This window comes from Pseudomonas oryzihabitans (genome assembly GCF_032027545.1).
GTDB lineage: Bacteria > Pseudomonadota > Gammaproteobacteria > Pseudomonadales > Pseudomonadaceae > Chryseomonas > Chryseomonas oryzihabitans_F.
Window position 1 is genome coordinate 1 of record NZ_JAVSJB010000012.1, and the last position, 54,965, is coordinate 54,965.

Annotated in this window: 56 protein-coding genes and 1 tRNA gene (1 of these 57 running past the window's edge); 22 read left to right on the forward strand and 35 right to left on the reverse strand. The window is 65.1% G+C overall.

All coding sequences use genetic code 11. The annotated features are described in order from the left end of the window. Nucleotides 1–62: 62 nt before the first annotated feature. Together RND78_RS18555 and RND78_RS18560 are read right to left on the reverse strand one after the other, a co-directional pair. On the reverse strand, nt 63–1,505 hold the full coding sequence (locus RND78_RS18555) for a sigma 54-interacting transcriptional regulator (RefSeq protein ID WP_312731068.1): 1,443 nt from the start codon (nt 1,503–1,505) through the stop codon (nt 63–65). Continuing rightward, nucleotides 1,502–2,419, reverse strand: a complete 918-nt coding sequence (locus RND78_RS18560; protein ID WP_312731071.1) for a 3-hydroxyacyl-CoA dehydrogenase family protein — start codon at nt 2,417–2,419, stop codon at nt 1,502–1,504. Before RND78_RS18560 ends, RND78_RS18555 begins: the two co-directional genes overlap by 4 nt. Nucleotides 2,420–2,618: 199 nt before the next feature. Between RND78_RS18560 and codB the strand changes: the two genes are divergently transcribed. Beyond that, nucleotides 2,619–3,881 carry a cytosine permease gene (codB, locus tag RND78_RS18565; RefSeq protein WP_312731073.1) on the forward strand — a complete coding sequence of 421 codons (1,263 nt, stop codon included), beginning with the start codon at nt 2,619–2,621 and terminating at the stop codon, nt 3,879–3,881. Nucleotides 3,882–3,891: 10 nt separating this feature from the next. After that, nucleotides 3,892–5,133, forward strand: coding sequence for a cytosine deaminase (codA, locus tag RND78_RS18570; RefSeq protein ID WP_312731076.1), 1,242 nt, complete (start codon nt 3,892–3,894; stop codon nt 5,131–5,133). 329 nt (nt 5,134–5,462) lie between these two features. On the opposite strand, the gene RND78_RS18575 is transcribed toward codA, so the two are convergent. From RND78_RS18575 to RND78_RS18590, 4 genes are all read right to left on the reverse strand, one after another. Beyond that, the gene (locus tag RND78_RS18575; protein WP_059226089.1) at nt 5,463–5,948 is read right to left on the reverse strand and encodes a GNAT family N-acetyltransferase; all 486 of its coding nucleotides are present in this window, start codon (nt 5,946–5,948) and stop codon (nt 5,463–5,465) included. A 36-nt stretch (nt 5,949–5,984) separates the two neighbouring features. Beyond that, nucleotides 5,985–8,081 carry an ATP-binding protein gene (locus RND78_RS18580; RefSeq protein WP_312731303.1) on the reverse strand — a complete coding sequence of 699 codons (2,097 nt, stop codon included), beginning with the start codon at nt 8,079–8,081 and terminating at the stop codon, nt 5,985–5,987. Between the two features lie 2 nt (nt 8,082–8,083). Further along, the gene (locus RND78_RS18585; protein WP_059226091.1) at nt 8,084–9,577 is read right to left on the reverse strand and encodes an ATPase domain-containing protein; all 1,494 of its coding nucleotides are present in this window, start codon (nt 9,575–9,577) and stop codon (nt 8,084–8,086) included. A 250-nt stretch (nt 9,578–9,827) separates the two neighbouring features. Continuing rightward, nucleotides 9,828–11,432 carry a histidine kinase famiy protein gene (locus RND78_RS18590; RefSeq protein WP_312731305.1) on the reverse strand — a complete coding sequence of 535 codons (1,605 nt, stop codon included), beginning with the start codon at nt 11,430–11,432 and terminating at the stop codon, nt 9,828–9,830. Between the two features lie 240 nt (nt 11,433–11,672). On the opposite strand from RND78_RS18590, the gene RND78_RS18595 reads away from it, so the two are divergent. The 3 genes from RND78_RS18595 (at nt 11,673) to RND78_RS18605 (ending at nt 13,500) form a co-directional block, all read left to right on the forward strand. Then, nucleotides 11,673–12,059 (forward strand): response regulator, encoded by a 387-nt coding sequence (locus RND78_RS18595; protein WP_312731086.1) that lies wholly within the window; start codon nt 11,673–11,675, stop codon nt 12,057–12,059. Nucleotides 12,060–12,280: 221 nt separating this feature from the next. Continuing rightward, a complete protein-coding gene (locus RND78_RS18600) occupies nt 12,281–12,769 on the forward strand; it encodes a hypothetical protein (protein WP_312731088.1) in 489 nt (162 codons plus the stop codon). Nucleotides 12,770–12,879: 110 nt separating this feature from the next. After that, a complete protein-coding gene (locus RND78_RS18605; protein ID WP_312731091.1) occupies nt 12,880–13,500 on the forward strand; it encodes a LysE family translocator in 621 nt (206 codons plus the stop codon). A 524-nt stretch (nt 13,501–14,024) separates the two neighbouring features. On the opposite strand, the gene RND78_RS18610 is transcribed toward RND78_RS18605, so the two are convergent. The 19 genes from RND78_RS18610 to mobA all read right to left on the reverse strand — a co-directional run bounded on the left by RND78_RS18610 (nt 14,025) and on the right by mobA (nt 28,398). Then, complete coding sequence (locus RND78_RS18610) at nt 14,025–14,855, reverse strand: hypothetical protein (protein WP_312731094.1); 831 nt, start codon at nt 14,853–14,855, stop codon at nt 14,025–14,027. A gap of 438 nt (nt 14,856–15,293) precedes the next feature. Beyond that, complete coding sequence (locus tag RND78_RS18615) at nt 15,294–15,725, reverse strand: hypothetical protein (RefSeq protein ID WP_312731096.1); 432 nt, start codon at nt 15,723–15,725, stop codon at nt 15,294–15,296. Then, nucleotides 15,722–17,587 carry a DEAD/DEAH box helicase family protein gene (locus tag RND78_RS18620; protein ID WP_312731098.1) on the reverse strand — a complete coding sequence of 622 codons (1,866 nt, stop codon included), beginning with the start codon at nt 17,585–17,587 and terminating at the stop codon, nt 15,722–15,724. Before RND78_RS18620 ends, RND78_RS18615 begins: the two co-directional genes overlap by 4 nt. Before the next feature lie 615 nt (nt 17,588–18,202). Beyond that, the gene (locus RND78_RS18625) at nt 18,203–18,985 is read right to left on the reverse strand and encodes a hypothetical protein (RefSeq protein ID WP_312731099.1); all 783 of its coding nucleotides are present in this window, start codon (nt 18,983–18,985) and stop codon (nt 18,203–18,205) included. A gap of 399 nt (nt 18,986–19,384) precedes the next feature. Next, entirely contained in the window at nt 19,385–21,175 is a 1,791-nt protein-coding gene (locus tag RND78_RS18630) for a DUF927 domain-containing protein (RefSeq protein WP_312731100.1), read from the reverse strand. After that, nucleotides 21,172–22,179, reverse strand: a complete 1,008-nt coding sequence (locus tag RND78_RS18635; RefSeq protein WP_312731102.1) for a toprim domain-containing protein — start codon at nt 22,177–22,179, stop codon at nt 21,172–21,174. Before RND78_RS18635 ends, RND78_RS18630 begins: the two co-directional genes overlap by 4 nt. Beyond that, nucleotides 22,172–22,450 carry a hypothetical protein gene (locus RND78_RS18640; RefSeq protein ID WP_312731104.1) on the reverse strand — a complete coding sequence of 93 codons (279 nt, stop codon included), beginning with the start codon at nt 22,448–22,450 and terminating at the stop codon, nt 22,172–22,174. The genes RND78_RS18635 and RND78_RS18640 overlap by 8 nt, the downstream gene beginning before the upstream one ends. After that, on the reverse strand, nt 22,443–22,700 hold the full coding sequence (locus tag RND78_RS18645; protein ID WP_312731106.1) for a hypothetical protein: 258 nt from the start codon (nt 22,698–22,700) through the stop codon (nt 22,443–22,445). Before RND78_RS18645 ends, RND78_RS18640 begins: the two co-directional genes overlap by 8 nt. After that, nucleotides 22,693–22,944 (reverse strand): hypothetical protein, encoded by a 252-nt coding sequence (locus RND78_RS18650; RefSeq protein WP_312731316.1) that lies wholly within the window; start codon nt 22,942–22,944, stop codon nt 22,693–22,695. Before RND78_RS18650 ends, RND78_RS18645 begins: the two co-directional genes overlap by 8 nt. Nucleotides 22,945–23,462: 518 nt before the next feature. Further along, complete coding sequence (locus tag RND78_RS18655) at nt 23,463–23,732, reverse strand: hypothetical protein (RefSeq protein ID WP_312731108.1); 270 nt, start codon at nt 23,730–23,732, stop codon at nt 23,463–23,465. Nucleotides 23,733–23,763: 31 nt separating this feature from the next. Beyond that, complete coding sequence (locus tag RND78_RS18660; protein ID WP_312731110.1) at nt 23,764–24,015, reverse strand: AlpA family transcriptional regulator; 252 nt, start codon at nt 24,013–24,015, stop codon at nt 23,764–23,766. Then, nucleotides 24,012–24,266: an AlpA family phage regulatory protein gene (locus tag RND78_RS18665; RefSeq protein ID WP_312731112.1), complete on the reverse strand. Its 255-nt coding sequence runs from the start codon at nt 24,264–24,266 to the stop codon at nt 24,012–24,014. The genes RND78_RS18660 and RND78_RS18665 overlap by 4 nt, the downstream gene beginning before the upstream one ends. Beyond that, on the reverse strand, nt 24,263–24,583 hold the full coding sequence (locus RND78_RS18670; RefSeq protein WP_312731308.1) for an ogr/Delta-like zinc finger family protein: 321 nt from the start codon (nt 24,581–24,583) through the stop codon (nt 24,263–24,265). The genes RND78_RS18665 and RND78_RS18670 overlap by 4 nt, the downstream gene beginning before the upstream one ends. Before the next feature lie 134 nt (nt 24,584–24,717). Further along, nucleotides 24,718–24,930 (reverse strand): helix-turn-helix domain-containing protein, encoded by a 213-nt coding sequence (locus RND78_RS18675; protein ID WP_058778348.1) that lies wholly within the window; start codon nt 24,928–24,930, stop codon nt 24,718–24,720. A gap of 97 nt (nt 24,931–25,027) precedes the next feature. Then, nucleotides 25,028–25,927 carry a hypothetical protein gene (locus RND78_RS18680; RefSeq protein WP_312731119.1) on the reverse strand — a complete coding sequence of 300 codons (900 nt, stop codon included), beginning with the start codon at nt 25,925–25,927 and terminating at the stop codon, nt 25,028–25,030. Nucleotides 25,928–25,932: 5 nt separating this feature from the next. Then, nucleotides 25,933–27,168 (reverse strand): tyrosine-type recombinase/integrase, encoded by a 1,236-nt coding sequence (locus tag RND78_RS18685; RefSeq protein ID WP_312731120.1) that lies wholly within the window; start codon nt 27,166–27,168, stop codon nt 25,933–25,935. Between the two features lie 166 nt (nt 27,169–27,334). Beyond that, nucleotides 27,335–27,411: transfer RNA gene (locus RND78_RS18690), tRNA-Pro, on the reverse strand. 76 nt (nt 27,412–27,487) lie between these two features. Further along, a complete protein-coding gene (locus RND78_RS18695) occupies nt 27,488–27,709 on the reverse strand; it encodes a YgdI/YgdR family lipoprotein (protein ID WP_059226108.1) in 222 nt (73 codons plus the stop codon). Nucleotides 27,710–27,819: 110 nt separating this feature from the next. Next, nucleotides 27,820–28,398 carry a molybdenum cofactor guanylyltransferase MobA gene (gene mobA, locus RND78_RS18700; protein WP_312731124.1) on the reverse strand — a complete coding sequence of 193 codons (579 nt, stop codon included), beginning with the start codon at nt 28,396–28,398 and terminating at the stop codon, nt 27,820–27,822. A 90-nt stretch (nt 28,399–28,488) separates the two neighbouring features. On the opposite strand from mobA, the gene moaB reads away from it, so the two are divergent. The 4 genes from moaB to RND78_RS18720 all read left to right on the forward strand — a co-directional run bounded on the left by moaB (nt 28,489) and on the right by RND78_RS18720 (nt 31,891). Further along, nucleotides 28,489–29,028, forward strand: a complete 540-nt coding sequence (gene moaB / locus RND78_RS18705; RefSeq protein ID WP_059226110.1) for a molybdenum cofactor biosynthesis protein B — start codon at nt 28,489–28,491, stop codon at nt 29,026–29,028. Further along, a complete protein-coding gene (gene glp / locus RND78_RS18710) occupies nt 29,025–30,221 on the forward strand; it encodes a gephyrin-like molybdotransferase Glp (protein WP_312731126.1) in 1,197 nt (398 codons plus the stop codon). The genes moaB and glp overlap by 4 nt, the downstream gene beginning before the upstream one ends. Nucleotides 30,222–30,396: 175 nt before the next feature. Further along, nucleotides 30,397–31,341, forward strand: a complete 945-nt coding sequence (gene yegS / locus RND78_RS18715) for a lipid kinase YegS (protein ID WP_312731128.1) — start codon at nt 30,397–30,399, stop codon at nt 31,339–31,341. A 22-nt stretch (nt 31,342–31,363) separates the two neighbouring features. Continuing rightward, nucleotides 31,364–31,891 carry a sterol desaturase family protein gene (locus RND78_RS18720; RefSeq protein WP_312731129.1) on the forward strand — a complete coding sequence of 176 codons (528 nt, stop codon included), beginning with the start codon at nt 31,364–31,366 and terminating at the stop codon, nt 31,889–31,891. A gap of 39 nt (nt 31,892–31,930) precedes the next feature. Here the strand turns inward: RND78_RS18720 and RND78_RS18725 are convergent, their stop codons facing one another. From RND78_RS18725 to fni, 6 genes are all read right to left on the reverse strand, one after another. After that, a complete protein-coding gene (locus RND78_RS18725; protein WP_059226112.1) occupies nt 31,931–32,461 on the reverse strand; it encodes a gluconate 2-dehydrogenase subunit 3 family protein in 531 nt (176 codons plus the stop codon). Nucleotides 32,462–32,776: 315 nt separating this feature from the next. Continuing rightward, the gene (locus RND78_RS18730) at nt 32,777–33,712 is read right to left on the reverse strand and encodes a phytoene/squalene synthase family protein (protein WP_312731132.1); all 936 of its coding nucleotides are present in this window, start codon (nt 33,710–33,712) and stop codon (nt 32,777–32,779) included. 2 nt (nt 33,713–33,714) lie between these two features. Further along, complete coding sequence (locus tag RND78_RS18735; protein WP_312731134.1) at nt 33,715–35,211, reverse strand: phytoene desaturase; 1,497 nt, start codon at nt 35,209–35,211, stop codon at nt 33,715–33,717. After that, the gene (crtY, locus tag RND78_RS18740; protein WP_312731136.1) at nt 35,208–36,401 is read right to left on the reverse strand and encodes a lycopene beta-cyclase CrtY; all 1,194 of its coding nucleotides are present in this window, start codon (nt 36,399–36,401) and stop codon (nt 35,208–35,210) included. The genes RND78_RS18735 and crtY overlap by 4 nt, the downstream gene beginning before the upstream one ends. Further along, entirely contained in the window at nt 36,364–37,632 is a 1,269-nt protein-coding gene (locus RND78_RS18745) for a glycosyltransferase (RefSeq protein WP_312731137.1), read from the reverse strand. Before RND78_RS18745 ends, crtY begins: the two co-directional genes overlap by 38 nt. Nucleotides 37,633–37,658: 26 nt before the next feature. Continuing rightward, the gene (gene fni / locus RND78_RS18750) at nt 37,659–38,708 is read right to left on the reverse strand and encodes a type 2 isopentenyl-diphosphate Delta-isomerase (RefSeq protein ID WP_312731139.1); all 1,050 of its coding nucleotides are present in this window, start codon (nt 38,706–38,708) and stop codon (nt 37,659–37,661) included. A gap of 136 nt (nt 38,709–38,844) precedes the next feature. Here fni and RND78_RS18755 point away from each other — a divergent pair, with 136 nt between their 5' ends. Together RND78_RS18755 and RND78_RS18760 are read left to right on the forward strand one after the other, a co-directional pair. Then, the gene (locus tag RND78_RS18755; protein ID WP_312731140.1) at nt 38,845–39,726 is read left to right on the forward strand and encodes a polyprenyl synthetase family protein; all 882 of its coding nucleotides are present in this window, start codon (nt 38,845–38,847) and stop codon (nt 39,724–39,726) included. A gap of 265 nt (nt 39,727–39,991) precedes the next feature. After that, nucleotides 39,992–40,216, forward strand: a complete 225-nt coding sequence (locus RND78_RS18760; protein WP_312731141.1) for a hypothetical protein — start codon at nt 39,992–39,994, stop codon at nt 40,214–40,216. A 219-nt stretch (nt 40,217–40,435) separates the two neighbouring features. Here RND78_RS18760 and pdeM read toward each other — a convergent pair whose 3' ends face one another. After that, entirely contained in the window at nt 40,436–41,110 is a 675-nt protein-coding gene (gene pdeM / locus RND78_RS18765; RefSeq protein ID WP_312731142.1) for a ligase-associated DNA damage response endonuclease PdeM, read from the reverse strand. 161 nt (nt 41,111–41,271) lie between these two features. On the opposite strand from pdeM, the gene RND78_RS18770 reads away from it, so the two are divergent. Together RND78_RS18770 and RND78_RS18775 are read left to right on the forward strand one after the other, a co-directional pair. Then, entirely contained in the window at nt 41,272–42,030 is a 759-nt protein-coding gene (locus RND78_RS18770; RefSeq protein WP_312731143.1) for a serine acetyltransferase, read from the forward strand. Continuing rightward, nucleotides 42,027–42,917, forward strand: a complete 891-nt coding sequence (locus tag RND78_RS18775) for a VOC family protein (RefSeq protein ID WP_312731310.1) — start codon at nt 42,027–42,029, stop codon at nt 42,915–42,917. Before RND78_RS18770 ends, RND78_RS18775 begins: the two co-directional genes overlap by 4 nt. Here RND78_RS18775 and RND78_RS18780 read toward each other — a convergent pair. After that, the gene (locus tag RND78_RS18780; RefSeq protein WP_312731144.1) at nt 42,892–43,068 is read right to left on the reverse strand and encodes a hypothetical protein; all 177 of its coding nucleotides are present in this window, start codon (nt 43,066–43,068) and stop codon (nt 42,892–42,894) included. The two genes, RND78_RS18775 and RND78_RS18780, sit on opposite strands and share 26 nt — an antisense overlap. 290 nt (nt 43,069–43,358) lie before the next feature. On the opposite strand from RND78_RS18780, the gene RND78_RS18785 reads away from it, so the two are divergent. From RND78_RS18785 to RND78_RS18820, 8 genes are all read left to right on the forward strand, one after another. Further along, complete coding sequence (locus tag RND78_RS18785) at nt 43,359–43,622, forward strand: YeaC family protein (protein WP_007162881.1); 264 nt, start codon at nt 43,359–43,361, stop codon at nt 43,620–43,622. Between the two features lie 82 nt (nt 43,623–43,704). Continuing rightward, the gene (locus RND78_RS18790; protein ID WP_312731312.1) at nt 43,705–44,547 is read left to right on the forward strand and encodes a DUF2797 domain-containing protein; all 843 of its coding nucleotides are present in this window, start codon (nt 43,705–43,707) and stop codon (nt 44,545–44,547) included. Between the two features lie 11 nt (nt 44,548–44,558). Continuing rightward, nucleotides 44,559–47,198 carry an aminopeptidase N gene (gene pepN / locus RND78_RS18795; RefSeq protein ID WP_312731145.1) on the forward strand — a complete coding sequence of 880 codons (2,640 nt, stop codon included), beginning with the start codon at nt 44,559–44,561 and terminating at the stop codon, nt 47,196–47,198. 329 nt (nt 47,199–47,527) lie between these two features. After that, nucleotides 47,528–48,127, forward strand: coding sequence for a hypothetical protein (locus tag RND78_RS18800; protein WP_312731147.1), 600 nt, complete (start codon nt 47,528–47,530; stop codon nt 48,125–48,127). A gap of 123 nt (nt 48,128–48,250) precedes the next feature. Beyond that, on the forward strand, nt 48,251–48,838 hold the full coding sequence (locus tag RND78_RS18805; protein WP_312731149.1) for a LemA family protein: 588 nt from the start codon (nt 48,251–48,253) through the stop codon (nt 48,836–48,838). 4 nt (nt 48,839–48,842) lie between these two features. Further along, nucleotides 48,843–50,720, forward strand: a complete 1,878-nt coding sequence (locus RND78_RS18810) for a M48 family metallopeptidase (protein ID WP_312731151.1) — start codon at nt 48,843–48,845, stop codon at nt 50,718–50,720. A gap of 69 nt (nt 50,721–50,789) precedes the next feature. After that, a complete protein-coding gene (locus RND78_RS18815) occupies nt 50,790–51,692 on the forward strand; it encodes a response regulator (RefSeq protein WP_312731152.1) in 903 nt (300 codons plus the stop codon). A gap of 5 nt (nt 51,693–51,697) precedes the next feature. Beyond that, nucleotides 51,698–52,579, forward strand: a complete 882-nt coding sequence (locus tag RND78_RS18820) for a hypothetical protein (RefSeq protein WP_312731154.1) — start codon at nt 51,698–51,700, stop codon at nt 52,577–52,579. Here RND78_RS18820 and RND78_RS18825 read toward each other — a convergent pair. Then, on the reverse strand, nt 52,567–53,757 hold the full coding sequence (locus tag RND78_RS18825; protein ID WP_312731155.1) for a serine hydrolase domain-containing protein: 1,191 nt from the start codon (nt 53,755–53,757) through the stop codon (nt 52,567–52,569). The genes RND78_RS18820 and RND78_RS18825 overlap by 13 nt on opposite strands. 58 nt (nt 53,758–53,815) lie before the next feature. On the opposite strand from RND78_RS18825, the gene def reads away from it, so the two are divergent. Next, a complete protein-coding gene (gene def, locus RND78_RS18830) occupies nt 53,816–54,355 on the forward strand; it encodes a peptide deformylase (RefSeq protein WP_312731157.1) in 540 nt (179 codons plus the stop codon). Here the strand turns inward: def and RND78_RS18835 are convergent. Next, nucleotides 54,309–54,965, reverse strand: the 3' portion of a protein-coding gene (locus RND78_RS18835) for a DsbA family oxidoreductase (protein ID WP_312731158.1). It continues 15 nt past the right edge of the window; the window shows 657 of its 672 coding nt (coding positions 16–672); its start codon lies beyond the right edge, outside the window; it ends in the stop codon at nt 54,309–54,311. The two genes, def and RND78_RS18835, sit on opposite strands and share 47 nt — an antisense overlap.

A 54,965-nucleotide genomic window follows, 5' to 3' on the forward strand; every position in this document is an offset into this window, starting at 1 on the left:
CACACACCCCCCCCCCCCCCCCCCCCGCTCCTACGGACTGTGTCTCTACATTTGTACATATCTCATTTTTGAGACATCAGCCCCAGGACCACCAATTTCTTGTACAGCGTAGACCGCCCCAAACCCAGGCGGCGAGCGGCTTCGTCCACCTTGCCGCCACAGGCGGCCAGGGTCGACCGGAGCAAGTCGCGATCAAAGCGCTGGCGGGCTGCGGCATAGGTTTCGCCGGTCTGGTGACTGACCGCCTCGGCCGTAGTGGGCATGGCAGGGGCGCCGCCCAGAGCCTCCGCCAGCGCCACGGCATCCAGCTGGCTGTCGTCACCCAGCAACACGGCACGTTCCAGTACGTTGCGCAGTTCGCGCACGTTGCCGGGCCAGGGTTGGCGTTGCAGTAGGGCCAGGCCGTCGGCGGTGAGTTCGGGAGTGGGCTGACCGGCCACGGCGGGCAGCCCGTCGAGGATGGCTTCGGCCAGCACCGCCAGGTCGTCCAGCCGTTCGCGCAGCGGGGGGATGCGGATCGGCAGGACGTTGAGTCGATAGTAGAGATCGGCGCGAAAACGCCCCTCGGCCACGGCGGCCTCCAGGTCGCGCGAGGTGGCGGCGATCATCCGCACGTCGCAGGCCAGCACCTCGTTGGAGCCGAGCGGTTCGTATTCCTTTTCCTGCAGCACCCGCAGCAACTTGGCCTGCAGCGCCAGGGGCATGTCGCCGATCTCGTCGAGAAAGAGGGTGCCGCCCTGGGCGATCTGCAACTTGCCCGGGCGTGCCCGGCGCTCGGCACCGGTGAAGGCGCCCGGTGCGGTGCCGAAGAATTCCGCCTCCAATAGGCTCTCGGGAATGGCCGCGGCGTTGATGCTGACGAAGGGCCGCCCGGCCCGCGGCGAGGCGCCGTGGATGGCATGGGCCAGCAGCTCCTTGCCGGTGCCGGTCTCGCCGAGCAGCAGCACCGCCGCCGCACTGGCCGCGGCGCGGCGGGCACGGCGCTTGACCTCCAGGCTGGCCGGCCCGCTGCCGACGAAGTGGCCGAAGCCGTACTTGGCGGTACGCGCGTGCTGCAGCGAGCGGCGGGTGGTGGCCAGCTCCTCCTGGATGCGCAGGTAGCGGGTCACCAGGGGTGCCAGTTGCTGCAACTGGTCGAACAGGGCGAAGCCGATGGCGCCGATCAACTCGCCCTCGTCGGTATGAATCGGCAGGCGCATCACCACCAGCGGCCCGCTGCGGGTCTCCAGCATATCCAGCAGGATCGGCTGGCCATTGCGCGCCACCTCGCGCAGCAGGCTGTGGGGGATTACCTGTTCCACTGGCTGGCCGATGGCGGCGGCGGCATCCGGCAGGCCGAAGTGCTGGGCGTATCTCTGGTTCATCCAGACGATGCGCGCCTCGCGGTCGACGATTACCGTGCCGTTGCTGGTCTGCTCGATGATCTCGAATAGCGAGCGGATCGCCCGCTGGCGGATGCCGGCATAGTCCTCGAGTCCCGGCAGGCCGGTTGGCGTGCTGGTCATGGCTTCAGCGCATGGCGCAGCTGGTGCAGGCGCCGCTGGACGATACGTTCGCGCCGCGCGGCGTCCCAGTCATAGAAACCATGGCCACTGCGCAGCCCGGTACGGCCGGCGGCCACCTGGTCTTCCAGCAGTTGCAGCGGCGCCTCGTCCCGCGCCAGGGTTGGCCAGAGGTGCCGGGCGATGTCGCGGAAGGTATCCAGGCCGCCCATGTCTGCCGTTTCCAGCGGGCCAACCATGGCATAGCGCCGGCCCAGGGAGGCGCGCATCACCCGGTCCACCGTCTCGGCATCGGCCGCGCCGCTCTGCACGATGTGCAGAGCTTCGCGCAGCAGGGCGAATTGCAGGCGATTGCCGACGAAGCCCGGAATGGCCCGCTGCAACACCACGGCTTCCAGCTCAGCGGCCTCCAGCAACCGCCGTACGGTTTCCAGGTGGGCGGGCAGGGTAGCCGTGCCGGGCACCAGCTCCACCAGGGGAATGAAGTGTGGCGGATTCCAGAAATGCGCGATCAGCAGTCGCTCGGGATGGCGCAGCTGCGCGGCCAGCTCGTCTGGCGGCAGGCCGCTGGTGTTGCTGGCGATCAGGGCGTCTGGCCGCAGCAGCGCTTCGAGCTGGGCATAGAGGCGGTGCTTGAGCTCCAGGCGTTCGGGCACGGCTTCGAACAGCAGGTCGCAGTCGGCGAGGTCCGCCAAATCACTGGTCGTCGTGAGGCGGCCTATGACGGCCTCGGTGTCCACCGCGATAGCGGCCTCTTCCAGCTCGGCGAGCAGGGTGCGGGCGGTTGCCGGTACCTCGGCGAGCCGGGCCGGGTCGACGTCCTGCAGCCGCACGGCATGACCATGGCGGGCGAGGTGCACGGCGATGCCAATCCCCATGAGACCGGAACCCAGGACGGCGAGGCGAGGCGTGGTCATGATCCTTATCCTTATGAGACAGCCGCCGCAACCGTCTCACACTTGACCGCCCCCGGCCAAGGCACGGGGTACTGCCTTGCACCATAGCCGGGCCGCGGCGCTCAGGCGATGGACTGGCAAAGGGCTCTGCAACGCCCCTTGGCCGCGCCTGGCACGGGCACTGCTAAGAGACAGGCACGCCTATCTCGAGGAGCCCGTCATGAGCGAAGCTGCAGGCAACGACTATCCCCTGAGCGAAGTTCCGCCCCATGCCCGCAAGGGCCTGGCCTCCCTGGCCATGGTGCTGCTGGGGTTCACCTTCTTCACCGCCACCATGTTCGCTGGTGGCAAGCTGGGGGTGGCCTTCGGCTTCGCCGATCTGCTCTGGGTCATCGCCATCGGCAACCTGCTGCTGGGACTCTATGCCGCCGCCCTGGGCCACATCGCCTGTCGCAGCGGCCTCAACTCGGTGCTGATGGGGCGCTTCGCCTTCGGCGAGCGCGGCAGCAAGCTCTGCGACCTCATCCTCGGCTTCACCCAGATCGGCTGGTACGCCTGGGGCACCGCCACCGCCGCGGTGGTGCTGGGCAAGTATTTCGGCCTGGAGGAGGGCGCGGTGTTGGCGCTGATGGCGATGTTCGGCCTGGGGTTCTGCGCCACCGCCTACGTCGGCTACCGCGGCCTGGAGATCTTTTCCTGGATCGCGGTGCCGGCCATGGCCGTGCTGCTGATCCTGTCCATGAGCGTGACGACGAGCAAGGCCGGCGGCCTGGACGGCCTGCTGGCGATCCAGCCTAGCGCCAGCCTGGACCTGTCCACCGCCATCACCCTGGTGTTCGGCACCTTCGTCAGCGGCGCCACCCAGGCCACCAACTGGACGCGCTTCGCCCGTTCCACCCGGGTGGCGGTGTTGGCCAGCCTGATCGGCTTCTTCATCGGCAATGGCCTGATGGTGCTGATCGGCGCCTATGGTGCCATCGTCTACCAGCAGCCCGACGTGGTGGAGGTGCTGATGCTGCAGGGCTTCGCCACCGCCGCCCTGGCCATGCTGCTGCTCAACATCTGGAGCACCCAGGACAACACCATCTACAACTTCGCCGTGGCCGGCTGCAACCTGGTGCGTACCGACCGCCGCAAAACGGTGACCCTGGCCGGCGCCCTGATCGGCACCGCCCTGGCGCTGCTGGGCATGTACGACCTGCTGGTGCCCTATCTGGTGCTGCTGGGCACGGTGATCCCACCCATCGGTGGGGTGATCGTCGCCGACTACTGGCTACGTCATCGCGGTCGCTATCCGCTGCTCGCCGAGGCGCGCCTGCCGCGCTACAACTGGCCGGGCCTGGCCGCCTATGGCCTGGGCACCACCGCCGCCTTCGGCTCGCCATGGGTGGCGCCCCTGGTAGGTATCGGGGTGGCGGCGCTGGCCTATGGGGTGTTCAATGGGCTGACTCGGGGGCGCACTACCGCCCCTGCCTCGCTCTAGGAGTTCCACCATGCGCATCCTCAACGCCCGCCTGCGTGACCGCGAAGGCCTCCATGACATCCGCCTCGAAGGCGGGCGCATTGCCGCCATCGCCGAGCAACTGCTGCCGCCCACGGTGGGGCCCGACGACCTCGATGCCAAGGGCAACCTGGTGGTGCCGCCCTTCGTCGAGCCGCACATCCATTTGGATGCCACCCTGACTGCCGGCGAGCCGCGCTGGAACATGAGCGGCACCCTGTTCGAAGGCATCGAATGCTGGGGCGAGCGCAAGGCCACCATCACCCAGGCAGACACCAAGACCCGTGCCAAGCGCACCATCCAGGCCTTGGCCGCCCATGGCATCCAGCACGTGCGCACCCACGTGGACGTCACCGATCCCTCCCTGGCGGCGCTCAAGGCCATGCTGGAGGTACGCGAGGAGACCGGCCACCTGATCGACCTGCAGATCGTCGCCTTTCCCCAGGAGGGCATCGAGTCCTTCAAGAACGGCCGCGAGTTGATGGAAGAGGCCATCCGCCTGGGTGCCGACGTGGTCGGCGGCATTCCGCACTTCGAATACACCCGCGACCAGGGCGTGAGTTCGGTGAAATTCCTCATGGACCTGGCCGAGCGCAGCGGCTGCCTGGTGGACGTCCATTGCGACGAGACCGACGATCCCCACTCGCGCTTTCTCGAGGTGCTGGCCGAAGAGGCCCGTAGCCGCGGCATGGGCGACCGGGTCACCGCCAGCCACACCACCGCCATGGGCTCCTACGACAACGCCTACTGCGCCAAGCTGTTCCGCCTGCTGACCCATGCCGGGATCAACTTCATCTCCTGCCCGACCGAGAGCATCCACCTGCAGGGTCGCTTCGACAGCTTTCCCAAGCGTCGCGGGGTGACCCGGGTCAACGAGTTGCTGGAGGCGGGGCTCAACGTCTGCTTCGCCCAGGATTCCATCGTCGATCCCTGGTATCCGCTGGGCAACGGCAACATCCTGCGGGTGCTGGAGGCGGGGCTGCACATCTGCCACATGCTCGGCTATCGCAACCTGCAATCGGCACTGGACCTGGTCACGGTCAACAGCGCCAAGGCACTGTCCCTGGGGGATCGCTACGGCCTGGAGGAGGGGCGGCCGGCCAACCTGCTGGTGCTGTCGGCCGACAGCGACTACGAGATGGTCCGCAGCCAGGGCCTGCCGCTGTACTCCATCCGCCACGGCAAGGTGCTGATGCAGCGCCGCCCGGCGCAGGTGGAGTTCGCGGACGTATAACGGACCGCGGTCGTGGCGGTCCACCAATGCGGACGCACCTACCGACAAGGGTTTGCTGCTTGGGATTTGCCGGGGCTGAAGGAGCTGGTGCCTGCGCGGTTAGCTCCCTCTCCCTCCGGGAGAGGGCTGGGGTGAGGGAAGCCCTAGCGGCGAACTTCCCGTGGAAAAGGCTGCGCCGTTTTCCACGCTACGGCTTACCGGGATCGCGACCATGGCGATCCAGCGATGCGGCCGCTCCTACGGGATATCCGGCTGCTGTAGGAGGCCCATGGCCGGGATGAAGCTCGCCGCCAGGGCACATCCACAGCGCTTCACTGCAGGCGACGACCCTAACGCCCGCTTTCCGCGAAATCCCTCAAGGCCGCGCCATCCAGGCGGTAGCGTACCCATTCGCTCTGCGCTGCGGCGCCGAGGCTTTCGTAGAACTCGATGGCCGGGGTGTTCCAGTCCAGCACGCTCCACTCCAGGCGACCGCAGTCGTTGGCCACCGCCTCGCGGGCCAGCTCGCGTAGCAGGCCCTTGCCCAGGCCGGTGCCGCGGGCGCTGGGGCTGACATAGAGATCTTCCAGGTAGATGCCGTTGCGGCCCAGCCAGGTGGAATAACTGTAGAAATACACGGCGTAGCCCACCACCACACCCTCGTGCTCGGCCACCAGCGCCCGTGTGGGCGTATCGGCGGCGAACAGGGTGGCCTCGATCTGCGCCGGGCTGGCCAGCACTTCATGGACGGCCTTCTCGTAGTCGGCCAGTTCGACGATCAGGGCATGGATGCGGGCGGCGTCTGCGCGGCGGGCGGGGCGGATCTGGGAAATCATAGAGTCCTTGGCGGGATCGCTGGCGGGAGGGCGACCTCAGGAGGTCGTCGTCACCCGCTGGGCTGACTGGGACAGCATGGCAGCGACCTGCGCGGCCAACTGGTCCAGGGTGAAGGGTTTGGTCATCAGCTCCATGTTACCACCCAGGAAGGCGGTCCGGCTGAGGGCGCCCTCGGCGTAGCCGGTCAGGAACAGCACCGGCAGCCGTGGGCGACGCTGCTGGATCACCTCCGCCAGCTGGCGACCATTCAGGCCGGGCAGGCCGACATCGGTCACCAGCAGGTTCAGCTCGGGTATCTGCTCCAGCAGGCGCAGCGCGGCCTTGCCTTCGGCCGCGCTCCAGACCCGATAGCCCAAGGCTTCCAGTGCCTCCTGATTGACCAGGCGCACGGCGTCGTCGTCTTCCACCAGCAGGATGGTCTCGCCGTCGCCCTGGGTGAAGACCACCGGCGCGGGTCGTTCCGGCTCGCTCTTTTGCACCGCCGTCGGCAGGTAGACGCAGACCTGGGTCCCGGTCTCGTCGCTGGCGATGGTCAGGCGGCCATTGCTCTGCCGGGCGAAGCCATACACCATCGACAGGCCCAGCCCGGTGCCCTGGCCTTGCGGCTTGGTGGTGAAGAAGGGTTCGAGCACCTTGCCCAACAGCCGCTCCGGGATGCCGGTGCCGGTATCCCGGACCTCGATGCACACGTAGTCCCCCGGTGCCAGCGCCTCGTCCTCGGTACCCTGTTCGCTGATGGCGACCGGATAGGTCTCGAGGGTGATGACGCCGCCGTCCGGCATGGCATCGCGGGCGTTGATCACCAGGTTGAGGAGGGCGTTCTCCAGCTGATTGGCGTCGGCCAGCACCCAGGGCAGGTCATCGGCAAGGGCCAGCGTCACCGAGATCTGCTCGCTCACCGTGCGTTCCAGCAGTTCCTGCAGCGCCAGGATCAGGTCGTTGGCGGACATGGGGCGGGATTCCAGCGATTGTCGCCGTGAAAAGGCCAACAGCCGTTGGGTGAGCGCGGCCGCCCGGTGCGCCGAATGCTGTGCGGCCTCCATGTAGCGCTCCAGGCCTTCCAGCTGGCCCTTGCCTTTGATTTTCATCAGATCCAGCGCGCCCAACACGCCAGTCAGCATATTGTTGAAGTCATGGGCGATGCCGCCGGTGAGTTGCCCGACCGCCTCCATCTTCAAGGACTGACGCAAGTGCTCTTCGGCGCGACTGCGCTCGGCGCTCTCCCGTTGCAATTCGCTCAGGGTGAGCGCCAGGGTGCGGGTTCGCTCCGCCACCTGGGATTCCAGCTCTTCGTTGAAGCGGCGCAAGGCCAGTTCCGCGCGCTTCTCGTCGCTGATGTCGGCGATCACCGTGGTTGCGCCGATGATCCGCTGGGTCTCGTCGTGCAAGGGCACCGCGCTCACCCGCAGCCAGGATTCCTCGCCCGACGCGCTGGTGTGATAGAAGTCCTGTCCCTTCACCCGTTCGCCCCGCAAGGCTTTCGCTCCGGGGAACTGATCGGGCGACAGCAGTTGCCCGGCCGCATCGAGGGCCACCCAGCGCGAGACCTCCTCAGGTTGCCGGGACGGAATCTGGTGGCCCGACACATGCTGCTCGTAGAAGGGATTGCTGACCAGGGTGCGTCCCTCGGTATCCATGAAGCACACCCCGACCGGCAGGTTCTCCAGCAGCGTCTGCATGCGCTCGCGTTCCTGGGCGAGTTCGGCGAGGCGGTCGCGCATCTCGAACTGGCGCAGGCGCGAACGCCAGGCTGCGGCGACGCTGCTCAGCAGCGAGGCACCGCTCAGGGGGCGCTCCAGGATGACCAGGTTGGTCGCAGCTGCGGGCAACTGGCGGCGCAGCAGGTCGTTGCCGCGGCCCGAGCGCTTGGAGTCGGACGCCAGCAATACCAGCGGGATGTCCGACCAGGTCGGCTGCCGCTCCAGCGCGTGCGCCAGCGACCTCAGGTCCTGGCGCAAGGCCTCTTCGGTGAAGACGATGATGCCGGTCTCGTCGCCGAGGGCCATCGCCACCTCGTCGAGGGTGGCCAGGTAACGGGTGTGATAGCCCTGGGTGAAGAGCCGCTGCAGGCTGGCCGCATCACCCCGCAGCGGTGCGCAGATGATGAGTTCGCAGGAAGGCGCCACGGTCATCGTCAATCGCGCTTTTCCATCAGGGGTTGCTTGGCGCCGAAGTACTCCGGCGTACCCGTCAGTACGCCGCGGAAATCCACCAGGGGCTGGCCGACCCGAATGCCTTGGGCGTCGATGCGCAATTCCCGAATCGCGTCCTCATGGCCGCCACCGCGGTGCTTGAGGATGGAAATCGCCTTGCGCAGGCGCCCCTGGGCCTCGAAGAAGCGAATCAATACCACCGTATCGGCGATATAGGAGATGTCGAGACTGGAGGTCATCGTGCCGACCAGTCCGTGCTGGGGATTGATGAGAAAGGTCACGACGCCGGATTGGCTCAGGTACGAGAGCAGCTCGTGCATCTGCAGGATCAACTGCTGTTCCTGGGGCATGGCGGCGAGGTAACCGTTGAGGCTGTCCAGCACCAGCATCCGGCACCCGTGCTCCTCGACGTCCCGCCGCACGCGCCAGGCGAATTCGCCGGGAGACAGCTCCGCGGGATCGATCTGGTGGACCACCAGCAGACCTTCCTCGATATAACGCGGCAGCGGCATGCCCATGCTTTGCGCGCGCTTGAGCAGGGTGCCGATGCGTTCGTCGAACTCATAGACGGTGCACTTTTCGCCGCGGGAGCAGGCGGCCATCACATACTGCAGGGCGAGGGTCGTCTTGCCGGTACCGGCCGGGCCGGTGATCAGCGTACTGGTACCGCGCAAGGGGCCGCCGTGCAGCAGGGCATCCATGTCAGCGATATCGCTGGGCACGGGCTCGCCGGCGAAATCCTGATAGCGCCCCGAGGCAATCATCCGCGGATAGATCTCCAGCCCACCACGGCGAATGGTGAAATCGTGATAGCCGGCGATGAAGTCCACCCCGCGCAGCTTCTGGATCTGCAGGCGGCGGCGCGCGGCGCCGAAGTCCAGCGTCAGGCGTTCCAGGGTCAGCACCCCGTGGCAGAGGCTGTGCAGGTGATTGTCCCGTTCGTTGCCACTGGTGGTCAGGTCGTCCACCAGCAGCACGGTCAGACCGCGTCCCGCGAAGAATTGCTTGAGCGCCAGCACCTGGCGGCGATAGCGCAGCGGGTCCTGCGCCAGCAGGCGCATCTCCGACAGGCTGTCGAACACCAGCCGGTTCGGCTTGAGTTCCTCCACGCGCGCCTGGATCAGGCCGATGGTGTCGCCCAGCTCGGACTCCCAGGGATGCAGGATGGTCTGCTCCTGCGCACCGCCCAGCACCGCATCGGCGGCGGACAGCTCGAACAGGTCCACGCCGTCCAGGCTCCAGCCGTGGGACTCGGCTACGCTGCGCAGCTCCTCCCCGGTTTCCGACAGCGTGATGTACAACACCGATTCGCCCTGGCGAACCCCTTCGAAGAGAAACTGCAGGCCCAGGGTGGTCTTGCCGGATCCGGGGGTGCCTTCGAGCAGATAGAGCCGATCCTTCGGCAAGCCGCCGCGCAGGACCTTGTCCAAGCCGGGATTGCCTGTCGTGATGACTGACGGGCTGAGAGAACTCATGGATGACCGGACCTCGCGGCGTCGGGAGCGAAAGAGACGAGAAGGACGCGGCGCAGAGCCTCCCCGAAGGAACCCGCAGCGCGACGGCAGGGGAAATCGACTGAGCCGAGCCGGAAGACGGCGGCGAGGAACGGGCGAGGGTGCGATCTGCGCCCGGATTAATCGTCAGTCTAGTCGCGTCGTCGAGCCGGGGCTACTCCGGCCATCGACGTCGACGCGCCGTCGGTACCTAGGTCACGCGGCGCAATGTTCAGGCGATACCGTTGGGGCCGTCCAGTACCCGGCGTACCTTGCGGGCCAGGTCGTTGGGCATGTAAGGCTTGGAGATGACGTCGAATTCCGAGCCGCCGATGTCGGTGCGCTCCAGGGAATTCTCCGCATAGCCGGTGGTGAGGAGTACCTTGGTGTCCGGATGCAGGCGCTTCACCTCCCGGGCCAGCATCACGCCGTTCATCCCGCCGGGCATGATCAGATCGGTGAACACCAGGTCGAAGGGGCGGGCGGTCTCGCGCAGGACGCGCAGCGCCTCGCTGGCGTTGAAGGCGATCTGTGCGGTGTAGCCGTAGTCTTCCAGCACCAGCTTGGCCAGCTCGGCCACGTCCGGGCGATCTTCCACCACCAGGATGCGCTCGGTACCGCTACGGCGTTCCGTCCGCTGCTCGGCATGCGGGTGGGTGATGTGGCTGTCGTCCGCCGGGAAGTAGAGGCGGATGGTGGTACCGACGTCCTCTTCCGAGTAGATGCGTACCGTACCGCCGGACTGCTTGGCGAAGCCATAGACCATCGACAGCCCCAGGCCCGACCCCTTGCCTTCCTCCTTGGTGGTGAAGAAGGGGTCCATCACCCGGTCGCGGATGCTGGCTGGCATGCCGTGCCCATTGTCGGTGATCGCCAGACTCACGTAGCGTCCGGGTAGCAGGCCATCGTAGGACATGGTGGCCAGCTCGCGGACCTCGACGTTACGGGTCTCGATGGCCACGCTGGGGTGCGGGCGATTCGCCAGGGCATCCCGGGCGTTGATCAGGATGTTGAGCAGCGCCAGCTCCGCCTGGGTCGGGTCGATGCGGCAATTCCACAGGTCGCCTTCCAGCTGGGTGCGGATCTCCACGTCGCCCAGGGTCCGCTCGGCCAGTTCGTGGGAGGTGCGGATCAGGTTGTTCAGGTTGAGCACCCGGCCTTCCAGCTTCTGCTTGCGCGAGAAGGCCAGCAGTTGCTGGGTAAGGGTACTCGCGCGCTCGGCGGCCGACCGCGCATGGGCCGCGCTGCGCAGCACCCGCTCCTGGTCGACGCTGGGCTTTTCCGCGGTGCGCTGGATGATGTCGATGTAGCCCACCATCACCTGCAGCAGGTTGTTGAAGTCGTGGGCGATGCCGCCGGTGAGTTGCCCCAGGGCCTCCATCTTCTGCGCCTGGCGCAGGGCGTCCTCGGCGTCGCGGCGCCGGCTGACGTCCAGCTGGGAGGCGAAGAAGTAGGTCAGCTCGCCGGCATCGTTGTACACCGGCGACACGAACAGGGCGTTCCAGAAGCTCGAGCCGTCCTTGCGGTAGTTGATGATCTCCACCGAGATCTCGCGCTCCTGTTCCACCGCCTCGCGGATCTGATTGACCACCGAGCGGTCGGTCTCCGGCCCCTGCAGGAAGCGACAGTTCTGCCCGAGCAACTCGTCCACCTGGTAGCCGGTCATCTCGGTAAAGGCGTTGTTGGCGAAGATGATCGGGTTGTCGGGCTGCTTGGGATCGGTGACCAGCATCGGCATCCGGGTGGTTTCCACGGCGGCGAAGAAGATGTTCTTGCCCTCGTGCGAAACATCGCTCGTCGCTGAATTGTCGACCCGCGCCTTGCGGGACTGGGGCATCTGGTTCACGTCTGAAAAATCCTTGCGCGGCAAAATTGACGTCTTGCTCCTGAGACAGCCAAGCGGCAGAAAAACTTCATCGATGCCGGGTGGCGAGGGCGTCTGGTGCACCCTTTCCGGGCTGGAAGCCAGGCGGCGCAAGGCTTTGGCGGCCAGTTGCCAGCCTACCATTCACGCGCTTCAGGTGACCGTTAAGACAGTTCGCGGAGAACCTCTCGCTCATCAGATGTCTGAGCTGCCATGAAGCCGAGAAGCCCTGATATACAAAGACAAATTCTTGTTCTGGAAGATGATCCGGGCCAGCGCGAGCTGCTGACCGAAATTCTTACCGAACAGGGCCTGAACGTGGTCGCCGTCGCCTCCAGCGACGATGCCCTGGCCCACATGGATAACCAGGGCAGCGATACCAAGTTGGTCATCGCCGATGTCAACGTGCCCGGCACCCTCGACGGTCTCGCCTTCGCCCAGCTGGCGGCCGCCAGCTGGCCCACCGTGCCCTTCATCATCATCTCCGGCTACATCGACCAGGATCTCGCCGTGCTGCCGCGCCGAGCTGCCTTTTTGCCCAAACCCTGGAGCGTGGCCGACCTCAGCCAACTGGTCGAAAGCCTGCTGCCTCGTCGCTGATCCGCCACGGCGAACGCGACGGACCCTGCTCGCGTCGTTCCGCCTTCCGGTAGCCAGCTGCAAGGGCTGACCATGTAGGCATTTCAATGCCTTTTTGCGACATGGCGGAGTCGGCAATGGCTAATTGATATGACGTCCGTCGGCTGGTGCACCAGCCAGGGAACCAAACCTTCTGAACGCTATCAATGTGCCATCTATTCACGACTGGCAAGGAGCGCTTCATGGACGCAGTCATCACCCAGATTTCTCAGATCACCGATTGGGAATTCCTCATTGCGCTGGAGCGCAGCCTGGAAAGTCGCGGTCGCCTGGACATGAGCGCCAAGGCTGCCCTGGAACGCCAGGGCCACCTGCTTTCCCGCCGCTATCTGCAGCAGAAGGGCAAGCTCGGCAACGGCCCCTTCAGCCCGCTGGAGGACGAAGTCCTCGACGTGTTGGCCACCGCCACCGCGGCCTTGCGTCGCGCGCGCCGGCTCCCCCATAACATCGTCAAGAGCCTGCGCGCCGGGGGCCTGATCGAAGCCGTCGAGCGTAACGTCTGCCATGCCGGCGCCTTGCTGTGCCGTACCGACTTCGAAGCCGACGGCATCCCCCGCGGCACCCTGGAACGCATCGTCGACCGCTACCCCCAGGCCTTCGAACTGGAAGCCCGCCGCGCCGCCGCTCGCTACGTGGCCGAGCACGAGCCGGCCTTCCGCGCCGTGGGCTGAGGGGCACCGTCAGGCCGCTCGCGGGCGGCCTGACGCGCCAGACACCAAGTCCAACCCTGCTGGCATCCCGTGCTACCGTTTCGGCGTGCCCCGCCGAAACGAACGCCGCCATGTCCATCGCCGACAGTCTTCTCGCCTTCACCCTGGCCGCCGCGCTGCTCACCCTCACGCCGGGACTGGATACCGCCCTGGTCCTGCGCACCGCCGCTGTCGAAGGGCGCCGCCAGGCCTGGCGCGCCGCCCTGGGCATCAATGTGGGCTGCCTGCTCTGGGGCGCGGCCGTGGCCTTCGGCCTGGGCGCGTTGCTGGCGGTCTCGGAGCTGGCCTACACCCTGCTCAAGTACTGCGGCGCCGCCTATCTCGGCTGGCTTGGCCTGAGCCTGCTCCTGCGCCCCCGCACCGCCATCGCGCCCACGGCAGGCGAGGGCAGTACGACCGCCAACTGGTTCCTGAAGGGCATGCTGGGCAACGTGCTCAACCCCAAGGTCGGCATCTTCTACGTCTCCTTCCTGCCGCAATTCATTCCTCAAGGTCAACCCCTGATCGCCTGGACCTTCGGCCTGGTCGCCATCCATGTGGTGCTGGGGCTGCTCTGGTCCCTGGTCCTGATCGGCGCTACCCGCACCCTGGGCGAAACCCTGCGCAAGGCGGCGGTGATCCGCTGGCTGGATCGGACCACGGGGGTGGTCTTTCTGCTGTTCGCGGCGAAGTTGGCGTTGGGGAAGCGGTAGGGAAGGGGGGCGGCGCTTTGGCTAGAGGCGTAGGGAGTAAAAGCCAGAAACGACAAAGCCCGTGCTAGGCGGGCTTTGGGGCGGTCCTTGCGGATCTGATTGGAGCGACTACGTCACAATATTTCTATGGAATGCCTGTTTTAGAGCGATTTTTCGTTTACCTAACAGGCCTGGCATACACAGAGGCATACAGGGGCAATGTTGGCCGAGCTATACCTACTGAGCGACCACAATCCCTGTATGACAGGCAAACGCATGAATTCTCGAGTCGCTTTGCCGCAGATTCCTCACATGTACTGCGATAGCATCCGTCACGCTGTTAGTACTCCTCGCTTTAGCAGCAGCTGCTGCAATCAGGTGGCGTTTTGCTGGCGGGCCAGCCTTGATTTCTGGCACACAACGGTCCCGTTCCATAGCATTGGCTCGGCAGCGGCTGTCAGCTTGCAGATCAACGGGATTCCATGAGTTTCGAACATCTTACGCCTGCCTATGCTTATAAAGCGGTCTGTAGTCGCTGCCGTCGGCTAACGTTCTGGGATCAGCAGTTCAGCGTATTTGGCTGGTACTAGCGCTATCTCGCCCCATGCTAGGGCAGTCGCAGCTAGGCCGCTCCCATTTGTAGTGATCTTGCCGTAAAACATGACTATGCGGCCTTCAGAATCGTCCGTTATACCCTTGTCTCTGCAAAATCCATTACTGGCTTTTATAGTGAAATCGCCTACTTTAGGGTTGCACTCAAGTCGAGTCATACGAATGTTGTGATCGTATTTTCCTGCGTTAAAACTTTTCTTTATCTTTCCGAAATAAAGACGAGGTGTCTGCTCTGTTTCTAGAATGCTGTCTTCCACCTCAACTATATAAGTCAATAGCTCGGCGAGCTTTATGGGGAAGCTGGCTCCTGGTAAATAAAAGTATTTCCCTAGGTTTTTGTCTAGGCCTCTGCAAATTCCCGCAATGGTAGTGATTTTGCTCGGTAGCTCAAAGCTTTCTCCTTCGTGCCTCCCAATTGGTACTTCAGATAACGGCCCGTCAGCGTCTTCGACAGGAGTTTCGTCATACTCTTTGTCGCTGCGCTCGTCAATTTCCGGTTTGTCTTGAAGAAACTCTTTTATAATAGTTAGCTCTTCATGGTCGATAGCCCTTTTGGCCTCTTCCCAAGAGTTATATCTTTTGCCTTTTGGTTTTTTTGCTCTTAATACACATGGTATATTCGCCCAGCGTTTTAGGTGTCGGAAGAAGGGCTCTCTCTGATTTGTGAAGAGATCTTTCCTTCTTGGGGTGCGCTCAACATTAGTTTTGCAGGCGGGGCAGAAAAGGTTGTCTGCCATTTCCTCTTCATACTCGTCAGGCGCCACTTTGCGCGATCCACGTAACACACCTTGGTCGCCGCCCTCGTAGTTCCACCCTGGGCAATGGTATGCGAATGCGATTTTTCTCTTCCCCAACATTCGTTGCTCCCAAACGTTTGAAGTCTGTCATCTAAAACGCTAGCTCAAGAATTTGCCTGCTGCACCCTCAGCTACAGTTTTGAGTAAAAAATCGTCATGGCTGGGGCTCGGCGAGCTTCTAACTCGTGGCTAAAGGCCTTGGTATGAGAGGGATTCGTGGTCTGACTCTGGTGCAGGGATACATGTCGGGAGATATGGGGATAGGATACGTTGACCAGCTGGCGACGGATTGTCAGCCACTACCTATGTCATGACAGTGCCATTACTGGAAGCTAGGGCTCAGGGTGATAGCTTAGAAATGAAAAAGCCCCAGACTAAGCTGGGGCTTTATTGAGCATATCGGTATCAGGCGACGAGCTTGAGCTGCGTTTTGATCTCGGAAAATTCGCAGGGCAGTGTTGCTAGTATCTTCGCAACTGACTGATGGGACTTAGATTCGAGAAGTAGCGTTTTCAATTTGGAAACTCTTTCTTCAATGGCTACTTGTCTGTCCCACTGCGTAACTAATCTTTTTGACCCTATTTTCTGCTGGATAAGCACTAAGTGGCGGTCTTTGTTGTAAGTGTATCTCATCTCGATCACTTGATATTGATCGGAGAGGTCTTCTTTTTCCGTGAAAGAAAGTTTGAAAACGTAACCTTTGGTGGTTTTTTGAAAGCTGCTTTCTAAGTAATTTTCTTCGAATATGCTATCAACGAGTTCGGATGGTTGCACACCCTTTACGACATGTAGTGTCGTTAATTCTTCGATGATGGCTTTGATCGCTAGTGTGCTCATCTAATCATCGCTCTTAGTTCTGACATGACTACTTGGATGTGGTCGACAGACTTCAAAAGAGTGTTGTTGTCTCTTTCTGTCACTTTGCCAAACTTTTTAGCAAGCTTGGTATTCATAAAGATCATGAGTATACCATCGTTTGGTGTGTCTGTCTTTATCATCGGTAGATGCGGTGCGAAGGTCCGATAAAGAGTAGAGCTTTTTTCATCTAGGCCCTTGTCGCTTAAAAAGTTCGCGATTTCGTCTTGGGCTTTTTTGGTTAAAATATCTCTAAGCTGTCGGCGAGCTTTTTCTGGCCTTTTCGCTATGAGATTTGGATCTATAATCTGTTCTGCTGCCTTTTTGGTTTCTGCGCCAATTATCGCGTTTTTGATCGCTTCTAATGTTTCGGCGTCATAGTCTTGCAGTTCGGCTATTTTCTGAAGTTTGTTGGTCGCAATTAGATCGACTTCTTTTCTTTTTTCCAGGAAAAGACGATTGAAGTCTAGGTCGTCTAGATAAGAGTCTTGATCGCTTACAAAAGCCTCGCTAGATGATACCCCTCCGAGGGTAGTAGAGCGGCTAGCATATTCGCTATCAGTAATTTGATATTCTTTTGTCCGCTGGTGCTTTGCTCTATCGACCTCTGTTTGGAACGCATGCCACATGCCATCTAGGCCGGTTTCTTCGTGGTAAACAACAATCGCATTGTTGTCAATTTCGAAGGCAGTGATCTCACTTTCAGGGATCGCACGTAATACGCGGCCGACAATTTGCGCGAATGCGTTGATACTTCTATACGGTCTAAATATGGAGAGGACAGTCAAATATTTGTGGTCGTAGCCTTCCATAAGCATATTGACAGAAATGACTACGTCGCATTCGTGGTTATCGATTGTGCGGAATGCTTGCTCTTGCAATGAGAAGTCCATTTCGCTATGCAAAATTACAGCTCTCATTCCATAGCTTTGGTACCAAACCAAAAGATCCTCTGCGTGCTTAATGCTACAGCCGACGGCGAGGATTTTATGCGGGACGCTGGAGGATACTTTTTTAAGTTCTTGGAGCTTTTCGATGCTGTGAGTTATTACGTCCCGCGAGCATTCTTCTGATAGAGCAACGCTTTTCTCAATCCATTCCTTATCTTTGAACTCTAGGACTTGGTCTTTTGTGAGTTTGAGTCCCGGTTGGTCTTTCAGCGTGAAATAGAGTTCGTGTGCATTTACTGTTTCTTTTCGTAGCCATTTTACGTATCTGTCGCGCATCACTTCAGATAGGGGCGTCTCGTGGATCTTGACGCCAGGCAGCTCTTGCTTGTCCCCTCTGAAGGGCGTTCCAGTTACATGAAGTCTTTTGGCCTTCTGGAAATAATCCAGCGCCTTCTGCCAGCTATCCGCTACAGAGTGGTGCGATTCGTCAATAATAATCAGGTCAAAAAAATCTGGTGGAACGTTATTGACTAGGCAAGATGAACGTTCACTATATATCTGGTGGATGTTCGAATATACGATGTTGCTGCTTTCCAAGTTGGAAAACAAAGTGTTTGATTGGTATTCGCAAGTAGTGGGAAGGTCTTTGGGGTCGAAGATAACATCATAGTTAACCCAGAAATTATCTTCGAGTAATTCTTGAGTTTTGCGAATGCTTTGTTTGGTTACTAGGCCTGGTGTGATTATAAGTACGCGGCCTTGGGAAATTCCGAACGGCACTATTGATATTAGGCCGCTTTTGCCAGTGCCAGTTGGCAATACGATCAGGGCCTCTTTGTTGTCAGGATTCGAAAAAAAATCCTGCGCGCTTAGATAGGCTGCAATTTGAGGTGTTCTGAGTTTTTTGTTGCCGACAATGTTTACGGCGGTATCAATGAAATACTGCTTTGGCATGTTCATTCCTTTGAATGATATGTGGTTCAGATCCAGGTCACCCAAATCGGTGTGAGCCAACTTCGTCCACTAGACGGTCCCGGCCCTACAAAGCGGTGGAAGTGCCGACACTCGGTCTTTTGAGTGACCTGCGTCACAGCATAGCCAATCACGGTACGAAGGGTCAGAGGGGGTGATAAACGGGCGTGCTGCAGGGATTTGCGGAATGGCATGGCTCGCCAATCACCTATCCAACGCTATATCTGGCGCGGGGTTGACGTCATTGCAGAGGTGCAGAAAAACCCACACATTTAGCCCGCAGGTGTGGCGGGGGGACAACGGCGCGCGCCGGGTGCAGAGCTCTCCGGCCCGGCCTCTGGCGGCCGAGGGGTGGGACCATCCGCCCGGACGCCTCCACGACGCCCGTCGTCGGCCTGTCGCTGGCCAGGGAGGGCTGATCGGTGCAGGTCGTCGGCTCCGCAGCCTGTGACGCTCCACAGGTGCAGCTCTGCATCCAGCAGGTAAGGAGTCTGACCTGATCAGACTCCTTACAAGGCGCGCAGCGTGTCGACGTGGCCCTCGGCGACCGGACACGAAAAGGCCGCCCGTAGGCGGCCTGTCGCTGGCCAGGAAGAGCTAGGCGCTGCGCTGCTGGCCTTGCTGCTCGAGCAGCACCTGGGCCTCGGCCCGCTGGCGGTTCAACGCGAGGACGCTTGTTGCCCGGCCGGTCAGTTCGTAGGCCGTAGCGTCGACCGCCTGCAGGGTCTGCTCGAATGGATCAGCTTCGGCCGGCTCGACCGCTGCCGCCGCCTCGTCTACCAGCTTGGCCAGGGCTCGCTCTAGGCGTCCCCTCGCGGCCTCTTGGCGCTCGGCTTGACCTTTGGCTGTTTGACCGTCGCCGACAATCTCCTCTTTGATCACCGCGTGCAGGTGCTGGGCTTCCTGGCGCTGTATCAGCCTGAGCCAGGTGCGGCCCTCGGCCGTGGCGAACAGCGCCGCCGAGGCGATGGCGAGGCAGTGATCGCCATAGGCCGCCGTGGCCCTCTCCAGGGCGCTGTCATACGTCCGGCGCGCATAGGCCGTTTCCACCTGAGCCAGTTGGTAGCTCGGTTCCAGCTCGGTCGCCAACTGTTCGTAGCTCTCGGCCAGCTCGCGCTTGTCCAGCTCGTCGCGCTTCGCCTTCAAGACCTCGGGCGTCAGCTCGCCATCGGCGTCGCGAAAGTCAGCTCGCCACTCGCTGCCGGCCGTCTCCGATTCGTGCCGGGCGGCGCGGCCGGTGGCACGGTGTTTCTCCAGGCGCTTGCCCAGGGTGACCAGCGTTTCGCGTTGGGTCAGGTAAGCGGCTTTCGCCTGATCATGGTTGGCCAGGGCAGCGGCGACGTCTTCGGGGAGGGTATTGGTTTGGCTTTCGGTACTCATGGGGGCTCTCGTTTTGGTGCTGGGGGCTCGTGACCGACCGTGCTCGAGCACGGCCAGCCGTCGCCGTTGGGGTTGTGTGGATCAAGTCAAAGGAGGTGCGTCAAGCACTTCGTGCCAAAACACCCTTGTTCATGTCTGAAAACGCAAAGTGAGTGGGAACGTGGGCACGTGGACAAAACCGCTCTGGAATGCGGGTTTGAGCGCGTGAATTTGATCCCACTCTTTTTGAGTGGGAACGGAGAGGGGGAAGGTGGCTATTAATTGAACAGAGTTGTGTTCCCACATTCCCACTCTCGTTATTCATATGGGAACGCTGTAACCCGCGTCGTTGCTGGCCTGTTCCCACGTTCCCACTGTTCCCACCGAAAACAGTCAGTAAGGGGGTCTCTACTGGGAGATTCATGCTTGACTTTCCCCCTCGGTATCCAATCGCTCGGGGTCGATGACGTAGAACCGCGCATTACCTCCGCCTGGCGTGCGATAGCGTTTGGTGCGCCGGGAGGTGCGGGCCTCTTCATCCACCTTGGCCAGCGCATTGGCTTCCACCAGTGCCCGCAGGATTCGCTCCTTGCCGTAGCCGGCCGCCGCCTCGAGCAGCGCGGGCGCGTTGAACAGGTAGAGCCGGCGATCGTCGATCAGCTCGTAGAAGCCCGCCCGATCGCGCACCGTGACGGCGGCGTGCTCGGCGTGAACCCAGGAGAAGCGGCTGTCGCCGTGCAGGGCGATGAAGTCGGCGATGCCGCGCAGGATCTGGCGCTCCTCGGCGTTGCCATCGCCCATCCTGGCCAGCCATTCGCCGAACAGCTGGCGACAGGCGTTGCCAGCCGTGCCGGTGGGCCAGCCCAGCAATTGGCGCTCGCTGGCCAACTCACCGGCCAGCGCCATGAGGGCGAAGCGGTCCGCCACCCGGCCGGCCTGGGAGCTTTCTGTGCGGAAGGTCGCCCGCAGCTCGCGGAAACGCTCGAGCAAGTCTTCAGGCGTCTTGAGCAGGCTTTCCACGAAGGCCGGGCCGAGGTGGCCGTAGTCCTGGCCGACGGCATCGGTCAGCAGCCGATGGAATTCCTGGCCGGTCAGCCCCTGCACATCGTCGAAGGCCCGGAACGGCCGTGTGCCGGCGTTCACGTCCACCATGCGCAGCTCCGCGCCGGCATGGGCACCGTTGCCGGCGATGGCCGCATGCTCCGACAGCGACCGCTCGCCGCTGGAGAGCGCCAGGACGCGCCAGGTCAGCTTGGCCCTGCCCTCGCGCTCGCGGGTCATGGTGCTCTTGCCCATGCCGTTGGCGATGGCATAGGCCATCTCCTGCACCCGCTTGGGGTCGGCCCGCTTGATCTCGTCGAGGATCAGCACCGTGTCGTTGCGTGACGCCGCCTCGATCTCGACACCGCCCTTGGATACGTCCCAGGACGCGGCGAAGGTGCCGGGGTTGCCCCACACCGAGGCCGCGATCAGTTGGGCCAGCGACTTGCCGCTCGAGGAATCGCCCACCAGGTGGATGCCGCCGCCGTTGACGCCCAGCTTGGTCAGCAGCGGTCCGGCGAGGGCGCAGCAGACCGACAGGATCAGCACCGGGTTGCCCAGGCAACGCGGGGCGATCTGCGCCTGCCAGTTGGCCAGCGTGCCCTTGGTGGTGAAGAGGTTCACCGCCCGGCCCGAGTCCTGATAGCGCACGTTGTCGCCGCCCAGCACTCGCGACGGCAGCACGAAGGCGCCGGACTCGTGCCAACCGGGCTTGGTGGTGGTGGCGATCACCCGCGCCGGGGCGTGGTAGCTGGCCAGGTAGGGCGCGACGTGGCGGCGCTGGTGGTACTCGATGGCCAGGCCCTGGCGCATGAGTGCCTTGAGCACCTCGTCGGCCTTGCCGGCCAGGGCCTCCATCGGCATGACCCACTCGATACGCTTGCCGCGATAACGAAAGCTGAGCAGGCGACCAATGCTGCCGTCTTCGGTGTTCACCGTCTCCGCCTCAACGTGCAGCGGCGAACAGATCCAGTAGTCGAAGGGCACCGGGTCGTCTTCCGGCCCGCTGTGTTTGACGCCGTGGTACCAGGTGCCTTCGCGGAACGCCTTGCCCTCCTTGAAGACGGGGCGGTCGTACACGGCGAAGCAGGGCCGGTCGAGGGTGTCGCGCTCTGGCACCTTGGGCTCGCCGACCAGGCTCAGGCCGGCTTTCGGTTCGGGCGTGCTCATGCCGACACCTCCCAGCGTCCGCTCTGCCAGAGGTGCAGGTCATTGAAGTCGGACAGCTCGGCCGGTCCGTCATAGGGCCACTCCGGGAAGACCACCAGGGCATCGGCCGCGGCCGCTGCCCGGTTCGCCGCGGCGCGGCCGGGGTTGCCGGGAGAGCCACGGTCATCGTCGCCGGCTATCACCAGTTCGACGCGCTGGCCGAAGCGGTCGCGCATGGCCAGGGCCACCGGCTTGAGGTTGCCGGCGTTCAGCGCGCAGACCACCGGCGCCCCGGTGTGCTGGTGCAGAGTGGCGCCGGTGGCCCAGCCCTCACAGACGTACAGCCGGGCGCCGTCCGTGACCTTGCCCAACGGGCAATAGCAGCCCTGCACCCGCCCACCGGCCAGAAAGCGCTTGTTGCCCTGGCCATCGATGATTTGCAGGTTGACCAGCCGGCCGCCCAGGACCAGGGGCACCGCCAGACGGCCATGGACAAGCTGGCGCAGCCCGAACGGCTCCACCTGCTTGGCTTGCAGGTAGGTATGCAGCCGATCCACGGGCTTGCCGTGCTGCCAGAGCAAGGCCGCCTGACGCGCCGCAGCGGCTTGCTTGTGCTGCAACTGCGCCTCGGCCTCGCGCTGCTGCGCCTCGAGGTGCTGGCGCACGGCCAGGGCCTCGGCCGAGGGCTGGCCATCCTCCCTGGCGAGCGAGGCGAACAGCCCCAGGCCGAGGCGCTGATCGATCTCCCGCGCCGCCTCGCCCTGGCGGCAGCCGCGCAGATAGGCCAGCAACGACACCAGGTCGCCGCCGTGGGCGGCGCTGTCGGCGAAGTCGTTCCACTTGCCGCTGTCCAGGGAGACGCCGAAGGAGCCGGCCTTCCGGTCACCTCGGGCGACGTTGGGGGCGACCCACTCGCGGCCCTGGCGGCTGCCCTTCGGCAGCCACTCGGGGAGCAGGGTGGTGGCGTTGGCCAGGGCATGTAATGCGGCCTGGCGGATCAGCTCGGGAATGCGGCTCTCAGCCATGGGCCACCTCCCCACGAGCGCTGAGAGCCCGCGCCGTCTTGTAGAGGTCCAGGGCATCGGCGACCAGCACCCGCGCCGCCTCGGAAACGTTGATGAGGTCGTGCCGGTCGACAGTCTTGATCGTCATGCAGGTGACGCTATCCAGCAGCCCATAGGCCGCGCTCAGGCGTAGCTCGGCGCAATCGAGCAAGGCCGTCAGCGGTTGGCTACCGTCGAGCAGGAGGACGTGGCTGTCGCTGGGGTTGGCGGTCAGTGGGGTCAGCTCACTCATGGCCGGCCTCCCTTTGCACCATGGCCAGGAGCAGCCGCAGCAGCGAGAGCGGCACCTGCCGGACGTGAAGCTGGCCGGCCTGCTCGGCGGCGTGGATCTCGGCGCGCAGTTGGTCAGCGACGCTGGGCTCATGATTGAGGGCGTCGACGGCGTCGAGCATCGCCTCGAGGGTAGCGCGTGACGGCGACTGGCCGGCCGGGCTGGCCAACTCGGTCAGCAATTGGCGGAGGGCATCGATGGGATCAGCCATGACGCACCTCCAGGACGGCGGTGACCACCGACGCGACAGCGGTAGGCAGGGTAGGGCGGGTGAGGACAGCGGTGTCGAGCGCGGCGCTGGCCTCGAGGGCACGGGCGCGCTGCATGTGATGGTTGTAGCGGGCGAGACGGGTGGAAAGACTGGAGTTTGCGTGCAGGGCAGCCAAGGCCATGGCCTTGTGTGCGGCGACGCGGATGCAACGGGGGGACGGATTGAGGGCGTGCGAACGCTTCATGGGTGGAGCTCCTTTCGTTGAGGAACTGCCACCGCTCGCGGCCAAGCGAGGAATGGTGGCAGCTGTACGCGGGTTGGCCGACCGGGACGAAAGGGACCCGGCACACCCGAAGGTGTCCCGCGCACAGCTGCCATAACACGGAGCTGCAGGCACAAAAAAAGCGCCTGCAATCTGGTGATGGGCGCCTGTGCGCCTTTCGTTTCTCGACCGGCCAAGGTCGGTCACGGATTTTGCCGCGACACCCTGACTATAGGCCGTCTTTGGAAGGCTTGGCAAGGCTTGAGCGGGTCCGTCCTGTAACAGGCCATGCAACTTGGCTGCGTTGGCCACGGGGACCGAGCGGCTGCAATTGGCCGGGGCTGTGGTAGCCTTGCGGGTGCGGATTGATTGGTTCTGAGCCCTGGCAGCGTTGGCGCGCTTGCCGGGGCTTTGTCTTTTCTGAGGCATGCAAAACTCCTCTCCGCCGAGCGAGCCCGGCGGCGTATGCGTATGGATTCAGGAAGGGAAGCGGAGGTGGATCAGCAGTCGGTCAGGATGGCCGGCGCGGTCGTGGTCTGGTTGAAGGTGAGGGCATCGCCTGGCAAGCCACTGGCGGTATGCCGGGCGCCGTTGGCAGTGCCGGACACGTTCAGCTCGATCTTGGCGCCCACGCGGTTCGGGCCGAGGGTGCGGAAGGTCTGCTGGCCGGGCTTACGGGCCGCCTCGATGAGCGCGGCCTCGATGCTGGCGATGTCCTCCACGGTGAAGGTCAGGGTCTGGTTGTCGATGGTCAGGGTGCAGCGGTTCATGGTGGATCTCCGGGGTGGGGAAGTGACGGGCCTAGGACGCAGCGCTGGCGAGTCGTCGCTCGGCGAGGCGGTCGGCGATCCATTGATCGATCTCCGCCTCGAGCCACGCGACGCTGCTCCGGCCGATAGGGACCGGCTCCGGGAAGGTGCCGGCGCGAATGTCGGCATAGATCGCAGCCCGGCTCTTGCCGGTCTTGAGTTCCACCTCGCGGCGGCGCAACAGGCGGTTGCCCAGGGTGATGCGCTCGATGGGGCGGAATGCGTTCTGTGCCGGCTTGCTCATGCACGTTGCTCCCTGGCAGCGATGCGGCCTTGAATCCACGCCTGCACCTCGCTCAGGACGAACCCGACCGGAGCATTACGTGCCCCGCTGTCGCTGAGCTTGACCGGCTTGGGGAAGGTCGGGTCGGTCTTCATCAGGCGATGCGCCGTGGTGCGCGACAGACAGGTCAGGGCCAGTAGCTCGGGCATACGCACGAACCGCAGCGATTCCTGGCTGAGGCTGACGGGTTGGGTGCTGGAGTTCGTGCTCATGCCGCGCCTCCTGCTACCTGGCCAGCGCAAGCCACGTCGACATCCTGCTCGAGGTCATCCAACGCCGCTCGGCGAAGCGCGCTCGGCGCATAGGGGAGGGCGACGGCCGGATTCGGCTGGCTGGAAGGGCTGAGGCGGTGGGTGATCTCGTCGACGCCGAGGAAGGTCGCGCCGCAGACCGGATTCCGGCAGATCAAGAAGGTGCGCGACAGCAAGGGGTGCTTGCTCATCGAGCTGCGCTTCACCAGCGAGGCGCCGCAGTCGGGGCACTGCCGGCAGCGCTTAGTCTTGCGAGCGGATTGGGAGGTATGGGTCATGGTCAGCACGCCGTGGTTTCTGGACGCGCCAAGCTTCCCTTGGACTGCTGAAGAACGACATGCAGCCGATTTGTACGCGGCGCTCCTACAAAAAACCGGGAAGGTGATAGCGGCTGGCTGCTGGTGGGAGTGCATCACTCGGCACCTCCCTGACGGCGGGATTCCAGCCAGCGGGCGACATCCTGCTCGCGATAGCGCACCAGGCGCCCGACCTTGAGGAACGGCAGGTCGTGGCGGCCAGTGCTGCGCCAGGTGGCCAGCGTGCGAAGGGAGACGCCCAGCGCCTGGGCGGCGCGACGGGGCGTCCAGAGGTCAGCGCAAGGCGCTGTAGGTGAGGGATGGTGCATCTTCGTCTCCGTAATGCGTTCTCGATGACGGAGCGAAGGGTGCTGTATCTGGTTGCTTTAACGCGGATTTTCCGAAATCCGATTTCGGATTTGGGCCTCACTTAACCGTGTCGAGCGCCTGGGCGAGGATCTTCTTGAACCCGGCTCCCTGGACACCGTGTCCGTCATGCCGCAAAGACTTGGCCATGTCGGCCAGCGCGTCAGCGATACGGGAGACGTTCGGCTTTCCAGCGCGTCGGAAGTCGAGCCGACGGCCCGGCAGCTTTTCCTTTGCATCAAGCTCGGCGCTCAATTCCGCTAGTAGGTGGGTGGCAAAGCCTAAGGCGCGTAGGGCTGGCTCGTCGTCCGGCTGTTCGGTTTCCGCGTCCACCAAATCAGGCCCAGGAAGATCCCAACTCACAGGAGCATTGCCTGCCGAGTTGCTAGAGGCTTCCACGTAGGACTGGTCTGTACCTGAGAGAGTAAGAGTTAGGTATTTGATCAATACAGGCGGAACTTGTGGGGGCGTAGGAAGTTTTTCCGCGAAGGCCTTTAAATCATTTAGATGAAAGAGGTACGTAATTCGCTCGTCGCTGAATGAAGCTATATCGTCATCTTTGAGTGGATAGCAAACTAAGCTCCTGCCCTGCCCGTCATAAACCGTTATCCCTAGTGGGTTGGGAGTATTACGCCGCATAGCGTTTTTGAAGAATGTGTAGTCTTGGAGAGGGATAGGGCCCTCGAATATACACTCATCTGTCAGAAGACTTATATCTATGCTAGGGCGAGTTTCAGCCTCGGTGAGGTAGGGGCTTGGCAGTTTCTGAATAACTGCTTCATCGAAGTTTCCGACTACATGAATCTCGGGTCTGTCTAAAGCCCACGCGTGTACGTTAATAATCTTGGCAATTAACGCTGTTTCCAACATTGCAGCGGAAAATGCCATGTCCGTGTGGTCGCTTAGCCAGGAGACCGCGTCGTCAAATGATAGCCACTGTTTGAAGTGATAATCGCTCATCTTTATCAGCTCATAGCCTTGAAGTTCGCGACAACAACGTTACCCTTTTCGAGTTGATCAAGATGGTCGGCATACCATTGCATCATCGCTCTTCGCTGCTCCAGATAGATGGCCTTGTTATAGACGCCCGCTACGCCCTGCTCAGCATGAGCGAGCTGCGCTTCAACATGCTCGCGAGAAAAGCCATTTTCTCGAAGGGTCGTCGATGCGATGTGGCGGAAGCCGTGGCCCGTCTGCCTGCCCTCGTAGCCCATGCGCCGGAGGGCCATGTTGAAGGCCATGTTGCTGCGCGGCTTCTTGCGGTCGTTGCGACCGGGGAAGAGAAGGGGATAGTGCCCGTTCAGCTCCTGTAGTCCTTTGAGCAATTCGAGCGCCTGGCGAGAAAGGGGAACTAGGTGATCGCGACGCTTCTTCATGCGGGCCGCGGGGATGTTCCAGATCGCGGCCTCGAGGTCGAACTCAGACCATGGCGCTTCCCGTAGCTCGCTCGGCCGCACACCCGTCAGCATCAGCAGCTTCAGGCCGAGCCGGATGTCATGGGCGTGGGGATAGGCACTCATCGCTCGCAGCAGCTCGGGCAGCTCTTCCTGGGAGACGTGTGCGTAGTTCTCGGCCGGCTTGGTCTGCAGGAACCTATGCAGCCCCTCAAGCGGGTTGTGGGTGGCCCGCCCCGTGACCCTGGCAAGGTCATAGATCTCCTTGCAGAAGCGGCGCACGTTGCCCATCTGATCGATGATGCCTTTGCGCTCCATCCCCCGCAGGAACTCCATCCACTCGATGGGCATGATCTCGGTGAAGGGGCGCGGGCCGAAGACGGGAAAAACGTGCAGCTCGAGGGCCCCGATGATTCGTCGGGCGGTGCCATCTTCCCAGCGCGGCTTGCGTGCGTCGTACCACTCGCGGGCCAGCTTCTCGAAGGTGTTGGTGGCGGCCAGTGCCTCGGCGGCCTTGCGCTCGCGCTTGGTCAGCATCGGGCTCTTGCCGGTGGCGGCCTCTGCCTTCAGCTCGGCGGCCTTGGCGCGGGCGGCGGCACCGCTCACGGCCGGGTAGGCGCCCAGGCCAAGCCAGGACCATTTGCCGTCCGGCTTCTTGTAGCGAAGCTCCCAGCTTTTCTGGCCGTTGGGTTTGACGCGGAAGTAGAGGCCGTTGCCATCCTGCTCGCGGTAGACGGCGGCTTCAGGCTCGAGGCTGGAGAGGGTGGTGTCGGAAAGGGGGCGACGCTTGATGTCCTGGCGATTCATCCTTGTATGCCTTTGGTTCGAATTTTCCCAAGGCATACACACTGGCATACACCATGGGTTGGGATGACCAGAGACTACATGGAACCACCAGAAACAACAAAGCCCGCACTGGGCGGGCTTTTGAGGCTGTTTCTGGTACTACGTGGTACTACCAGAAACAAGGTAATGGTCGGAGCGACTGGATTCGAACCAGCGACCTTCTCGTCCCGAACGAGACGCGCTACCAAACTGCGCTACGCTCCGTGATGGATGGCGCGCATTCTACCTAAAACTCATGCAAGCACAAGGGGTTAGGTGAAAAAAACGCGCCGGGCAGGAATCATAGCTCCTTGATGGTACGGACCTGGTCCTTGTTGATGCGGGTCGGCTTGCCGTCGAGCTGCTTGAAGGTATAGAAGCCCGAGTCTTCATCGTACTTGGGCGTGTCGGTGGCCTGGATCTCGCGGCCATCGTTGAGGGTGATGACGCTGGGCGTGGAGCAGCCGGCGAGCAGGGCGCTGGCAACGACCAGCAGGGCGGCGGGAAGCAGGTGCTTGTTCATGAGGTGGTCTCCTTTCTTGGCAACCAAGCGGCCTTAGGACCGCGGGCGGGGAGCCGAGTTCGTCCCGGAACCGCTGGGTCACGCCTTCTCCTGCTGCTGTGCGGTGCAGATCAGGGGGCGGCGTCCAGCGCCATGGGGTCGTTGAAGTTGGCGAGACGGGCATCGTCTTCGGCGAAATCCACGCCGCTCAGGCCGAGGGGCAGCAGCGCCCCGCGCGGGCTGCGTTCGCCGTCCTTCCAGGCCTGGCGCAAGGCCGGCAGCAGTTGGCGGGGCAGGGCGGTGAACAGCGGTTGCCAATAGCCGCCCTGGCGCGCCATGACCGGGCCCTGGCTGGCCTGGGCCGCGGTCAGCAGCTGGAGGGCGAGGGCGGCGTCGATACGCGGCGCATCGCAAGGCAACAGTAGCACCCAGTCATGGCGTGCCACGGCGAGGCCGGCGAGGAGGCCGGCCAGGGGGCCAGGAAAGTCGGGTTCCTCGTCCGCCACCACCTGATCGGCCCACTGGGCATAGCGCTCGGCGTTGCGGTTGCAGGAGATGATGAGGTCATCGGTCAACACCCGCACCGCGGCCTGTACCTGGGCCACCAGCGGCTGGCCTCGCCAGTCCACCAGGCCCTTGTCGCGCCCACCCATGCGTTGCCCGCGGCCACCGGCGAGGATGAGGATGGAGGTAGCGGTCGGAGTGGGCATGGCGAACCTGTGGCAAGCGAAGGGGTCGAGGGAGGGCAGGCGGTGCCTGTGCTATAACACGACCTTTAATCCTAGCCCTGGATCGATCAGATGAGCCACAAAGCCGAGGCGGTTTTCGTACCGCTGAACATCGCCGTGCTGACGGTCAGCGACACCCGGACCTTCGAGACCGACACCTCCGGTCAGCTGTTCGTCGACCGCCTGGAGTCCGCCGGCCATTTCCTCGCTGCCCGGGTGCTGCTCAAGGACGACCTCTACAAGATCCGCGCCCAGGTCGCCCAGTGGATCGCCGATGACCAGGTGCAGGTGGTACTGATCACCGGCGGCACCGGTTTCACCGGGCGCGACAGCACCCCCGAGGCGGTCGCCTGCCTGCTGGACAAGCAGGTGGATGGCTTCGGTGAGCTGTTCCGGCAGATTTCCGTGGCCGACATCGGTACCTCCACCGTGCAGTCCCGCGCCCTGGCCGGCCTTGCCAACGGCACCCTGGTCTGCTGCCTGCCGGGTTCCACCAACGCCTGCCGCACCGCCTGGGACGGCATCCTCGGCGAGCAGCTGGACAACCGCCACCGGCCCTGCAACTTCGTGCCGCACCTCAAGCAGGCCGAACCCTGCGGGCCGCGCGGATGAGCCTGCTGTCCCTGGAAGAGGCCCTGGCCCGCCTATTGGCCATGGCCGCCGAAGACGGTCCCTTGCCGCTGGAGCGCGTCGCGCTGGCAGAGGCCGACGGGCGCATCTTGGCTACTTCCCTGATCGCCGACCTGGACCTGCCACCCTGGGATAACAGTGCCATGGACGGCTATGCCCTGCGCCTGGACGACTGGCAGGGCGAGCCGCTGCGGGTGTCCCAGCGCATCTTCGCCGGCCAGGCGCCTGGCGCCCTGGAGCCGGGCACCTGTGCGCGGATCTTCACCGGCGCGCCGCTGCCCGCCGGTGCCGATTGCGTGGAGATGCAGGAAAACGTCGAGGTGCTGGACGATGGCCGGGTGCGCTTCCTGGAGCTGCTGCGCCCTGGTCGCAACATCCGGCGTCGCGGTAACGAGGTGAGGGTGGGCGACGAGGTGCTGTCCGCCGGCACGGCCTTGGGCCCGGTCGAACTGGGGGTGGCCGCCTCCCTCGGGCGGGCCCAGGTCGAGGTCTATCGCCGACCCAAGGTCGCGGTGCTTTCCACCGGCGACGAGCTGGTCGCACCGGGACAGCCGCTGGGACCGGGACAGATCTACAACAGCAATCGCGCCCTGCTGATCAGTTGGCTACGGCGCCTGGGCTGCGAGGTGTCGGACCAGGGCATCCTGCCGGACGACCTGGCTCGGACCCAGGAACGCCTGGCCTCGCTGCAGGCGGACCTGATCCTGTCCACTGGCGGGGTGTCGGTGGGCGAGGCGGATTTCCTCGGCCAGGCCCTGCGCGCCGAGGGCGAGCTGACGCTGTGGAAGCTGGCGCTCAAACCGGGCAAGCCCCTGACCTGTGGACGCTTCCGTGGCATTCCGGTGATCGGCCTGCCGGGCAATCCGGCCTCGACCCTGGTGACCTTCGGCCTGCTGGCGCGGCCCTATCTGCTGCGGCGTGCCGGGAAGATAGAGGTGGCGCCGCTCGCCGTCGAGGTGCCGGCGGGGTTCGACTGGCCACGTGCCGGTGCACGCCGCGAATACCAGCGGGCGCGCCTGGAGGAAGGCCGTGCCGTGCCTCACCGCAACCAGGGCTCCAACGTGCTGCAGACCGCGGCCTGGGCCCATGGCCTGGTGGAGATTCGCGAAGACCGTACCTTCGTCGTGGACGATCCGGTGCGCTTCATCCCCCTGGCCGAGTTGTTCAAGCCCTAGGCTCTGTACGAAGCATCACCGAGCGCAGGCATTTTTCGTACAGAGCCTAGCGCAGCGGCGGTCGGACTGAACGTGGCCGGCAGGGCACAGTCCTAGTCTCCAGATTCGCATGCCGGGCAGCGCCCGGCGCCTGCGGCGGCATCTCGCCGCGCAGTGCCAACCTTGGACGACGATCATGACGACTACAGGCACCCTGGCTGATGCAGCCCTGGTCATCCTCAATGGCAAGGAAACCGGCAACGAGGCAGTGCGCGAGGCGATCCTCGCCCGGCGCGCCGCCGGTAACCGGGTCGACGTACGGGTGACTTGGGAAGAAGATGACGCCGCGCGCTTCGTCGAGCAGGCGACCCGGGAGGGCTACGGCACCCTGGTGGCGGCGGGTGGCGATGGCACCCTGCGGGCGGTGGCCGAGGCCATGGCCCTGAACCACAGCCAGGCGCGCCTTGGCCTGCTGCCGCTGGGCACGGCGAACGACTTCGCCAATGCTGCCGGGGTGCCCCTGGAGCCGGCGGCGGCACTGGCGCTGCTCGATGGACCGGTCAGTACCATCGATCTGGTGGAGGCCGAGGGCCAGCTGTTCCTCAACATGGCCACCGGCGGTTTCGGCTCCCAGGTGACCGCCAATACCCCGGGCGAACTCAAGCGCCTGCTGGGCGGTGCGGCCTATCTGCTCACCGGCCTGACCCGCTTCGCCGAGGTGCATTCGGCTCACGGACGCTTCCGCGGACCCGGCTTCGCGTGGGAAGGCGAGTTCCTTGCCCTGGGCATCGGCAACGGGCGCCAGGCCGGGGGCGGGCACGTGCTGTGCCCGACCGCGCTGGTCAACGACGGCCTGCTCGACATCGGCATCCTGCCGGCGTCCCAGGATGTGCTCGGCACCCTGGGCGAGTTCCTCAGCAAGGGCTTCAGCACCGAGGAGATGTTCGTGCGGGCACGCCTGCCCTGGGTGGAGCTGCAGGCCGCCGAAGGCCTGGACATGAACCTCGACGGCGAACCGGTCAAGCGCGAGCGGGTGAGATTCGAGGTGCGTCCGGGTATCCTGCAGGTCTACCTGCCGGTGGATTCGCCCCTGTTGGGCGCCACCGCCGGCACGCTGGCCGCACCGGCGGCCACTTCCTGAGCAGGCGCCTGCGGAGGGTACTTTGGAGCTACTGATCAACGCGGGAATCGTGCTGGCCACCGTGGCGGGCATGGAAGCCTTCGCCTGGTGGTCGCACAAGTACATCATGCATGGCTGGGGGTGGGGTTGGCATGAGTCCCACCATCGGCCGCGCACCGGCTGGTTCGAGAAGAACGACCTCTACGCCATCGTCTTCGCCGGCCTGGCGATCCTGCTGATTGCCCTCGGCAACGCGGGCTTCTGGCGGCTGCAGTGGATCGGCGCCGGCATGACCCTCTACGGACTGCTGTACTTCATCGCCCACGACGGCCTGGTGCACCAGCGCTGGCCGTTCCGCTACGTTCCGCGCAGTGGCTACCTGAAACGGCTCTACCAGGCGCATCGCATGCACCATGCGGTGGACGGTCGGGAGGGCTGCGTGTCCTTCGGTTTCCTGCTGGCGCCGACCACCCAGCGACTCAAGCAGCAACTGCGCGAGATACACGGTGGCGCGCTGGATTCCTCACGCGAACGCAAGGCGCGGGACCAGGTGCAGGACGGCTTGGACTAGACGAGGAGGTAAGCGCCTCCTGGGAGGCGCTTAGCGAGGTCAGGCGACGGCGGGGGTGTCGTAGGCGGCGAACAGCGAGTGGGCGTACTGGCTGCGTTCGCTCTCGTTGCGCAGCAGGTCGATGAATTCCTTGGCCGGGGGATTGAGGGTACCGGCGGAGGCCGCCGCGACCACCTCGGCCTGCTCGCCAGCGGCCAGATCGGCGAAGCCAGCACCCAGGCGCTCGACGCAATAGGCATCCAGGACCGCCAGGCCATCGCGCAGCAGGTCGCGCAGGTTGGCGCCTTGCTGGACCTGGGCCTGCTCGTCGAAGGGATCGACGACGTTCAGGCGATCACCGTGAGCGTAGGGGGTCAGCATGTGGCGGTCGATGAATTCCGGCAGGCGGGTATCGGCCTGCTCGCTATCGGCCTGCAGGTGGACGCACAGGGCGACCAGGGCGCGCCACTGGGTGGCGTTGAAGAATTCAGGTTTGTAGGCGGACTGAGCGGTGCCGGAAAGGCCAAGGGCAAGGAGTGAAGCGGGGGCAGCGAAAAGTTCGTGCGAAACAGCCGTTTCCGTCTTGTGCATGTGCAAATCCCATACTCGAAGGCTGACTACTGGATGCAGCGCTCTGGCGCGGGCATCCATCCATCCGCGGCCCGTAGAAGCTGTTCACGATCTGCTGCGCGTCGGCCAAACGGCGTTGAAAAAGCCTTCGAAATGCTCATTTACCACTCGTAAACTGCGCTTTCTCAGGCTTTTTCGCCTAGTTTGTCTCTAGCTCGCGAGATCGTGAATAGCTTCTTGGAGGGTCGCTTTAATCCGACCCGTTTATCGCACAAAAGTTTGCTGGCGTGCACCCCCAAGGTGCGCAGAAATGTGACTGGCGCAAGACGGGCGACGTCAGCGGCGCGGCCGGGTCCAGAGGTCGACCGGGCGTGGCTCGTTGCGCTGGTGGCGCGACAGCATGGCGCGGGCGGCGCCACGACAGACCAGGCGCAGCTTGTCGGCGGTGCTGGTACTGACGCGCTGATCCCAGGCATGGGCGCCCAGTTGCAGCACCTGCACGCCGATCTCACGGTAGACGCCGCGAGCCGTGGCGATGGCCCAGGCCGAGCGCAGGGGCAGGGCGGCGATGCCCTGGCGCGCCGAGTCGTAGTAGGGCTCGGCCAGGCGTACCAGGCGCTCGGCCAGTTGCGCCACGGCTTCACGGTGCTGCGGCTCCGCCAGCTCGGTGATGGGTACGCCGAGTTCATCGAGCCACCGCCGGGGCAGGTAGACGCGGCCGATGCGGGCATCCTCGACGATATCGCGGGCGATGTTGGTGAGCTGGAAGGCCAGGCCCAGGTCGCAGGCGCGATCCAGGGTCTCCTCGTCGTCGGCGCCCATGATCCGCGCCATCATCACGCCCACCACCCCGGCGACGTGGTAGCAGTACTCCAGGGTGTCTTCCAGCTCCACGTAGACCCTTTCCTCCACGTCCATGCGAAAGCCGGCCAGGTGATCCAGGGGCAGGGCCAGGGGAATGCCATGGCGCTGCACCACGCGCTGGAAGGCCGCGAAGGCCGGGTCTTGCAGAGGCTCGTCGGCGTAGGCGGCGCGGGTCAGGCGCTCCAGCTCGGCCAGTCGTGTCCGGCCGCCGAGGCGGTCGCCCTCGACCTGGCCGTGGCCCAACTCCTGGCCATCGATGACGTCGTCGCAGTGCCGGCACCAGGCATAGAGCAGTACCGCGCTCTCGCGGGTCTCGGGGGCGAACAGCTTGGCGGCGGCGGCGAAGCTCTTGGAGCCGACGGCGATGCTCTGTTCGGCGTGGTCGACGACATCATGGCTGGCAGTCATGGCTAACCGTGCTCCTCGAGGATGACGCTGGCGGTGGCCTTGGCCGACCCCACCACGCCCGGCACGCCGGCGCCGGGGTGAGTGCCCGCGCCGACCAGGTAGAGGTTGGGGATGACGGTATCGCGATTGTGCGGCCGGAACCAGGCGCTCTGGGTGAGGATGGGCTCCAGGGAGAAGGCCGAGCCCAGGTGGGCATTGAGCTCCTGGCGGAAATCGGCCGGAGTGAAGATGCGCGAGGTGACCAGGTTGGCGCGCAGGCCGGGCATGTAGCGCTCTTCCAGGTAGGCGAGGATCTTGTCTCTCAGGCGCGGACCTTCGACGCTCCAGTCGACGTCGGCATTGCCCAGGTGCGGCACCGGCGCCAGCACGTAGTGGGCGCTGTGGCCGGGCGGTGCCAGGGACGGATCGGTGACGCAGGGCGAATGCAGGTAGAGCGAGAAGTCGTCCGGCACGCCGGGACCCTTGAAGAGTTCGTCGATCAGGCCGCGATAGCGCTGGCCGAAGCAGACCATGTGGTGTTCGAGACCGACCGGGGGCTGGCTCAGGCCGAAGTGGATGACGAACAGCGACATGCTGTGCCTCTTGCGCTTGAGGCGGTTGCCCTCGACCACGCCATGGGTGTGGTGGCCGAGCAGCTTGCGATAGGTGTGGACCACATCGGCATTGGACGCCACCAGGTCGGCATCGACCCGGCTGCCGTCGGCCAGGCAGACACCGGTGGCGCGATTGCCTTCGGTGAGGATGCGCTCCACCGGGGCGTTCAGGCGCAACTCGCCGCCGAGGTCGACGAAGAGCTTCAGCAGTCCCTGCACCAGCGCGTGGGTGCCGCCCTTGGCGAACCAGACGCCCCACTTGCGCTCCAGCGCATGGATCAGCGCGTAGATCGAGGAGGTGGCGAAGGGATTGCCGCCCACCAGCAGGGTATGGAACGACAGGGCCTGGCGCAGCTTTTCGTTCTTCACGAACCCCGACACCTGGGTGTAGACGCTGCGCCAGGCGGTGAGCTGGGCCAGCTTCGGCGCAGCGGCGAGCATGTCGCCGACCTTGAGGAAGGGCTTGGCGCCGAGGCGGACATAACCCTCTTCGAAGACTGCCTGGGAATAGGCCAGGAAGCGCTGGTAGCCGGCCACGTCATCCGGCTCCAGGGCGCGGATCTGCTCGTCCAGGCGGGCCTGGTCGTTGACGTAGTCGAAGCGGGTGCCGTCTTCCCAGCACAGCTGGTAGAAGGGACTGACCGGCAGCAGCTCCACATAGTCACTCATCCGCCGGCCGCTGAGGGCGAACAGTTCTTCCAGGGCCGAGGGGTCGGTGATGACGGTGGGGCCGGCGTCGAAGGTGAAGCCGGCATCCTGGTAGACGTAGGCGCGGCCGCCGGGCTTGTCGCGACCCTCGATGAGGGTGGTGGCGATACCGGCCGACTGCAGGCGGATCGCCAGGGCGATACCGCCGAAACCGGCGCCGATGACGACGGCTCGCTTGGGCGCGTTACCTTGGGTCATGTTGCTTCCTTGAACTGGGGAGGACGAGCCAGGGCGGCATCCAGCGCTGGTTTCAGCGGTACCGGCGGTTTGCCGGAGAGGATGCGCAGCCGATCGAAGGCGGTGAGACGGCCGGCGTAGAAGCGCTGGATGAGGGGTTCGCCGAGGCCGTAGAACCTTTGCATGACGCGCACCCGGTGTTCGGGGCGGCCGGCGAGAAAGAGCATGCGATTGAGCAGGCGGAAGAAGCCCTGCCGTTGCCAGCGTCCCTGGGCGTAGTGGCGCAGGGTTTCGCGCAGCGCCGCGCTGGAACTGAAGGGCTGGGCGGCCAGGTGTTCCGCCAGGCGGACGGCTTCGGGCAGCGAGTAGCCGGTGGTGGGATGAAACAACCCGGCGGCCAGGCCGATGGGCGCGCCGGCCGTGACGTGGTCCCAGTAGCTGTCCACGTCGCCACCGAGAGTGATGGGCAGGATGCCCTGTTCTTCGCGCAGCACCTCGGCGATGGTCCAGCCCCGCTGGTGGGCGTAGTCGGCCAGGTGCTGGCGCAGGCGTTCCACCGGCAGGCTTTCGCCATCGGCGTAGTAGGTGTCCTCGATCAGCAGGCGGTCGGACGCCAGTGGCAGGGTATAGACGAAACGATAGCCGTCCAACTGGTCGACGGTGGCGTCCATCACGATGGGCTCGGTAAGGCCATGGGGACTCGCGAGGCGTACCTCCTGGCCGAGGAATTTCTGGTAGCCGAGCCACAGCGCCGGATCCGGCCGCGGCCCTCGGGCATCGATCACCGCTCCGGCGGCCAGGGTGTAGCCATCGGTGAAGACTATTCCATCGTCCTGCAGCCGCAGCACCTTGCGGCCCAGCAGCAGGCGCTCCGCCGGCAGGCGTGCGTTCAGTACCTCATGGAAGCGTTCGGCACTGATGCTGGCGTAGCCGCTGCCGAGTCGCCGCTGACGTTGGGGGAAACGCACTTCATAGCCCGGCCAGCGGTGGGCGACCAGGGGATCGATCCAGGCGTGCTGGGAGGCGGTGAGGTCTGGCTGGTGGAAGGACCAGGTATGGTTGCCGCCCAGTCGCGGAGCGGCTTCCACCAGGCGCCAGTCCAGTTCCGGGCGGGTTTCGGCCAGGCGCAGGGCGAGCAGGCCGCCGGCGAGGCCGCCGCCGACGATCAGCAGGTCAGGACGCACGATCCCGTCCTCGCGTCGCCAGGCCATCGACCAGTCGCGCCGCCGTGCTGGCGCCACCGGCCGCGGCGGCGATGGGTACGAAGCGCTCGGCCGCCCGCCGATAGGCGGGATCGGCCAGCACCGCCCCGAGGGCCTGGGCGAGGCGGGCGCGGCTGGCCAGGCGTGGCGCCAGGCAGATACCGGCGCCGACCCGCTCCAGCCGGCGGGCGATACCTGGCTGGTCGAACACCATGGGCAGCGCCAGCATGGGTTTGCCGGCGGCCAGGCAGTCCAGCACGGTATTGAAGCCGCCATGGGTGATGACGGCATCGGCACGGGCGATGACGGCTTCCTGAGGCGCGAAGTCGGTCACCCAGGTGGCGCCGTCGTCCAGCAGTTGTCGCTCGGCGGTGCCGTCGAGGCGGCCACAGTGGGCGATCAGTACCTGCGCATTGAGTTGGCGACAGGCCTGGGCCACTCGCCGGAACAGCGCCAGTCGACTGCCCTGCAGGGTACCGAAGGAGGCGAAGATGAAGGGGCGTTGCGGATCTATCTCTAGGTCGAAGCGCTGCTGCTGGACGCTGGGCGAACGTAGCGGGCCGACCTCATGGAACTGCGCGGGTGGGGCGCGCCGCGGAAAGTCGAAACCCGGCAGGCACTGGCTTAGCTGCAGGTAGGGCGAGAAGCAGTCGTCCAGCGTCCGCCGGTCGCCGAGCCCGAACGTCTGGGCATGGCGCTGGATGACCTTGCCCTGGTTGCCCATCATCAGGTCGAACACCCGGGTCGCCCCCTGGACGATCTGGCGTTCGCGCTCGCTGGTGGGGTAGGCGAAGGGCAGGGTGGGCAGCGGCAGGTCAGGCTCGCGATTCATCGGCACCGCGCAGGCCAGAGAGGCATAGGGCAGCCCAAGATGGTCCCCCAGCAGGCCACCGGCGGGCTCCATCTGGTCGGCGATCAGGCAGTCGACACCCAGGTCGCGCAGGGCGGCCGGGCCCTCGCGGCAGAACAGGTCGGTGTTGCGCGCCATGTCGGCGATCACGCCGAACACCGCCCAGGGCTGGCGACTGGCGGTGCGGGCGAGCAGGGGCGGCAGGCTGCCGCGCGGATGGCTGGCGGCGCCGATGGCCTGGAAGTCGATGCCGGGCGGGCGTGGGCGGTCGCCGACGTCGGCCTGGTGCAGCAGGGTGACGCGATGGCCGAGCTGTACCAGGGCCTCGCCCAGCACCAGATGGGTGGACAGGTGGCTCGGCAGCGGCGGCGAGATCAGGGCGACATGCATGGCGGCGTCCGGTCGGCTGGCCTTCACTATGGGCGTTGCAGCGCGTTGGCGTCCAGCAGCTCGGCTTGGCGCAGCTGGGCCAGATCGGCCGAGCCGGTGCAGAAGCAGGCGATGCGCAGTTGCTCGATGACCACGCGAAAATGCGCGATCACCGCCTCGGTGGATTGGGTCGCGCCGGGCAGCGCGGCGGCCGCCTGGCCGGCGAGGTCGGCACCGAGGCGGATGGCCTTGGCCACGTCGATGCCGTCGCGGACGCCACCCGAGGCGATCAGGGTCACCTGCGGGCAGGCGGCGCGCACCTGGCGCAGGCTCTCGGCGGTGGGGATGCCCCAGTCGGCGAAGGCGCGGGCGATGGCGCGCTGCTGCTCGTCGCGGGCGCGCTCGGCTTCCACCGCCGCCCAGCTGGTGCCGCCGGCACCCGCCACGTCCAGCACGGCTACGCCAGCGTCCAGCAACTGGCGGGCGACCCGCCCGGACAGGCCTGCCCCCACTTCCTTGACGACCACCGGCACGGAGAGATGTGTAACCAGGTTTTCCAGGGCGCCCAGGATGCCGTGCCAGCGGCGATCACCGCCGGCCTGCACGGCTTCCTGCAGGGGATTGAGATGGATGATCAGGGCATCCGCCTCGATCATCTCCACGGCGCGCCGGGCTTCGTCGAGACCATACCCTGCCACCAGTTGCGCCGCGCCGAAGTTGGCCAGCAGCGGCACGTCCGGCGCGAGCCGGCGCAGTTCGCTGGTCAGGCCCTGGTCGCCACCCTGCTGCAGGGCGATGCGCTGGGAGCCGACGGCCAGGGCGATACCCAGGGCTTGGGCGGCTTCCGCGAGATGACGATTGATCAAGGCGGCCCGCTCGGGGCCGCCGGTCATGGAACTGATCAGCAGGGGTGCCGCCAGAGAGCGGTCGAACAGCCGGGTGCGGAGATCGATGTCGTCCAGGTCGAGTTCAGGCAGGGCGCAATGGGCGAATCTCAGGGCATCGAAGCCCGTGGTGATCGCGCTGCGGGCCTTGTGGGGATCCAGCACGATATCCAGATGGTCGTTCTTGCGGCTTGCCAGTTCCCAATCCACCATGTCTTCTAGAGTCCGCCCTGAGTGACCTTTCGTCGGTCGTTGTGGTCTGGTAGGGGACGACGGGTTCGCTTTGCGAAGGACCTAATCCACCGAGGTGCGACCGTTCGTCGGTCCTACACCTGGAGTATCTCGACTCATGGCGACCGTATTAGTGCCGAACGCGACAGACAATTTCGCCGCTACCCTGCAATGGCAGCGTACCCGTATCGACGAGCGTCTGGCAGGGCTGTTGCCGGCCGGTGACGATCCCGTCGCCGAGGCCATTCGCAGTGGGGTCCTCGCGCCCGGCAAACGGCTGCGGCCGTTGCTGATGATCCTGGTCGCCGATGATCTCGGGCAACCCGACGACGCCGTGCTGGATCTGGGCTGCGCGGTGGAGATGGTGCATGCCGCCTCGCTGTTCCTCGACGACATGCCGTGCATGGACGACGCCCGCCTGCGCCGCGGCCGGCCGACGTTGCACGTGCAGTATGGCGAGGACGTGGCCATGCTGGCCGCCGTGGCCCTGCTCAGTCATGCCCTGCGCCTGGTGGCCGGCCTGCAAGGGGTACCGGCGGAGATCCGGACCCAGATGGTCTGCCAGCTTGCCGATGCCGTGGGTACCGCCGGACTGGTCTGCGGCCAGTACCATGATCTGCACGGGGGGCGGCAAGCGCGCCCGGCCGATGCCATCGCCCTCACCAACCAGCTCAAGACCGGGGCGCTGTTCTCCGCTGCCTTGGGCATGGCCGGCCTGACCCTGGTTACCACCGCGGGGCAGCGCGAGGCGCTGCACGTCTTCGCCTGCCAGCTCGGCCTGGCCTTCCAGCTGCTCGACGATCTCGACGACGGCAAGGGCCTGGGCAAGGACGCCGGCAAGGACGGCGACAAGTCCACCCTGGTCAGCCTGCTGGGCCGTGAGCATGCCCAGCGCCAGCTGCAGAGCCATCTCAAGCAGGCGCGGGACGCCCTGGCCGCGGCGGATTGTGCCGATGGCGCCTTGGCGGGCCTGCTCGATATCATCTTTCGTCCGCGTTAGAAACTGTTCACGATCTGCTGCGCGTCGGCCAAACGGCGTTGAAAATGTTTTCGAAATGCTCATTTACCAATCGTAAACTGCGCTTTCTCAAGCATTTGATTCGCTGGCGCTCGCCCTACGGGCCAGCCGTTGGCTGTTACTCCCGTTGGTCGTTGCGCCTTGTTTGTCTCTAGCTCGCGAGATCGTGAATAGTTTCTCAGGGCGAATTCCTCGGCATCTTGCCCTCTAACCTCTTGAATGCCGTTTCCAATAGAGGAGTCTCGAGATGTCGAAGTGGAAAATCGCCTACAGCAACAGCGACGGTAATACCTCGGTGGTGTCCACCGAGGCCGAGCAGAAGCCCGACATGGAGCGCATCGCCCAGATCGTCCGCGACGATGCCCTGGAAGAGTACGACGACAGCGAAGTCCCCCGGGACTACGACGAGCCGACCGTGGCCCTGCTGGAGCGCCACGGCATCACCATTACCGGGATCACCGAGGAAGGTTGACCGCTAAGAGCCTGTTCAAAATCTGCTGCGCGTCGGCCAAACGGCGTTGAAAATGGCTCCGGAATGCTCATTTACCACTCGTAAACTCGCTCGCGAGCCCGGTCCGCTTCCTCAGCCCTTTGATTCGCTGGCGCTCACCCTGCGGGCCAGCCCTCGGCTGTTACTCCCGCTGGTCGTTGCGCCTTGTTTGGCTCTAGCTCGCGAGATTATGAACAGGCTCTAAGGTGTCTGGCTCTGGCGCAGGGGCCAGATACCCCCATCCCCCACCACGAAGAAGCGCCGCGTCGGATCGGGCGCCAGCAGGTGCCCGCCGGTAAAGTCGCCGAAGGCCGGCAGGATCAGGACCTCATCGTTCTCCAGACAGAAACAGGGCAGACGCAGTGCCTGGCGGCCGCGACCGTGCAAACGGAAGGCCGGATGGATGTGGCCGGCCAGCACCGGCAGGCGCGGGTGCGGATCGGGCTCGTGTTGCAGTGACAGGCCGTCCAGCTCCAGCGGCTCGGCGACCACGTCGATGCCCAGGGTGGCTGGCGGGTCACCCGCGCGGCGATCGTGATTGCCGCGGATCAGCAGCATGCGCAGCCGGGCCTGGCGTTCCCGCCAGCGCTCCAGCGTCTCCAGGGTAAGAGGCGCGCGGGACTCCGGGGCGTGCAGGAAGTCACCGAGAAAGATGATCTCCCGGCAGTCGTAGCGTTCCAGCAGGCCGTCCAGGCGAGCGACATTGCCGGCCGTGGTCCCGTGCGGCACCGGCTGGCCCAGGGCGCGAAAGGCCGCGGCCTTGCCGAAGTGGATGTCCGCCACCAGCAGTGCACGACGGGCTGGCCAGTACACGGCCTTTTCGGCGAGCAGCCAGAGTTCGATACCAGCGAGGACGAGGGAGTGGTAGGCAGGCATGACGGCTCCAGAAAACGCTTCCTGCTCTGATGGCCGTTGCGTTCCAGGGTTCAGCAGCGTTGCGTCCTGGGCAACACAGGCGCCCGGATCGGCTATTGGTAGCGACGGATGGGCAGACCATACTCGTCTGGATTGGCTGAGACGCACAGGGAGCGGAATCTATGACGGCACTTTGGCCACGGCTGCAGCAGCAGGCCCAGGATCAGGCGGCGCGTACACCGCGGCTGGCCGCTTATCTCGAGGCGCGGGTATTGCGGCATGACTCCTTCGCCGATGCTCTGGCCGATCGCCTGGCCCAAGGGCTGGCGCAACCCGCGGCCGGGGTGGAACTGCAGGGCTGGTTCGTCGAATTGCTCGACGCGGACGTCCTCGCCGCCGCCACTGCAGACCTGCAGCGCCTGGCGCTCATCAATCCGGCCTGCCCGGACGAACTCTGCGGCTTTCTCGAATTCCGTGGCTTCCTCGCGGTGCAGGTGCAGCGCCTGGCGCATCGCCTATGGCAAACCGGCGAGCGGCATCCGGCGGTGCTGCTGCAGAACTGGGCGGCCACCGCCTGGGGGCTCGATCTGCACCCGGCGGCGCGCCTGGGCCGTGGCCTCTTCGTCGACCACGGTCTGGGCCTGGTGATCGGCGAGACGGCGGTGGTGGAGGACGAGGTCAGCCTCTGGCATGGCGTCACCCTCGGCAGCACCCTCAACGAGAGCGGCGACCGGCATCCCAAGATTCGCCGCGGCGCGCTGATCTGCGCCGGGGCCACGGTGCTGGGCAATATCGAGGTGGGTGCCGGCGCCCTGGTGGCCGCCGGCGCGGTAGTGACCCGTCCGGTGCCGGCAGGGCGGGTCGTCGGTGGCGTACCGGCGCGCGACCTGGGAGCGGTCCCCGCCGCCCTGGGCGCCCTGCAAGCCGCGGAGGTGGTCTGATGGCCCTGGCCCAGCGACGCTTCGGCATCGATCATCCCCTGGTCAGCGTGCGGGACCATGCCGCCGCCCTGGCGAACTATCGGCGCCTGGGTTTCGCGCCGTCGCCCATCAGCTACCATCCCTGGGGCACCGTCACCAGCCTGATGATGTTTCCCAGCAACTTCATCGAATTGATCGGCGTAGCCGATCCCGCCAAGTTCGGCACCGGCGCGGTGGACGGTTTCTGCTTCGGTCGGCGGCTCGGTGAATTCCTGGCGCGGGAGGAGGGCGTGTCCCTGGTGGCGCTGCACAGTACCGATTGCGATGGCGACCATGCCGACCTGGTCACGCGGGGACTCGCCAGCCAGGGCCGCATCGATTTCCGCCGCGCCATGCGCCTGCCCGATGGCAGCCCCGGCGAGGCGGTGGTGTCCCTCGGCCTGTTCCTCGATGACGAACTGCCGGACGTGTCCAATTTCATCTGCCACCAGCATCGCCCCGAACTCATCTGGGTGCCAGGGTGGCAACAGCATCCCAACGGCGCCCTGGGTATCGACGCCTTGACCTACGTAGCCGCCGAGCCGGAACGCCTGGCTGCACGCTGGCGGCTGCTCTACGGCGAGGCGGCGGTAGGGCGCGACGGCGACTCGCTCCAGGCCGACACGGGCTGCGGCCTCCTGCGTGCCCTGACACCCGAGCAGGCGGCTGCCGAGTATGCAGCGGTCGGTCTGCCACAGGCCCGCGCCGAGCGCCCCCATGCCATCGCCATCCGGGTGGCGGTAGCCAGCCTGGCGCAGGTGCGCGAGGTGCTGGCTGACGGTGGCCTCGCGGGCGTCGAGCAAGGCGGCTGCCTGCAGGTGGCGCCTGAGCACTGCGGCAACGTCATTCTGGAGTTCGCCGAGCGGTGAGGTCGGCAAAGGGTTGATCGCGGCCAGGGCGGTCCGGGTCGAAGTTATCCGTAGCGTGGAAAACCGCGCCAACGTTTTCCACAATGGGTACGTGCTTGATCCATGGATAAGGCTGCGCCGTTATCCAGGCTACACGGCGAATCGCGGCCATGGGCCGCTCCTACAAAAGCATCCCGTAGTGTGGAAAACGGCGCAGCCTTTTCCACGGGGAGTTCGCCACGAGCGTTCCCTCAGCCCTCCCCGAGGGAGAGGGGGCGCTTCGAGCGGATGTTCGTCTTCGGGGCTCAGGTGATAAGACAGTTGCTCCTACGGGGCCACTGTAGGAGCGGCCCATGGCCGCGATCCACTGAAACACAACCTATGACCACCATTGACCTCACCGAGGTGCATGGCCGTCGTCGGCCCGGTAAACTGGTGATTCACTAGAGTCCGGAGCGACCCATGTCGACGTCCTTCGCCCAGATGCTGGAAAACATCACCCCCGATATCTACGAGGGCCTGAAGCTGGCCGTGGAAATCGGCAAATGGCCCGATGGCCGCAAGCTGAGCCGTGACCAGGTGGAGCTATGCCTGCAGGCGGTCATCGCCTACGAGGCCAAGCACCTGCCCGAGGACCAGCGGACCGGCTACATGGGGCCCCAGGAATGCGCTTCCAAGTCGGTACCCATCGAGAACATCCTGTTCAAGTCCGACGCCATTCACTGATCGTCCGCGCATCGCCCGACGAGGTGCCCTTCGCGAGAAGAGGCACCTCGCGCTTTTTAGAGAATAGAGAAACACCACCGTGATGACCGAACTGGGCCGTGGCGCCCTGCGCAAGATGGCCGTGACCCTGGCCGACCCCGTGAACTACGCCTTTCGCCTCGATGAGCGCGAGGTGCCGGTCAATCCGCTGATCGGCCGTCGCGTGCGGCTCGAATACCTGGGCGCCATCCATTGCACCCACTGCGGACGCAAGACCCGCAAGAGCTTCAGCCAGGGCTACTGCTATCCCTGCTTCACCGCGCTGGCCCAGTGCGACAGCTGCATCGTCAGCCCCGAGAAATGCCACTACGAACACGGCACCTGCCGCGAACCGGAGTGGGGCGAGACCTATTGCATGATGCCCCACGTGGTCTACCTGGCCAATTCCTCGGGCCTCAAGGTGGGTATCACCCGCGCCACCCAGCTGCCCACCCGCTGGATCGACCAGGGTGCCTACCAGGCGCTGCCGATCCTGAGGGTCGCCACCCGCCAGCAATCCGGCCTGGTGGAAGACGTGCTGCGCAGCCAGGTTAGCGATCGCACCAACTGGCGCGCCATGCTCAAGGGCGTGGCTGCGCCGGCGGACCTGGTCGAGGTGCGCGAGCGGATCTTCGATGCCTGCGCCCAGGGGCTGGACGATCTCCAGGGCCGCTTCGGCCTGCAGGCGATTCAGCCGGTGGTCGACATGGCGCCCATCGAGATCCATTATCCGGTGACGGTCTATCCCACCAAGGTGGTCAGCCACGACCTGGAAAAGACCCCCGTGGTTGAAGGCACGCTGCTGGGCATCAAGGGTCAATACCTGATGTTCGACACCGGCGTGATCAACATTCGCAAGTACACGGCCTACCAGTTGGCCGTGTCCGCCTCCGCAGCAGAGATGTAAGGACGTAAGCCATGCGCACCGACCAGCCCCAGACCATCTACCTCAAGGACTACCAGGCGCCGGAGTACCTCATCGAGGAAACCCGCCTCAGATTCGAGCTGCACGATGACCAGACCCTGGTGCATACCGAATTGCGGCTGCAGCGTAACCCCGCGCGTGGTGGTGGCCTACCGCCGCTGGTACTGCACGGCGAGGAACTGGAGCTGTTGACGGTGGCCCTGGACGACCAGGCCCTGGCGGCGGGCGACTACCAGGTCGAGGGTGGCAGCCTGACCCTGCAGCCGCGGGGTGAGGCCTTCGTGCTCAAGACCTCGGTGCGTATCCATCCGGAGACCAACACCGCCCTGGAAGGGCTGTACGTCTCCGGCAAGATGTTCTGCACCCAGTGCGAGGCGGAAGGTTTCCGCAAGATCACCTACTACCTGGACCGGCCGGACGTGATGAGCGTCTTCACCACCACGGTGGAAGCCGACAAGGCCAAGTATCCGATCCTGCTCTCCAACGGCAACCCGGTGGCCAGTGGCGACGCCGAGGGTGGCCGTCACTGGGCCACCTGGGAGGACCCCTTCCCCAAGCCGGCCTACCTGTTCGCCCTGGTGGCCGGTGATCTCCGGTCCGTGGAAGACCGCTACCGCACCGGTAGCGGTCGCGACGTGGCCCTGCGCATCTATGTCGAGCCGGAAAACATCGGCAAGCTGCAGCACGCCATGGACAGCCTGAAGAAGTCCATGCGCTGGGACGAAGAGGTCTATGGCCGCGAATACGACCTGGACATCTTCATGATCGTCGCGGTGAACGACTTCAACATGGGCGCCATGGAGAACAAGGGCCTCAACATCTTCAACTCCGGCGCCGTGCTGGCCAGCCCGCGCACCGCCACCGACGCCGCCCACCAGCGGGTCGAGGCCATCGTCGCCCACGAATACTTCCACAACTGGTCGGGCAACCGCGTGACCTGCCGCGACTGGTTCCAGCTGTCGCTCAAGGAAGGCTTCACCGTGTTCCGCGACGCCGGCTTCAGCTCCGACATGAACTCGCCGACGGTCAAGCGCATCGAGGACGTGGCCTTCCTGCGCACCAACCAGTTCGCCGAGGATGCCGGCCCCATGGCCCACCCGGTGCGCCCGGACCACTTCATCGAGATCTCCAACTTCTACACCCTGACGGTGTACGAGAAGGGCGCCGAGGTGGTGCGGATGCTGCACACCCTGCTGGGGCCGGAGGGCTTTCGCAAGGGCACCGATCTCTACTTCGAGCGCCACGACGGCCAGGCGGTCACCTGCGACGACTTCGTCAAGGCCCTGGAAGACGCCAACGGTGCCGACTTCAGCCAGTTCAAGCGCTGGTACAGCCAGTCCGGCACTCCGCGCCTGGCGGTCAGCGACAGCTATGACGCCGCGGCCAAGACCTATCGCCTGACCTTCAGCCAGAGCTGCCCGCCCACCCCGGGCCAGCCGACCAAGGAACCCTTCGTCATCCCGGTCCAGCTGGGCCTGCTGGATGGCCAGGGTCGCGAGCTGCCGCTGCGCCTGGAAGGCGAGGACGCGGCCCAGGGTACCGACCGGGTACTGTCGGTCACCCAGGCCGAGCAGACCTTCGTCTTCGTCGAGGTGCCCGAGCGGCCGCTGCCGTCGCTGCTGCGGGGCTTCTCCGCGCCGGTCAAGCTCAGCTTCCCCTACAGCCGCGAGCAGCTGACCTTCCTCATGCAGCACGACAGCGACGGCTTCAATCGTTGGGACGCTGGCCAACAGCTGGCGGTCCAGGTGCTGCAGGACATGATCGCCGGCCAGCCACTGGACAGCCGTCTGGTAGAGGCCCTGCGCACCGTCGCCGCGGACGAGTCCCTCGATCCGGCCATGGTTGCCGAGATGCTGTCGCTGCCGGCCGAAGCCTATCTGGTGGAGCTGTCCGAGCAGGCCGATCCCAGCGCCATCCACGGTGCTCGCCGCCAGGCTCGCCTGGCCATCGCCGAGGCCCTGCGTGACGTGCTCTGGCAGCGCTACCGCAGTGCCCGCGAGGCGTCGCGCGCCACGCCCTACCAGGCCAGCGCGGACCATATCGCCCGCCGCAGCCTGCAAAACGCCGCGCTCGGCTACCTGATGCTGCTGGAAGAGCCGGAGGCCCGCGATGCCGCTCTGGAACAGTTCGACAACGCCGACAACATGACCGAGCGCCTGGCCGCGCTGAGTGCCCTGGTCAACTCCGGTTTCGAGCAGGAAAAGGCGGATGTGCTGGCGCGCTTCTTCGAGGAGTTCAAGGCCGATCCGCTGGTGATGGATACCTGGCTCAGCGTCCAGGCTTCCAGCCCGCTGCCGGGCGGTCTGGCGCGCGTCCAGGCGCTGATGGAGCACCCGGTCTTCACCCTGAAGAACCCCAACAAGGTGCGAGCGCTGATCGGTGCCTTCGCCAATGCCAACCTGGTCAATTTCCACGCCGAGGATGGCAGCGGCTATCGCTTCCTGGCCGACCAGATTATCACCCTCAACCGCCTCAATCCGCAGATCGCCTCGCGCCTGCTCACGCCCCTGACCCGCTGGAAGAAGTACGGCCCGGCGCGCCAGGCGCTGATGCGCGCCGAGCTGGAACGCATCCTGGCCAGCGGCGAGCTGTCCAGCGATGTCTACGAGGTGGTGAGCAAGAGCCTGGCATAACGCCTTCGGCAGAGCTCCTTGCCGGGCCTCGCGCCGCGAAGCCCGGCATCTTCCATCAGGGCCTGACGTCTAGCCGTCGGGCTTTTTTCGCCCGTCATCTCCCCGGCGGCTATAGTCGGACATCAGCTACCGCCTCGCGACCGAAAAGGCGCGCACTTCCGTGTGCCAGGCAACTCGTCTCCACTCGGACGCCGCTTGGCTGATAGACGTGTTTTAGTCTGACAGCTGTATTCAAATCAGCTGCAGAACGAGGAATAGCCGCCGACAGGGTAGGCGATAGGCCTCCATGAGCAACCCGGCACACCCAGCGGCAGAGAACGGAGCGGCAGATGAGTCATGCACAGTTGATGGATTGGGGATTCGTCCTGATAACCCTGTGCAACATCCTGCTGATCGCCCTCGTCGTGTTCCTCCTCTGGCAGCGTCATTTCGCCAACGACACCGCCGCCAAGGTCGAGAGCGAGAACGAGGACGCATCGTCTGTCATCTCGCCTGAGATCGTTGTCCCCCCGGCCGAGGCCCCGCCATCAACCCCTCCCGGCCCTGCGCCGAACCGTAACGTCGACCTCTTCGACGAAGGCCCGGAGGAGGTGTACGACGAGAATTACCCCGACTGGAAGAAGAGCGACGACCCCTACGTAGAGGAGCTGCTGTCCCACCGCGAAGCCCTGGAGCTCAAGGTGGACAACATGGTCATGCGGCTCACTCGTGCCCACAAGGTGGTGACCGGACTGCGCGCGCAGAATCGTGAGCTGCGCGCGTCCGAGGCCCGGGCCCAGCGCCTGCAGGAAGAATTGACCCGGACCCAGACCACCCTGGCCCAGATTCGTCAGGAGCGGGATGCCCTGATGGCGGAGTTGCATCCCGGCCGCAAGGTGGGCTCGGCACCGCGCACGCCGACCGACAGCGACGCGCCAGCTCCGTCCTGAGCGGTCGCTTGCGGGCTGGTCACACCAGCCATCCGCTCAACCGCCACATCCGTCGTGCGGTGGACTGCGGCTGGGTGGAAGTCCCTAGACTGGAGCCTTCCGGCCTAGCTCAAGGACGATTCGATGAAACTGCTGCTGTTGCTGGCCGCCCTGGTGGCCATCGGCCTGTTCGCCGTCAGCCTCTACAACGCCCTGGTCACGGCGCGTAACGCCTGCCGCAATGCCTTCGCCCAGATCGACGTCCAGCTCACCCGCCGCCACGACCTGGTGCCCAACCTGGTGGAGGCGGTGAAGGGCTATCTGCGCCATGAGCGCGAGACCCTGCAGGCGGTGATCGCCGCGCGCCAGCAGGCGGAATTCGGCCTGCAGAAAGCCAAGACCCACCCGGACGATCCGGCGGCCCTGCAGGCCCTGGGCGCCAGTGAGAACCAGCTCGGCCAGGCCCTTGGCCGGCTGCTGGCGGTGAGCGAGAGCTATCCCGAACTCAGGGCCAGCGAGAACGTACAGCAGCTCAGCGAAGAGCTGGCGTCTACCGAGAATCGCATCGCCTATGCGCGCCAGGCCTACAACGATGCGGTGATGGACTACAACAACCGCCGCGAGACCTTCCCCGGCAATCTGCTCGCGGCCCGCTTCGCCTTCGTTCGGGCACAGCCGCTGCCGCTGGAGGAGGGCGTTTCCCGCCAGGCGCCGCGCATCAGCCTGGGCTGAACCGGTGCGCTTCGTTCTCGACCAGTCTGCCGCCCGACGCCGGACGCGGCTGTGCTTCCTGCTGTTCGCCCTAATTCTGCTCGGCCTCGCTGCCGTGGGTGGCAGCGTCGCGCCCCTGGCCTTGTCGCCAGGTGTGGTGGCGCGCCTGGGTGGGGTAGGGGCGGCTCAACTGCTCACGGCCCTCGGCCTGCTGCTGGTCCTGACTGGCGCCTCGCTGTGGAAAGTCCGCCAGCTCGCGCGCCAGGGCGGCGCAGCGGTGGTGACGGCACTGGGCGCCACGCCCCTGGACGAACTCGCCGGGGCCGCTGCCCAGCGGCTGCGCAACGTGGTGGAGGAAATGGCCATCGCGGCGGCCGTCCCCGTGCCGCGTCTTTACCTGCTGGCCGACGAACCAGCCATCAACGCCCTGGTGGCCGGCTACGGTCCGGCCGACGCCGTGCTCTGCGTGACCCATGGCGCCCTGGAGCGGTTGGATCGCGCCGAGCTGCAAGGCCTGGTCGCCCATGAATTCAGCCATCTGCTCAATGGCGACATGCGCCTCAACCTACGTCTGATCGGCTGGTTGCACGGCATCAGCCTGCTCGCCGACCTGGGCCGCGAACTGCTGGTCACCCGCGCCCGTGGCTCGGGCAAGAGATCGCTGCAGGCCGCCACCCTGTTCGAGGTGGTCTTCGGCCTGACCCTATACGTCTGCGGCTCCCTGGGCCTGGGCTGCGCGCTGTTGATCCAGGCCGCGGTATCCCGTTCGCGGGAGCGGCTGGCCGATGCCTCGGCAGTGCAGTTCACCCGCTATCCACAGGGGCTCGCCGGCGCCCTGCAAAAGATCGCCGCGCATCCCCTGCAGGGGCGGCTCTACCACCCCAAGGCGCGCAGCGTCGCCCACATGCTGGTGGGTGACGCCGGCGCCTCCTGGTTCGCCACCCATCCGCCGCTGCTCGAGCGTATCCAGCAGCTCGATCCGTCCTTTTCGGCGCACGAACTGCAGCGTCTGCGGGCCGAAGCCAGCATTCCGCTGGGCAAGGCCTACGTCGCGGGCGAGCCGCCGCCAGTGGTCAGGGCCGAGTCTGCCGCCGCGGTACCCATGGCAGAGCTGCCCTCGGTCGCGGCGGCGGCCGCCTTGCTCACCGCGTTGCCCGTGCGCCTGCGCGAAGGCACCCGTCAGCCCGACGTGGCCTGGCCGTTGCTCCTGCATCTGGCCGGGGCGTCCGCCCCGGCCCTGACCCCCGCGCTGGCCGGTGACCTTGTCGATCTGCATCCCGCCCTGCGGCTGCCCCTGGCGCAACTGACCTTTCCGGCCCTGCGACAACTGCCGCGGGCGAGGCTGCGCGAGGTACTGGTAGCGCTCAAGGCCCGTCTGGAGCCTCGCGCCGCGAGCGATCTGAGCAGCTATTGCCTGGCCAGGGTGCTGCAGCGCCAACTGGTCGCCAGCCTGGCCCCGGCCCGCCAGCGCCCCGCCGGTCGCCTTACCCTGGCCCAGGGCGAGGCGGCCATCGTCGCACTCTATGCCGTGGTGGCCGAGCAGGCCCATGACAGCTTCAAGGCGGCGCAGCGGGCGTTCCTGCTTGCCATCGCCGCGACCTTTCCGGGACGGCATCTCGTCTATACACCACCGCCGCTATGGCGCCCAGCGCTGGAGCGGGCCCTCGATGGCCTTGCCCTGTTGGTGCCGGAAGCCCGCACGCTGGTCCTGGAGGGCTTGCTCTGCTTGATCGAAGCGGATAACAAGGTGAAAACCACCGAGCTAGAACTGCTCGGGCTGTTCTGTGCGATGCTGGAATTGCCCCGGCCACTGGTTAAAGAAAGCGCTTCGCTGACCGATGACGTTTCATCACGAGCTTTCCACCGTTCGGTCGATGCTAGCCAACTGCTATCGAATTCCTGATCCAAGGCGCTTTCGTGGGCGTATGCTGGCCTGGGAAATAATCTGACGTATGCAGAGCAGGGAAGGGGCATGAAATTCCTCGTGGTAGATGACAGCCGAGCGGTTCAGACCATCATCAAGCGCATCCTGGCCAACACCGGGTACAAGGACAGCGAGCTGCGCACGGCCTCTACCGGCGAAGAAGCCCTGGCGCTTCTGAGTGACTGGACGCCCAACCTGGTGCTGACCGACTGGCACATGCCGGGCATGACGGGCCTGGAGCTGCTGCAGGCCATTCGTCAGAGCGCCGGGGCCGAGATCCAGGTGGGCTTCGTCACCACCGAATCCTCGGCGCGCCATGTCGAGGAGGCCTATCGCAACGGAGCGGCCTTCGTCGTGACCAAGCCCTTCACCCAGGAAACCCTGCAGCAGGCGGTGCTGACGGTGCTTCAGGATGGTGCCAGCGCCGAGCAGGCCATCCAGTCTTCCGAGCGGGAAAGTCTGCCACTGCCGACCCGCTTCAACCCCGATACCCAGGTCATCCAGAAGCTGCTCGGGCTGTCGTCCATCGTCTGCCACATCGAGCCCATGGCGCCGATCCCGGTCGACCGCCTCGCCTTACCCTACCTGATCGGCATCTACAGTCATCCGCAGAGCAAGGCATTGGAAGCCGTGTGCCTGCTGGATCTCAACGCGGCCTGCATCCTCGGCGGCTCGCTCGCCGGGTTCTCGCCCGCTGCCATCCATTCGGCCATCGCCAGTGCGACCCTGAGTCGGGAAATCTACGAGAACGCGGCGGCCTTCCTGGCTGATCTGAGTGGCATGATTTCCGCCGGCAAGGGCGGCTCGCCGCTGGTGTTGGGTACCAGCCATCTGGTGCAGAAACCCTTCGAGAAGCTCTATAGCCTGTGGCGCCAGAACAACGGGCGTGCCGATTTCAGCCTGTCCTTCCCCGGGCTGGGTGACGGCTTCATCGCCCTGCTGCTGAGCTGAGCAGCATGTCCGATTCGCGGTTCGTCGAATGGGGCTTTCTGCTGGTTACCAGCTCTAACGTCCTGTTGATCGGGCTCGTCCTGACGCTGCTCTGGCAGCGCCTCTTTCCCCGCGCCCGCGAAGAGCAAGCGCCGGACGCCACCCAGGCTAGCGACGCTGCGAAGGCTGTGCCCGCCCCGGGGACCGACGCGGGGCTCGTCGCCGACGGCCAGGTCCAGGCGGCGGCTCAGCTGATCGAGAGTGCCCAGCAGCAGGATGTACTGCCGCTCGGCCAGGCGATGAGCGATAGCCTGGATCTGGTGGGGGCGCTCGATGAGGTCGACGAGGGGGCCTATCCCGACTGGAAGAAGAACAACCAGGCCCAGATCGATGGCCTGCTGTTCAACCGTGAAGCCCTCGAATTCAAGCTGGACGATCTCAAGTCCAAGCTGGATCGCGCGCACAAGCTGGTGACCAACCTGCATGCGCAGAATCGCGACTTGCGCGGTGCCGAGGCCAGGTTGCAGCGCCTTTCCAGGGAGCACGAGCAGACGCAGACCCAACTGCTGGAAACACGGCGCGAGCGGGACGGTCTGCAGGCCACGGTGGAACGGCTGCAGGCGGAATTGGCGGAGTGGCGTGAGCGGCAACCCGCCGCCTTGCCGGTGACGGAAGCGGCGGCGGTGGAAGACGAGGTCCAGCACGAGCTGGAGGTCCTGCGCGAGAGCCTCGAAGAGGAGCGGGCGAAGCTGTCGCGTACCCTGGTGGAGAAGGAATTCATCGAGCAGGTGTATATCGATACCGATGCCGTCACCGACGACTACCAGGCGCTGCAGCGGGAACATGCCGCGCTGCAGGAGCAGTTGCGCGCGTTGCAGGCGCGGCTGGAGGCCGGTCAGTCGGCGTAGAGGGCATCGCGGATGGCATCGGGGAAGGGCCCGCTCATGCCGGCGATGGCCGTGTTGGTGAGGATCACCACGCTCAACTCGCGAACGGGATCGATGAACCAGGCATTGCCGTAGACCCCGCCCCACTGCAGGGTGCCGGGATTTTGCGGCGTCTTCGCCGCTCGCGCATCACGCAACACCGCCGCGCCGAGGCTGAAACCCCAGCCCGGGGCGTCCTCGCGCTGCAACTGCGGAATTTGATCGTCCATGAACAGCCGCTGGCTGGCAGGTGACAGCAGCCGGCCCTGACGTAGCGCCTCCAGGAAGGCGAGATAGGCGCCCGCGCTGCCCTGCATGCCACCCCCACCGGAGGGAAAGGCGGTGGTCGAGAAGGCGCGCGCCGGAGAATAGAGGATACCGCCCTTGGGCAAAGGCAGCAGATAGGGCTCGCTCATGGGTTCCGGTCGCGGATAGCCGTCGCGATAGGCCGTTGCCAGGCGCGTGGCGTCGCTTACCTGGAAGGTCAGGTCCTGCAGGCCGAGCGGCGCGGCCACTTCGCGCCGCACCACCTCCGGCAGTGTCTGGCCGCTGGCGGCCTGCAGCACCCCGCCCACCACGTCCAGACCCAGGGAATAGCGCCAGGCGCTACCCGGTGGGAAGTCCAGGGGGACGCCGGCCAGGCGGCGCAGATTGTCCTCCAGGGTAAGGGTGGCGCCGTCGAGTCCGTCGGACACGCCGGCGCGGTGATAGGGGCCGTCGGCGTCCTCGCTGAAGCCGTAGTGCAGCCCGGATGTGTGGCTCAGCAACTGTGCCAGGGTGGGAACGGCCGGGGTGCCATTGGCCAGGCGCGTGGTGAAATAGGGCAGGTAGCGGCTCACCGGGGCCTGCAGATCCAATCGATGCTGGTCGGCCAGGCGCAGCGCGGTGACAGCCACCACCGGCTTGGTCAGGGAGGCGAAGCGGAACAGCTGGTCCTCTTGCATGGGGCGCTGAGCTTCACGATCGGCGAAGCCCGCCGCCCGGTGATACACCACCCGGCCGTGGTGCGCGACCATCACTACCGTACCCACGATGCGCTGCTGGGCGATGGCGTGCTCCAGGATCGGGTCCAGGCGGGCAGCGAGATCGGCGTCCTCGGCCAGGGCTAGGGGGGCGCCGAGGCCCAGGCCGACGGCAGTGGCGAGCAGTAGGGAAGACATCTGGTTTAAGCTCCTGACGAACGCCGGTGACGAGACCGGCCAAGGGAGGAATCCTCGCATGATTCGCGACATTTTGAAGATGGGTGATCCACGCCTGCTGCGGGTTGCCCCGCCGGTAGCCGCCGAGCGACTCGGCTCGCCCGAATTGCAGACGCTGATTCAGGACATGTTCGACACCATGGCCGCCGCCGGTGGCGTAGGCCTGGCCGCGCCGCAGATCGGCGAGGATCTGCAACTGATGGTGTTCGGCTTCGACCGCAATGAGCGCTATCCGGAGGCGCCGCCGGTCCCCCGGCAGGCGCTGATCAATCCGCGTATCGAGGTACTGGATGCCACCGAGGAGCTGGGCTGGGAAGGCTGCCTGTCCATTCCCGGGCTACGCGGCGAGGTACCGCGGGCGCGACGCATTCGCTACCGGGGCGTGGACGGCTCCGGCCAGCCGGTGGACAAGGAAGCCGAGGGGTTCCATGCGCGGGTGGTCCTGCACGAGTACGATCATCTGATCGGCCGCCTCTATCCGTCGCGCATTCAGGACTTCGCGCGTTTCGGCTTCACCGAGGTGCTGTTTCCGGAACTTGCACCGGCGGCGCAGCGCTAGCGTCGAGCTGCGTCCGTACCACCGTGACCAGCTGTTCGAAGGGCAGGGCGCCGTCCAATGCCTGGGCTGCTTCGATGGGGGCCTGGGCCGAGCGCAGCAGCAGGGTTGGCACTGCAGTGATCCCCAGCGCCTCGGCGCGGTCCTCGGCGTGCAGCACCAGGTCACTGTAGTCGCCCGCGACGAGGTTGCGCTCCAGGGCCTGGGCATCCAGCCCGACGCGGCGCGCCAGGTCGGTGAGCACCGCCAGGTCACCGATATCGCGCCCTTCCTCGAAGAAGGCCTGGAACACCGCGAGGTGGAAGGCTTCGAAACGGTCGTGCTCGCGCGCGAATTCCGCCGCTTCCAGGGCCAGGCGACTACGCGGCTGCACCGGGGGCAGGCGCAGCACCATGCCGTACTCGGCTGCCAGCGGATAGACGGCGCGATCCCAGGTCCGTCGCAGGTAGTCGCCTGCGGGATCGAGGGTCGGAGTGGGTTCGGGACGTAGTTCGAAGGCATGCCACTCGATGGCGATGCGGTCGCCGAATTCCTCCTGCAGGCGCGCCAACTGGGGAAGTTCCAGGTAGCAGAAGGGGCAGACGTAATCGCTCCAGACATCCAGACGAACGCG

Coding starts and splice junctions, on each gene's coding strand:
- RND78_RS18670 (WP_312731308.1), bottom strand. CDS start 24,583: ATGACCCATACCTCCCAATCCGCTCGCAAGACTAAGCGCTGCCGGCAG.
- RND78_RS18655 (WP_312731108.1), bottom strand. CDS start 23,732: ATGAACCGCTGCACCCTGACCATCGACAACCAGACCCTGACCTTCACC.
- RND78_RS18790 (WP_312731312.1), top strand. CDS start 43,705: ATGACCGAACTGGGCCGTGGCGCCCTGCGCAAGATGGCCGTGACCCTG.
- yegS (WP_312731128.1), top strand. CDS start 30,397: ATGACGACTACAGGCACCCTGGCTGATGCAGCCCTGGTCATCCTCAAT.
- RND78_RS18585 (WP_059226091.1), bottom strand. CDS start 9,577: ATGAGTTCTCTCAGCCCGTCAGTCATCACGACAGGCAATCCCGGCTTG.
- RND78_RS18560 (WP_312731071.1), bottom strand. CDS start 2,419: ATGACCACGCCTCGCCTCGCCGTCCTGGGTTCCGGTCTCATGGGGATT.
- codA (WP_312731076.1), top strand. CDS start 3,892: ATGCGCATCCTCAACGCCCGCCTGCGTGACCGCGAAGGCCTCCATGAC.
- RND78_RS18730 (WP_312731132.1), bottom strand. CDS start 33,712: ATGACTGCCAGCCATGATGTCGTCGACCACGCCGAACAGAGCATCGCC.
- RND78_RS18780 (WP_312731144.1), bottom strand. CDS start 43,068: ATGGCCGCGATTCGCCGTGTAGCCTGGATAACGGCGCAGCCTTATCCA.
- RND78_RS18695 (WP_059226108.1), bottom strand. CDS start 27,709: ATGAACAAGCACCTGCTTCCCGCCGCCCTGCTGGTCGTTGCCAGCGCC.
- RND78_RS18590 (WP_312731305.1), bottom strand. CDS start 11,432: ATGCCCCAGTCCCGCAAGGCGCGGGTCGACAATTCAGCGACGAGCGAT.
- RND78_RS18640 (WP_312731104.1), bottom strand. CDS start 22,450: ATGAGTGAGCTGACCCCACTGACCGCCAACCCCAGCGACAGCCACGTC.
- RND78_RS18820 (WP_312731154.1), top strand. CDS start 51,698: ATGTCCGATTCGCGGTTCGTCGAATGGGGCTTTCTGCTGGTTACCAGC.
- RND78_RS18595 (WP_312731086.1), top strand. CDS start 11,673: ATGAAGCCGAGAAGCCCTGATATACAAAGACAAATTCTTGTTCTGGAA.
- RND78_RS18685 (WP_312731120.1), bottom strand. CDS start 27,168: ATGAATCGCCAGGACATCAAGCGTCGCCCCCTTTCCGACACCACCCTC.
- RND78_RS18575 (WP_059226089.1), bottom strand. CDS start 5,948: ATGATTTCCCAGATCCGCCCCGCCCGCCGCGCAGACGCCGCCCGCATC.
- RND78_RS18785 (WP_007162881.1), top strand. CDS start 43,359: ATGTCGACGTCCTTCGCCCAGATGCTGGAAAACATCACCCCCGATATC.
- RND78_RS18805 (WP_312731149.1), top strand. CDS start 48,251: ATGAAACTGCTGCTGTTGCTGGCCGCCCTGGTGGCCATCGGCCTGTTC.
- RND78_RS18615 (WP_312731096.1), bottom strand. CDS start 15,725: ATGAGCACACTAGCGATCAAAGCCATCATCGAAGAATTAACGACACTA.
- RND78_RS18635 (WP_312731102.1), bottom strand. CDS start 22,179: ATGGCTGAGAGCCGCATTCCCGAGCTGATCCGCCAGGCCGCATTACAT.
- fni (WP_312731139.1), bottom strand. CDS start 38,708: ATGGTGGATTGGGAACTGGCAAGCCGCAAGAACGACCATCTGGATATC.
- RND78_RS18580 (WP_312731303.1), bottom strand. CDS start 8,081: ATGACCGTGGCGCCTTCCTGCGAACTCATCATCTGCGCACCGCTGCGG.
- pepN (WP_312731145.1), top strand. CDS start 44,559: ATGCGCACCGACCAGCCCCAGACCATCTACCTCAAGGACTACCAGGCG.
- codB (WP_312731073.1), top strand. CDS start 2,619: ATGAGCGAAGCTGCAGGCAACGACTATCCCCTGAGCGAAGTTCCGCCC.
- RND78_RS18555 (WP_312731068.1), bottom strand. CDS start 1,505: ATGACCAGCACGCCAACCGGCCTGCCGGGACTCGAGGACTATGCCGGC.
- mobA (WP_312731124.1), bottom strand. CDS start 28,398: ATGCCCACTCCGACCGCTACCTCCATCCTCATCCTCGCCGGTGGCCGC.
- RND78_RS18735 (WP_312731134.1), bottom strand. CDS start 35,211: ATGACCCAAGGTAACGCGCCCAAGCGAGCCGTCGTCATCGGCGCCGGT.
- pdeM (WP_312731142.1), bottom strand. CDS start 41,110: ATGCCTGCCTACCACTCCCTCGTCCTCGCTGGTATCGAACTCTGGCTG.
- RND78_RS18625 (WP_312731099.1), bottom strand. CDS start 18,985: ATGAGTACCGAAAGCCAAACCAATACCCTCCCCGAAGACGTCGCCGCT.
- RND78_RS18645 (WP_312731106.1), bottom strand. CDS start 22,700: ATGGCTGATCCCATCGATGCCCTCCGCCAATTGCTGACCGAGTTGGCC.
- RND78_RS18815 (WP_312731152.1), top strand. CDS start 50,790: ATGAAATTCCTCGTGGTAGATGACAGCCGAGCGGTTCAGACCATCATC.
- RND78_RS18650 (WP_312731316.1), bottom strand. CDS start 22,944: ATGAAGCGTTCGCACGCCCTCAATCCGTCCCCCCGTTGCATCCGCGTC.
- moaB (WP_059226110.1), top strand. CDS start 28,489: ATGAGCCACAAAGCCGAGGCGGTTTTCGTACCGCTGAACATCGCCGTG.
- RND78_RS18675 (WP_058778348.1), bottom strand. CDS start 24,930: ATGCACCATCCCTCACCTACAGCGCCTTGCGCTGACCTCTGGACGCCC.
- RND78_RS18760 (WP_312731141.1), top strand. CDS start 39,992: ATGTCGAAGTGGAAAATCGCCTACAGCAACAGCGACGGTAATACCTCG.
- RND78_RS18725 (WP_059226112.1), bottom strand. CDS start 32,461: ATGCACAAGACGGAAACGGCTGTTTCGCACGAACTTTTCGCTGCCCCC.
- RND78_RS18665 (WP_312731112.1), bottom strand. CDS start 24,266: ATGAGCACGAACTCCAGCACCCAACCCGTCAGCCTCAGCCAGGAATCG.
- RND78_RS18745 (WP_312731137.1), bottom strand. CDS start 37,632: ATGCATGTCGCCCTGATCTCGCCGCCGCTGCCGAGCCACCTGTCCACC.
- RND78_RS18770 (WP_312731143.1), top strand. CDS start 41,272: ATGACGGCACTTTGGCCACGGCTGCAGCAGCAGGCCCAGGATCAGGCG.
- def (WP_312731157.1), top strand. CDS start 53,816: ATGATTCGCGACATTTTGAAGATGGGTGATCCACGCCTGCTGCGGGTT.
- RND78_RS18825 (WP_312731155.1), bottom strand. CDS start 53,757: ATGTCTTCCCTACTGCTCGCCACTGCCGTCGGCCTGGGCCTCGGCGCC.
- RND78_RS18755 (WP_312731140.1), top strand. CDS start 38,845: ATGGCGACCGTATTAGTGCCGAACGCGACAGACAATTTCGCCGCTACC.
- crtY (WP_312731136.1), bottom strand. CDS start 36,401: ATGGCCTGGCGACGCGAGGACGGGATCGTGCGTCCTGACCTGCTGATC.
- RND78_RS18630 (WP_312731100.1), bottom strand. CDS start 21,175: ATGAGCACGCCCGAACCGAAAGCCGGCCTGAGCCTGGTCGGCGAGCCC.
- RND78_RS18620 (WP_312731098.1), bottom strand. CDS start 17,587: ATGCCAAAGCAGTATTTCATTGATACCGCCGTAAACATTGTCGGCAAC.
- glp (WP_312731126.1), top strand. CDS start 29,025: ATGAGCCTGCTGTCCCTGGAAGAGGCCCTGGCCCGCCTATTGGCCATG.
- RND78_RS18680 (WP_312731119.1), bottom strand. CDS start 25,927: ATGAGCGATTATCACTTCAAACAGTGGCTATCATTTGACGACGCGGTC.
- RND78_RS18800 (WP_312731147.1), top strand. CDS start 47,528: ATGAGTCATGCACAGTTGATGGATTGGGGATTCGTCCTGATAACCCTG.
- RND78_RS18605 (WP_312731091.1), top strand. CDS start 12,880: ATGTCCATCGCCGACAGTCTTCTCGCCTTCACCCTGGCCGCCGCGCTG.
- RND78_RS18600 (WP_312731088.1), top strand. CDS start 12,281: ATGGACGCAGTCATCACCCAGATTTCTCAGATCACCGATTGGGAATTC.
- RND78_RS18660 (WP_312731110.1), bottom strand. CDS start 24,015: ATGAGCAAGCCGGCACAGAACGCATTCCGCCCCATCGAGCGCATCACC.